Source organism: Thermopetrobacter sp. TC1 (assembly GCF_000746275.1).
Lineage (GTDB): Bacteria > Pseudomonadota > Alphaproteobacteria > Rhizobiales > Aestuariivirgaceae > Thermopetrobacter.
This window is the reverse complement of the sequence record NZ_KN050828.1, coordinates 273978-330004: the sequence shown is the minus strand read 5'-3', so window position 1 is coordinate 330004 and position 56027 is coordinate 273978. Positions and strand designations below refer to the sequence as shown.

Sequence of the window (56027 nt, the reverse complement as noted above, 5' to 3'; positions counted from 1 at the left end):
TCTCCTTTGCCCGCTGGGTCAGGGAGAACGTCGAAGGTGGCGACAAGCTGAACATGTGCATGCAGTGCGGCATGTGCTCCGGCTCCTGCCCCAATGGTCAGGAGATGGACAATGGTCCGCGCAAGCTGTTCATGATGGTCCGCGCCGGTTTGAAGGACGAGGTGCTCTCCTCTTCCACCCTGTGGGAGTGCACCTCCTGCTATCGCTGCTATGTGCGCTGCCCGCGCGGAATTCCTGTCACCACCATCGTGCAGCATCTTGCGGCGCTGGCGGCCAAGGAGGGCTACGCGCCGAAGAACAAGGTGGAGAACTACTTCTTCTCCAAGGCCTTCTGGTGGTCGGCCGAAAGCTTCGGCAAGACCGATGAGCGCCTTGTCACCATGAAGTACTTCTTCTCCTTCGGCTTCGGCGAGGGCATCCGCAAGGCCCTGGACAATCTCAAGATTGCCCTGGGCATGATCAAGGCCGGGCGCATGCATATCGGCCTGCCGCACACCATTAAGAACAAGAGCCAGCTCAAGGCGATGATCGCCAAGGCCAAGGAACTCGAGCAGAAGGGCTGAAGACGCCATGAGCGAAAAGATGAAGTTCACCTACTATCCGGGCTGCAGCTCGGAAGCCACCGGCAGGCATCTCGACGAATCCACCCGCGCCGTCTTTCCCGAGCTCGGCATCGAGGTGGAGGACATCGAGGACTGGAACTGTTGCGGCGCGTCCGTGGGCCACATCGGCGGCGGCCCTCTGCCGCAGCTGGCCCTGAACGCGCGCAACCTTGCCAACGCCAAGAAGCGTGGCAATGAGCACGTGTTCACCTCCTGCGCCGCCTGCTATCTCAACACGCACCGCAACAACCTCGCCATCCGCGACAACGAGAAGAAGCGGCAGGCCGCTGCCGAAATTCTCAAGGCCGGCGGTGAGGAGCCCTATGAGGGCGATCTGAAGGTGCACCATGCCATGGAGGTGCTCGTCAACTTCGTCGGCATGGACAAGGTCAAGGAGCGCGTCACCAATCCCCTGAAGGGTCTGAAGGTGGCCGGCTGGGTTGGCTGCCAGACGGTGCGCCCCTTTGCCGAGACCGACGATGGCGGCCATTACGACACCTATGAGGATCCGCACTTCCTCGACGACATCACCGAGGCCTGCGGTGCCGAGGCCGTGGACTACAAGCCCAAGACCAACTGCTGCGGCGGCTCCGTGGCGGTGATGAAGCCGGAAAAGACGCTGCACCTGATGAAGCTGCTGCTTGAAGAGGCAGAAAAGGCCGGTGCTGATGTCATTTCCACGCCGTGCCCGCTGTGCCAGACCAACCTGGAGATGTATCAGGAGGCCATCAACAAGAAGTATGGCACCAACTTCAACATCCCGGTGGTCTTCCCGCAGCAGCTCATGGCCGTCGCCTTCGGCATGGATCCGGTAAAGGATGCCGCCCTGCACCGAAACACCATCCGTGCCGAAAAGCTGGAGAAAATGGCCAAGAAGTGAACCGGTCCTGAAAAGGCACCATCATTCATTCAGGCTTTCACTAGGCAAAAGGGCTCGCCATATCTAAATGGCGGGCCCTTTTTCATGCCAGCGGCAAAAATCATCAAGGGGCTAACACGTCGGATTTTCTGAGGACACGCCCTGACAACGACTGAGCTCCAGCAAACGCGCCCTGCGAAACACCGCATGGCCCATGCGATCAGCCCGAATGTTTGCCGCGTTCGGGTTTTTCTTGCCTGTGCGTAATATGGTGAATAATATCGAAATATATGAATATGAGAGCCGCTTGCAGCCCGTGGCAGGTGGGGGCGCGGGGCTGTGGGATCACACACCCGGTCAATACAGGAAAACGAGACCGTCCGGGCCGAGATCCAATCCATGCACAAAAGGCTCTCTGTTTGCGCCGGAGCCAGCCGGCGCTATCCGAAGCCAGGAAAGAGGAGGAGGGGAAACCGATGAAGGTCCGCGAATTTCTGGAGCAGAACCAGCCAAAGATCATCACCTGCCGGCGCGCCGATACCTTGCAGGCCGCGGCCAGCCTGCTCTATTCCAACAAGATCGGCGCCATGCCGGTGGTAGACAGCTCCGGCAATCTCGTTGGTGTGCTTTCAGAACGTGACATTGTTTCGGCCCTTTCCCAGCGCCCGCATGAGCTGATGAAATTGCGCGTGCGTGATGTCATGTCCTCGCCAGCCGTCACCTGCCAGGCGGAGGACGACATGTGTGATGCCATGCGGGTCATGCTCAATCACAAGTTCCGCCATTTGCCCGTGGTGGACGCAAGGGGCCAGCTGCGGGGCATGCTTTCCATCCGCGATTGCCTCGCCATGCAGCTGAGGGACAAGGAGCTGGAGGCCAACGTCCTGCGCGACAGCTTCATCGCCGCCCGCTTCTCTTAAAAACCCACGCTTCATAAAGGCGGCATGCATGAGAAAAAAGAGGCGGCCTTGCATCATCTTTGGCAAGGCCGCTTCTGTCATGTGTAATGGTGAAACAGGACTCGATCACAGGATAGGCGAGAAAACCCCGCTTTTGGCCTGCAAGATTTGCGGCTTCAAGCCGCCGGCAGAGCCGGTCGCTGCGGCTGATCCTGTGCCGCATCCGGCGCGCTGGTCTGGTCCTTGATCTGTTTCAGTTCCTTTTCCAGATCGTCCTTCATGTCTTTCAGACGCGCAAGCTCGCGTTCGGCATGCCGCGCCCGCGCCCGGTAACGCCCCTGTTTCAGCCAGGTGGCGATACCGCCGGCGAGAAGCCCCAGAAAGATCCCGGCGAAGAACACCACCCACAGCGGCACGTTCAGTGAATAAAGCGGCGTTTCAGGCGTAATGGGATCAAAGGAGACGGTCACCCGCTGCCGGTTGGCCAGTGCCAGCGCCGCCAGGATAATGAAAATCGGAATCCCGATGAGAAAGGAGATAAGCCGTCGCATGATCCTTGGTCTCGCCCCCGTCAGCCTCAGTGCATGATTCAGATATCCACCGGCAAAGCCTCGCTGATGTCGACCTGATTACGCCTGCCATCTCCGCAAAGACACACAAGCACCAGATCACGCGCCACCCCAAAGGGCGGATGAGGGCCTGAAGGCCAATTTCAACGGTCAATCTGCGGATTGCCCTGATTGAGGCGCTGGCGCAGCTCCTTGCCCGCCTTGAAATGCGGCACTTTCTTCTCACCCACTTCCACAGGTTCGCCCGTGCGCGGATTGCGGGCGATGCGCGCCTTGCGATAACGCACGGAAAAGGCGCCAAACCCGCGCAGCTCCACGCGGTTGTCCTCAGCCAGCGCCCGCGTGATCTCATTGAGGATCGTGTTCACGATCCGCTCCACATCGCGGTGATACAGATGCGGGTTACGTTTGGCGATACGTTGAATCAGCTCTGATTTGATCATTGTGAGCCCCTCGCCTGATACTGCAATCGAGGGTGCCAGAGCGCCAGCAGGCCGTCAAGCGCTAAGCCCTGCGAAAATTGCCCGCGTTCCAGCACCGCATCAAACCCGAAAAACTTGGCCCCCCATTGAATCAGCGAAAAGCCAAGCCCCAGCTCTTCCGGGAGCTTCTTGGGCTTGCGTTCCACGATCTTGAGAGAATCCTTCAGCCCCTTTTCCTTCACCAGCCAGTCCTTGGCCGCCTCTTCATCGCCAATGGCATCGATCAGACCCTTGCTCCTGGCATCCTTGCCGAGATAGACGCGCCCGTCCGCCAGCTTGAGAACAGCATCACGATCAAGCCCGCGCCGCTTAGCCACAAGAGCGACAAACCAGTCATAGGACTGCCGCACCAGCTCCTCGGTAACACGCTTCGCTTCAGGGGTGAGCGGTTCAAAGGGATTGGGCTGCGCCTTGAGCGGCCCGGATTTCAGCGTGTTCATCTTCACGCCAAGCTTGGACAGCAGATCATGAACCTCCGCCCACTGGAAAATGACACCAATGGAACCGGTGATCGTATTCTCCCGCGCATAGATGCGATCAGCGGCAATGGCCGTAATGTAGCCGCCCGAGGCCGCCACCGAGTCCATCACCGCCACCACCGGCTTCTTGGCCGCGATCTGACGCAGTTTGTGAAAGACGGCTTCCGATCCCACCGTGGTGCCGCCCGGGCTGTCAATGCGCACGATCACGGCCTTGACCTTCTTCGATTTTTTCAGCGAATCGAGAAGATCGAGCAGACGCTGATTGCCCGTGATCAGCCCGCTGATGCGCACGCGCGCGATATGTTCGCCAAAGCCGCCGTCTGTTTTCTCCCAGAACAGGGCCGCCACGGCAGCGACAATGGCCACGATGGCCAGTGTGCGCCACAGGCTGAGCTTCCGTCGCAACCGCCTGAAGGCGGCCAAGGTATCGGCTGTAAAGGTTCCCCCGGTCATGAATGCCTCGATGTCCTGCTTGGGGCCCGGTGCCTGCGCCCTAAAACGCACTGGGAATGACCTGCGCTATCCGGGCCGAACCGAAACGTCGCTTCCAGCTTGTCGTCGTTCTAGGGGAATGGCCTCTTTCCGCGCCGTCGTCAAGAAGGCGCCCGATCGCCTGCGGCCCGACAAGGCCCCGCCCCCTGCACTGCGGGCAGCCCGCCACTGCCGCATAAGAGCCGGAATGAAGACACCGAAAAACAAAAGAGCGGAAAGGCAGCTTCTTGCGCCCTTCCGCTCCATGAATGTGACCGGGACTAAAGGCGGGAGGATTACTTCTCCTCGTCGTCCTTCTTGTCCTCTTCGCCGCCCTTTTCCTTCTTCTCCAGGGCCGCCTTGAGGATCTCGCCGAGAGAAGCGCCGGCCGCCGTGGAACCAAACTGCTCCAGCGCCTTCTTCTCCTCCTCGATCTCCAGGGCCTTGATGGAGAGGCCGACCTTCTGGTTGGCGCGATCGATGGAGACCACCTTGGCATCGACCTTCTCGCCGGGGGCGAAGCGCTCCGGCCGCTGCTCGGAGCGATCCTTGGCCAGATCAGCGCGGCGGATGAAGGTGGTGATGTCGCTGCCGACGATCTTCACCTCAATGCCGTTGTCCTTCACCTCCACCACTTCCGCGGTGACGGTATCGCCCTTCTTGATGCCAAGCTTGGCCAGCGGCTCACCCTCGAGCTGCTTGATGCCGAGCGAGATGCGCTCCTTGGCGCGGTCCACGCCCAGCACCACCGCCTTGACCACATCGCCCTTCTTGTAGTCCTTGATGGCTTCCTCGCCCGGGCGGTTCCAGTCGAGATCGGAGAGGTGGACCATGCCGTCCACGTCGCCCTCCAGGCCGATGAACATGCCGAATTCGGTGATGTTCTTGATCTCGCCTTCCACCACCGTACCGGGCGGATAGCGCTCCTCGAAGGTGTCCCAGGGGTTCTCCTGCGTCTGCTTCAGGCCCAGCGAGATGCGGCGCCGCTGCGGATCCACGTCCAGCACCTGCACCTCGATCTCCTGGGATGTGGAGAGGATCTTGCCCGGATGCACGTTCTTCTTCGTCCAGCTCATCTCGGAGACGTGCACCAGGCCTTCCACACCGTCCTCCAGCTCCACGAAGGCGCCATAGTCGGTGATGTTGGTCACCCGGCCCTTCACACGGGAACCGACCGGATACTTCTCTTCCACGTTCTTCCACGGATCCTCCTGCAGCTGCTTCATGCCCAGGGAGATCCGCATGGTCTCGGGATTGATCTTGGTGATCTGGACCTTGACCGTATCACCCACCGAGAGGATGTCGGACGGATGGCCGACGCGCTTCCAGCTCATGTCGGTGACATGCAGCAGGCCGTCGATGCCGCCCAGATCCACGAAGGCGCCATAATCGGTGATGTTCTTGACCACGCCTTCGACCACATCGCCTTCCTTGAGGTTCTTCACAAGCTCCGCACGCTGCTCCGCGCGGCTCTCCTCGAGGATGGCACGGCGCGACACCACGATGTTGCCGCGGCGGCGGTCCATCTTGAGGATCTTGAAGGGCTGATCGACGTTGAGCAGGGGCGTGACGTCCCGCAGCGGCCGGATATCCACCTGCGAGCCCGGCAGGAAGGCCACCGCACCGCCAAGATCCACGGTGAAGCCGCCCTTCACCCGGCCGAAGATCTGGCCCGTAACCGGCTCGCCCTTCTCGTAGGCCTTCTCCAGGCGTTCCCACGCCTCCTCGCGGCGCGCCTTCTCGCGGGAGAGTACCGCCTCGCCCAGGGCGTTCTCGATGCGCTCCAGATAGACCTCCACCTCGTCGCCGACCTTGATCTCCTCGCCGGCGTTGGTGAATTCCTTCAGGGGAACGCGGCCTTCCGTCTTCAGGCCGACGTCGATGATGGCGTAATCGTTCTCGATGGCCACCACCTTGCCCTTCACCACCTGGCCTTCCGCCGGCATGGAGGCAAGGTAGGATTCCTCGAGAAGTTTGGCGAATTCATCGCGGCTGGGGGTTGCGCTTTCGGTCGCTTCGGTCATTGAGTCTCTTTCCTTTCTCGACAAACGAATGGGGTTGGCCCGCGGCAATATCCGCAGGACGTCCCGCAGCCCGTCAGGGCCCATAATGGCGCATGAGAAGGCTGCGGGCGGTTTCTGACCCGTTTCGTTCGCTTCTCCTTCGAGGGCGCTGCCTCTCTTCCGGCCGTCCGGGCCGCGGGCGGATCGAGGCGGGCATCCCTCCCGTTCAACACGAAAAGGCCCCGCCCGGCAGGCATCGCTCAGCCCTGCCGATCGGAACCCCGTTTCAGATGCGCGTCGATGATGCGGCGCGCTGCCCGGAATGCGGCTTCTATATCCAATTCCGAGGTGTCCAGCAAGTGGGCATCCTCCGCCGGGCGCAGCGGGGCATCCGCCCGGTTCATGTCCCGTTCATCGCGCTCCCGGACCTGTTGCAGAATTTGCTCGAAGGCCACCTCTTCGCCCCGCTCCTTCAGCTCCAGCCAGCGGCGTTTTGCTCGCACTTCCGGCGATGCGGTAACAAACAGCTTCACATCGGCATCAGGGCAGACCACCGTGCCGATGTCGCGCCCGTCCAGAACCGCGCCGGGCGGCGTTGCGGCAAAGCGGCGCTGATAATCGAGAAGCGCCGCCCGAACCCCCGGCATCGCCGCCACCTTGGACGCGGCCACACCCGTTCCCGCCGAGCGCAGGTCGGGATGGGAAAGGATGCGCTGATCCAGTTGCCGCGCCGCTTCCTCGGCGGCCTGCTCATCCTCGATATCGGCGCCGGCCAGCAGCAGCGAGAGCGCCACCGCCCGATACAGCGCTCCGGTATCGAGAAAGCGCAAGCCATAATGTTCGGCCAGTTTCCGCGCCAGCGTGCCCTTGCCGGCCGCGGCCGGCCCGTCAATGGCGATGATCATGTTTTTCAAGCCTCCGCCCCCTGTTGCGGTTCAGAAATGCGCGCGCCCAGGGAACGCATCAGCGAGACGAACGCGGGAAACGATGTGGCGATCATCGCCGCATCGTTAACCGTCACCGGCGCGCGGCTGACCAGGCCCAGCACGAGAAAGGCCATGGCGATGCGATGATCCATGTGGGTTTCTATGCAGGCCCCGCCGGGAATGCACCCGCCTATGCCGTCCACCTCCATCCAGTCCTCACCGGTGCGCACGGTCACGCCACAGGCGGCAAGGCCCGCCGCCATGGCCGCGATGCGATCGGATTCCTTCACCCGCAGCTCGCCGATGCCCTCCATGCGCGTCACTCCGTGGGCATGGGCCGCGATCGCCGCAAGAATGGGATATTCATCGATCATCGACGGCGCCCGCTCCGCCGGCACCACGATACCTTCGAGCCGGCTGGTGGAGGCCTCGAGATCGCCGACAATCTCGCCCCCCTCCTGCCGGGGGTTCAGGATGCGGATTTCCGCTCCCATCTCGTGCAGGGTCTGAATGAGTCCCGTGCGCGTGGGATTGAGCAGCACGTTGCGGATGGTCACGCGGCTGTCCGGACACATCAGCGCCGCCGCCAGCGGAAAGGCCGCCGATGAGGGATCGCCGGGCACGTGAATGTCGCAGGCGTGAAGTTCTTTTTCGCCGCGCACGGTGATGCGCCGGCCCTCCTCGCCGAAGTCCTCGCGAATGTCAGCACCAAAGGCCTTCAGCATCTTTTCTGTGTGATCCCGCGTCGCCACCGGCTCGATCACCGTGGTCTCCCCCGGCGTATTGAGCGCGGCTAGCAGAATGGCCGACTTCACCTGGGCGGACGGCACCGGCAGGGTATAGGTTATGGGCACCGGGTCCTTCGCCCCGATGATGCGCATGGGCAGTGTCCCGCCCGGCGCGGTGTCGATTCTGGCGCCGAAAAGTTCAAGCGGGGTGACGATGCGCCCCATCGGCCGCCGCGAGAGGGAAGCATCTCCCGTCATGATCGTCTTGATTGGGGTGGTGGCAACAAGCCCCGCCACCAGGCGCACGCCCGTGCCCGAATTGCCGAAATCGATACTGCCCTCAGGCTGGGCATAGCCGCCAATACCTGTGCCGGAGACGGTCCACGTGCCGTCGGCATCGCGCTCCAGATGCGCACCGAGCGCCGCCATCGCCTGAACCGTGTGAATGACATCGGCCGATTCCAGAAGCCCGCTGATGCGGCTTTCTCCGATGGCCGTCGCCGCCAGCATGACGGCACGATGGGAAATGGACTTGTCCCCTGGCACGCGCACTGTGCCGGAAAGGCTGTGTGAAAACTGACTGACGAGCGGTTGCGCCATGAAAGATCGTCCTTGAAGCCTGTTTGGGCGGATGTGCCTGTTGCCTTGCGAGGGCCAGTAGCACAAGTGCCTGTTCCCTGTCACCGGCCTTGCCGGTGCGCCGTCTTGTCTTGAATGCAAAAGACATGGCAGCCTGCAGCGATAATAAGAAAAACCGGCTTCCGTAAGAGGTGGCAGGAAAGAGGCGAAAACGCATGCCACAGCGCCAGGAGAGAATGTCGGCATCCCCATGGGAAACCCCGGCGGTGCTTAATGCGCGGCATCACTGGCGCCGGGCGCGCATAGGCATGGCCCTGTGTGCGCTGGCCATGGCCGTTTTCGCTGTTCAGGATGCCTTCACGCGCTATCTCGTGGCTTCGGTTTCGCCCTGGCAGATCATGGCGGTGCGCCTGTGGGCCTTCGCGCTTGGCGCCCTGTTCTATGCCGCCTGGCGGGGGCGGCTCTTTGCGGTCCTGAAGCCGCAGCGCCCATGGCTGCAGATGGCCCGTGCCGCCTTCTCCGCCTTCGAGATGGTTACCGTCGCCATGGCCTTGAAAGCGCTCGGCCTTGCTGAAACCCACGCCCTTTTCGCCATTTTTCCCATTCTCGCCGCGCTCATGGCCGTGCCCGTGCTTGGCGAGCGGCTGAACCGTCACCGGCTGCTTGCCACCGTCATCGGCTTTGCCGGCGCGCTGCTTATCCTGCGCCCGTCGGTGCATGCCGCCCTGCGCCCGGGGGCGGCGCTTGCCCTGCTGGCGGCTGCCCTTTTCGCCGCCTATCAGGTGGCCGGCCGCCTTGCCGCCCGTGATGATGACTATCTCACCGCCATCGTGCAGATCTCAACAATCGGCGCCGTCATCCTCACGCCCTTTGGCCTCTCCGCCTGGCAGAACCTGCTCCCCTGGCAATGGGCCATCGTTGCCGCCATTTCCGTGCTCGCCATCCTCGCCCATCTCCTGCTGGTGAAGGCGCTGGAATTCGCCGAGGCCATTCAGCTGCAGCCTTTCAACTATTTCCTGCTCCTCTTCGCCCTGATCATCGGCACGCTGTGGTTTGGCGAGCGGCCGCCCGTTACCTCATGGCTCGGGGCCGGTCTTGTCGTCTCAGGCGGCCTGTTCATGCTCCTGCATGAACGGCACAGGGCCACACGCTCATAATTGAGGCACTCAATGCCTGGGCAGAATGACCGTGCGCTCCCAGGCGCCGTTTTCGCCGACGATGGTGAGCCTTAATTTCGCGCCAGCAAGCGCTGCGGGGTCATCAATCCCGTCCACCGGCAGGAAATAGCGCACGATCATGCCCTCACGCCCGAGAAAGCGCGGATGACAGAAGGAGACGATATCCGGCCCCTCAACGAAAATGTCCGAGTTGGAGCCAAGCCCCACGCCCTTCAGGACCAGCACCAGCTCCGGACGCGTCTTGCCGCGGCGGATGTAGGCCTTCACCACTTCTGGCCCCACATCCGGGTTGGCGGTGGGTACCTCGTAATAGGCCACACGCACCCGGGCGAAGGCCGTATCATCGGAATCGGGTTCGGGCAGGAGCTGTCGCACAAGCTGCGCCTGGGCCGGAATACAGATGTCGCTGCACAGAGCATACGAAAGCTTCACCGAAAGCGTGACCGGCTTTTCAGGATCAGCCGGCACGATGCGCACAGGAAAGATCACATGATCCTTGTAACCAATGGTCTCGCCGAGCTCCGGGTCCTTGTAGCGTTTCGGCGTCGGCCATAAGACCTTGATGTCCTTAACGTTCGTGGAGCCCGAGAAATCGAAGCTGGGCGGCAGGCCGGAATCGCCCGGCACCTTCCAGTAGGTCTTCCAGCCCTTTTTCAGATCGATCTCAATGCCGGCAAGGCGGACATCTTCGCCCATCCACCCGCCATCGAGCAGACGCACCGTGCTGTGATCGAAGCGCACCTCGCGCACCTCTTTCACAGGCGCCTTCGCCCTGGCGGCCCGTGCCTTGAGCGCCAGGGATGCGGGGGCAAGGAAAGAAAGGAGCGCGGTGCCGCTGATACCGCTGAGAAACGTGCGCCTGTGCATGAAGGTGTAATCCCGTTGCCGCATGGAGTGTTTCATGAAGTCTCCAAGAAACCTGCCTCTGGGGTAAGTGGGGCAGGGCAGAATGGCAAGTCAATTCTCCGTCAGGAGGCGTGAGCGACACCGGTTCGTGAAACGGCCTTCTGGTCTGGTGCATGCAAAAGCCCCATATTGTGCTAGGCTTGGCAGCAAGAGCGGCGCAAATCATCAGGAGTTTCGGCCATGCCCAACGAGGCGAAATTCTATGACGGTCAGTTTCTCATCGCCATGCCGGGCATCGGCGATCCGCGTTTTGAGCAGACGGTCATCTACATGTGCGCCCACACCGAGGAAGGCGCCATGGGCATCGTGATCAACCGGCCCATGGAAGATCTGGATTTCGCCACGCTCCTGCACAGGCTGGAAATCGTCCCGGAGGAGAAGGCGCAGGACATCCCCGAGGAGGTGCGTCACACGCCGGTGATGGTCGGCGGCCCGGTGGAGCCGACCCGTGGCTTCGTTCTGCACAGCACCGACTATTTCAATCCGCAGATCACCCTGCCGGTCACACCGCACGTGGGGCTGACCGCCACGCTCGATATCCTGCACGACATGGCCCGCGGCGCCGGGCCGCGTGATGTGCTGATCGCGCTGGGCTATGCCGGCTGGGCGCCGGGGCAGCTGGAATCGGAAATTCAGCAGAACGTCTGGCTCACCTGCGAGGCGGACAGGGACATCCTCTTCCTCTCCCCCGTCGAGACCCGCTATGAGAAGGCCCTGCGCAAGCTGGGCATCGACCCGGGCTTTCTCTCCGCCGATGCCGGCCATGCCTGAGATCGACCTTCCGTAATGAGCACACGGATCCCTTTTTCGGATCGTGAGGTATCTATTTTTTGTCAGCGATCCAGCACCGCGCGGATCTCCACGAGATTGGCCCGCGCCCGCAGGGCATAGAAGCCAAGCGCCGTCAAGTGCGAGGGAAAAAGCAGCCCGTCTTCCGCCCCGTTGGACACAATGAGCGGATCAAGCCCGATGGCCGTGTTCAGGTGATCCTGAAGATTGTCCCAGATATCATCGAGATTGCGCGCGCGCACCACGCCGCTGAAGTCGGCACGCGCCGCCTTGAGAATGGCGGCATAGCCATACAGCTGCCCCAGTGCGAACCAGAACGTGTCATCAGCGCGAAAATCGAACCAGCCGGCATTGGAGGCCTCCGCCCGGTCTTTCAGCCGCGCCGATGTGGCGCCGATGTCCTTGGCCACGCGGTCCACGAATTGCAGCAGGTTGTCGGCGCGGGCATCAAATACGGCCTCGCAGCGCTCCAGCCGGTCATTGAACCGGTGAAAGGCGGCAATCGCGCGCTTGTAATCCGCTGTTGCCGGTGAAGTTATAAGCGGCAGGCGCGCATCAAAGGGATTGAAGATCCAGCGATAGGGATCGACATTCACCGCCGCCCGTGCCGCGCGCAGGTCCACATCCTGCCGCGAGGTGCCGCGCACGCGCCCCAGCGTATCGGCAAGCTCAATGGCGGTAATGATCACCGCCTGCATCACGCCGCGCTGAAAGGCCGCCTTGTTGTCGAAAAAGGGCGTATAGCTCCAGGGAATGCCGAGCAGGCCGAACTTGTAGACGGGCGAGGCCGAAACCCAGCGGTTCCGGTTGATATTGAAATCCACAAGATCGGCGGCCACGGCGACAATGGCGGAGCGGCCGCAGCTTTTCTCCGCACCCTCGGCCCCTTCCTGCGCCATGCCCTGAGGTTTGAGCACGTTTTCGGCAATAAGCGCATCCGCCCGCGCCGGATCGAAATCCCGAATCCAGCCGGTGATCCAGAACAGCCACAGCCAGGAGGCGATGAACGGCGCCAGAATGGCAATGACCACAAGCCGCACGATGGGCGAACGCCCCTGCAAAAATGCGCTCACCCGCCTGAAAGGCCAGGTGATCCACGACAGCAGCAGCCGAAAGAAGGCCCTGATGCGCTCCATGATCCCACCCCCGGTGAAGGCTGCTGCCGCCTTTCTTTCGGCCCGCTGTTTGCGCCAGTCATGAATGCGCCCGATGACCCTGTCCTTGAGCGTTCTGCGCGAACGGCCCGGGCCGTTTTCAGAATTTTCAGAAGAAGAAGGGCCTTCCTCCGGCCGTTTCGTGCCGTTGTTTTCCTGATCGGTCATGGCGCCTTGCCCCCGAAGTTAAAAAGGCTCATCGTTTTTGGATGCGCAAAAAACCTTGCGTCAGGCGCGATCACCGCCCCTTTGGCAGGCCCGCATCATTCAGCGCCATTTTGCGCCGCCGTCAGTTTTCCGGCAAGGGCATCACGGATCAGCTGTTGCGTTTCCTCAATGCCATAGAGCGCGACGAAAGAGCCGAAGCGCGGCCCCTGCGGCTGGCCCAGCAGCACTTCGTAGAGCGTCTTGAACCATGCGCGCAACGGCTCATATCCATGCGCCTTGCCCACCTCATAAACAATGTTCTGGATCTCCTGCGCATCCGCCTCCGCCGGCAGTTCGCCGAGTTTCTCCGCCAGGTCCTCAAGCGCGGCGCGGTCGCGCTCGTCGGGCTCGCGGAAGCGCTTGGTTGGCTTCACGAAGTCCTCGTAATAGTTGATGGCATAATCCATCAGCCGGTCCACTTCCCTGTGCGTCTCCGGCGAGGCGCCGGGGGCATAGCGCGAGACAAAGCCCCACAGCACCTTCTTGTCCTCCGCATGCGCGGCGGAAACAAGGTTCAACAGCAACGAGAAGGTGATGGGCATGTCCACCTGCGGCGGATTGCCCTGATGGATGTGCCAGACCGGGTTGGCGAGCTTCTCCTTAAGATCCTGCTCCGGATACTTGCGCAGGTGGGCGTAATAGTCATCCACATGCTGGGGGATGACATCGAAATACAGCCGCTTGGCCGTCTTCGGCTTGTTGTACATGAACAGCTGCAAGGATTCCTGCGTGCCGTAACGCAGCCATTCCTCGATGGTCAGGCCATTGCCCTTCGATTTGGAAATCTTCTGGCCCTTTTCATCCAGAAACAGTTCATAGATGAAGGTCTCCGGCGGCTGCCCGCCGAGCACGCGCACAATCTTCTCGCCAATGCGCACCGAATCGATAAGGTCCTTGCCAGCCATCTCATAATCCACGCCCAGCGCGTACCAGCGCATGGCCCAGTCCGGCTTCCACTGCAGCTTGCACCTGCCTCCGGTGACGGGCGTTTCATAGGCCTTGCCCGTGTCCGGATCGCGCCAGACGATGGTGCCGGCATCCAGCTTCACCTCCTCCACCGGCACCTGCATGACGATGCCGGTCTCCGGATGGATGGGCAGGAACGGCGCGTAGGTCTTGCGCCGCTCCTCGCCCAGCGTGGGCAGCATGATGGCCATCACCTCGTCGAACTTCTCCAGCATGCGCAACAGCGCCTTATCGAAGCGGCCGGAGGTGTAATAGTCCGTGGACGAGGCAAATTCGTAATCAAAACCAAAAGCGTCGAGGAACTGGCGCAGCTTCTCGTTGTTGTGCGCGCCAAAGCTTTCATGGCAGCCGAAGGGATCCGGCACCTTCGTGAGCGGCTTGCCAAGGTTGGCCTCAAGCAGCTCCGGGTTCGGCACGTTCTCCGGAACTTTCCGCAGGGCGTCCATGTCGTCGGAAAAGCAGATGAGCTTTGTTTTCACATCGGCGATGGTTTCCAGCGCATGGCGCACCATGAGCGTGCGCGCCACCTCGCCGAAGGTGCCGATATGCGGCAGTCCTGAAGGACCGTAACCTGTCTCGAACAACACCGGCTTTTCCGGGTCGCGATCCTTCTGGCGCTCAAGGCGCTTCAAAATCCGCCGCGCTTCCTGAAAGGGCCAGGCCTTGGCTTCCATTGCCGCCTCGCGCAGGGCGGGCAGGGCATCGCTGTTCATGAGTCCTGATCCATGTTTGTCGTTCATGCCGTCTTCATCCGCGCATTTTTCAGCGCGGGGGCTTTGGGTGTTCTGCTAGTAGGCGTGGTGAATGCAAAGATCAAGGTGCATGCCGGGTCTTGAAAATCCTCTCCTGCGCTTCCCGCTTGGCAGATGCCGGCTGGCGGTGCATATAGCCCGGCAAGGTCATCGTTGCGAGCCGGCCGGGCGGAAAGAAGGCATGCCGACATTCTCAAATCCGTCCATCCGGCAAAACAGGAGCGATCAGGGCCATGAGCGAGAAGAAACCGCGCGTCTTTTCCGGGGTGCAACCCACGGGCAACCTGCATCTCGGCAACTATCTCGGCGCCATTCGCCGGTTTGTGGAGCTGCAGAACGACCACGAATGCATCTACTGCGTGGTGGACATGCACGCCATCACCGTCTGGCAGGATCCGGCCGAGCTGACCAGGAACATCCGCGAGGTGGCCGCCGCCTTCATCGCTGCCGGTGTCGATGCCGAACAGCACATCATATTCAATCAATCGCAGGTCTCCGGCCATGCCGAGCTGGCCTGGGTGTTCAACTGCGTGGCCCGCATCGGCTGGCTGAACCGCATGACCCAGTTCAAGGAGAAAGCCGGCAAGAACCGCGAGAAGGCCTCCGTGGGGCTTTATGACTATCCGGTGCTCATGGCCGCGGACATTCTGCTCTATCATGCCGAAAAGGTGCCGGTGGGCGAGGATCAGAAGCAGCATCTAGAGCTGACCCGCGACATCGCCCAGAAGTTCAACAACGACTATGGCCCCCGCATCCGCGAGCTTGGCTTGAACAAGTTCGACGAGGGCTTCTTTCCCCTGCCCGAGCCGGTGATCGCCGGGCCGGCCACGCGCGTGATGTCGTTAAAGGACGGCACCAAGAAGATGTCGAAATCCGATCCTTCGGATCTCTCCCGCATCAATCTTTCCGATGATGCCGATGCCATCGCCAAGAAGATCCGCAAGGCCAAGACGGATCCCCATCCGCTGCCAGAGACCGTGGAAGAGCTGAAAGAGCGCCCCGAAGCCGACAATCTCGTTGGCATCTATGCGGCGCTGGCCGGCATATCCAAGCAGGACGTTCTCAATGAATTCGGCGGCAAGGGCTTTGCCGAGTTCAAGCCGAAGCTGGCGGAGCTGACCGTGGAAACGCTCGCGCCCATCAATGCCGAGATGAAGCGCCTGCTCGCCGATCCCACCCATCTTGATGCCATCCTGAAGAACGGGGCGGAACGCGCCCGTGCCATTGCCGATCCCATCTGGCGCGATGTCAAGGCCATCGTCGGCTTCATTGGCTAAGGATTAGGGCGTGATGCCGCAAACCGTGTAACGCATGAGAGGAGACCGGGGCGATGGCCCTCCTGGCCCGACAGAAAAAGAAGCGCTTTTCCGAGCTTTCGGAGAAGGAGATCCTTGCGCTCGCCATTTCCTCCGAGGAGGACGATGCGCGCATTTACATGACCTTCGCCAGCAAGCTTCAGGAGAACTTCCCGCATTCGGCGCGCATCTTCATGGAAATGGCCCAGGAGGAGCTGCAGCATCGCAAGGCTCTGGAAGACCTCTATCGCAAGAAATTCGGCGACATCATTCCCCTCATTCGCCGTGAGGACGTGATCGGCTTTGTCGAACACGATCCCATCTGGCTTCTTGACGAGCTGGATATTGATCGCGCCCGCCGGCGCGCCGAGGTCATGGAGCTTGAGAATTACCGCTTCTACAAGGCGGCGGCCGAACGCGCCAAGGACCCCGAGGTCAGAAAACTGCTGGAATGGCTCGCCGATGCCGAGCGTCATCATGAATCCCTGGCGGCGCGTTTGGAGCTTGAGCATCTTGATGCCGATGCCAAGCTGGAAGAGGAACAGACCAAGCGGCGTCTGTTCGCCCTGCAGGTGGTGCAGCCGGCCCTGATGGGCCTCATGGACGGTGCCGTCTCTTCCGTCGCGCCGGTGTTTGCCGCCGCCTTTGCCACCCGCAGCTCCTGGGAGACCTTCCTGGTTGGTGCCGCCATGGCCGTAGGCTCCGGCATTTCCATGGGCATTGCCGAGGCCATGTCCGACGATGGCGAGCTCACCGGCCGCGGTCATCCTCTCGTGCGCGGGCTGGCCTCCGGCATCATGACCATGCTGGGCGGCCTTGCCTATGCCCTGCCGTTCCTGATCCCGGATTTCGACACGGCCCTGATGATCGCCATCATCGTCGTTGTCCTGCAGTTGCTCCTGATCGCCTGGATCCGCTGGCGCTTCATGGAAACGCCCTTCTCCCGCGCCTTCATTCAGATCGTCATCGGCGGCCTCATCGTTTTTGCCACCGGCATGCTCATCGGCAGTTCCTGAGGCGGGGGGCTTTGCTTCTTCACCATGCGGCGCCCCTTGCGCTTGACCCGTCAGATCAGGGCCGGTAATCCTTGCGCCATCATCGGCAAGACGGGCGCGTCCGGCCCTTCGGAGTCGGCCGCCGGTCAGGGATTGGGAGACGACAGACATGGTCGAACATGTGACGGAAGCCGAATTCGAGGAGAAGGTTCTCAAGGCGGACAAGCCCGTGCTCGTGGATTTCTGGGCGGAGTGGTGTGCGCCCTGCCGCATGATCGCGCCGTTTCTCGACGAGATCGATGCGGAAATGGGCGACAAGGTGAAGGTGGTGAAGGTCAACATCGACGAACACCCCAACCTCGCCGCCCGTTATGGCGTGCGCGGCATTCCCACCCTCATGATCGTCAAGGACGGCGAGGTCATCTCCCAGCAGGTCGGCGCCGCACCCAAGAGCGCTATTGCTTCCTGGGTGGAAAGCGCCATCGCCAACGCCTGACGAAAAAAATTATCTGCTGCAGAATTCGTGAGGGCCGCGTAATAAACGGTATTGCGCGGCCCTTTTCCTTGCCTGAATGCACCGGGTTATCCGCAACTGAACGAATGGAGATTGCCTGCCGCTTCCGAACGCGGTTTTATGCCGTTGGTGACGGATAAGAGCCCATCGTCCCGGTAACGCTCATGAACGAAGGCGGCCAGCTTCTCATCGTCTGTTCCGACCGCGCCCGCAACGGCAAGACCTTGCTGGCGCGCCTGTTGGCTGACTGGCTGCGCCTGCGGGAGCGGCCGGTTTTCATCATCGATCTGGATGCGCCGGCCTTTCCCCTGGCTGCGCGCTTTGCCGATGCATCGCTTACCGTCGATTTCTCCAACACCATGGGCCGGGTGGCCACCTTTGACGCCATCATGGAACGCACCAACCTTCCCTGCATCGTGGATGTGCCGGCCCGTCATTTCGATGCCTTCGCTGAGGATCTCGAACGGCTTGATCTCTTCACGGAAGCCGCCCGCGCCGGCATGGAGGCCGTGGTTCATTTCCTCATCGACCGCGACCGCGAAAGCCTCGAACACGCCCGCGCCCTGCACACCCTTGCCGAACGGGGCGGCGCCGGTTTTGTGCCCGTGCGCAATGCCGCCATTGGCGATGCCCTGAAGGATGAAGGCGCCGCCCGTCTCTATGTGGACCTGCTGCAGGACGGCGAGATTCTCCTGCCGAAATTTTCCGCGGAAGCCTGGGCCTGGCTGGAAGCATCCGATTTCTCTTTTGCGGACCTCCTGCGCGGACGCTTGCGCGCCCCCAGCAGCCTGCTGGATTTCGAGCTGCAGGATGCTGTCAACGGCGTTTTCGAACAGTTTGAGCGCTTGCGTCTGCGTCTTGACATGGCGGGGCTTAAGGATATGGGCCTCATCTGATCTGAAAAAGTGGACCGGCCGACATGCCGCACCCTTCCTTTCCAGAAAGAGGCGGGCCGTCCTCCTCCCCGCAACGGCGGGGTGATCGCAGACGCTGGCACAAGGGACTGTGGGCCGAAACGGCTGCTGTCTGGATGTTGCGGCTGAAGGGCTGGCGCATTCTCGCCCGTCGTGTGCGCACGCCCGTGGGCGAGGTGGACATCATCGCCCGCCGCCGTCGCACGCTGATTTTCGTCGAGGTCAAATATCGCCCCCGCCATGACGAGGGCATGGCCGCCGTGCGAGCCCATCAGCAGGCGCGCATCGTGCGTGCCGCCCGCTGGTGGCTTGCCCGCCATGCCGATCTCAACACCCTCACTTGTCGATTCGATATCATCGCCGTAAACCGGTTCCTGTGGCCCGTTCATGTCATGGACGCCTTTTCCGAGGACGTCGCGGGAACCGGCATGTGAGGTTCAAGGAGGTGGAAACGACCATGGCCCTGAAAGTTGCGGTGCAGATGGACCCGTTGGAGAGCATCGACATCCGGGGCGATTCCACCTTCGCCCTGATGCTGGAAGCGCAGGCACGCGGCCATTCCCTCTTCGTCTACCAGCCGGAGGCGCTCGCCTATCAGCCGGGCAACATCCGCGCCCGTGGCCGCTGCGTGCTTGTGCGCGACGTGCCCGGCGATCATTTCACCGCCAAGGATCCCGAAGTGATGGATCTCTCCCGCTTCGACGTCATTCTCATGCGGCAGGATCCGCCCTTCGACATGGCCTACATCACCGCCACCCACATTCTCGAACAGCTGCATCCGCGCCCGCTCGTCGTCAACGATCCGCGCGAGGTGCGAAACGCCCCGGAAAAGCTCTTCGTTCTCGAATTCGCCGATCTCACGCCACCGACGCTGATCACCCGCGATCTCGGCGCTCTCATGGACTTCCGCGCCAAACACGGCGATATCATCCTCAAGCCGCTCTATGGTAACGGCGGCGCCGGCGTTTTCCGTCTCACCTCCAACGATGCCAATTTCCTCGCGTTAGTAGAGCTGTTTCAGCAGACCTTTCGCGAGCCCTTCATCGCGCAGAAATATCTCCCGGATGTGCAGGCGGGCGACAAGCGCATCATCCTCATCGATGGCGAAGTGGCCGGCGCCATCAACCGCGTGCCCCAGCCCGGCGAGACCCGCTCCAACATGCATGTCGGCGGACGGCCGGAACCGACGGAACTGACTGATCGCGAAAGGGAAATCTGCGCCCGCATCGGCCCGGAGCTGAAGCGCCGCGGCCTTCTTTTCGTCGGCATTGATGTCATCGGCGGCTGGCTTACCGAGATCAACGTCACCTCGCCCACAGGTATCCGCGAGGTCAAGCGATTCGGCGGCCCGGACATCGCCGCTCTTTTCTGGGATGCCGTGGAAGCACGCCTGAAATCCTGAATGGACAAATACGCCGCCCTGCCTTCCGGACAAGCGCCGGATAGCCGCGGGACATAGCGCGCTTTCTGGCCTTGGGGGTACTTGAAAAGTCAGCTGCGGTAATCGGCGTTGATATCGATATACCGGTGGGTGAGATCGCAGGTCCAGACCGTGGCCTTGCCCGGCCCGGCGCCAACGGCCACGGCAATGTCGATCTCGCGCCCTTTCATGTGTTCGGCCACCGGTGTTTCGTCGTATCCGGGTACCACCGCGCCATTCTCCGTGATGCGAATGCCGCCGATGGAAATGGCAATCTCCTCCTGCCGCACCGGCACGCCCGCCTTGCCCACGGCCATGACGATGCGGCCCCAGTTGGGGTCCTCTCCGGCGATGGCCGTTTTCACCAGCGGTGAATTGGCAATGCTCATGGCGATCCGTTTCGCGCCATCATCGTCAGGCGCGCCGGAAACCCGTACGGTAACAAACTTTTCCGCCCCCTCGCCATCGCGCACGATCTGCCGGGCGAGATCGCCGCAAACGGTGTTCAGGGCTTCGGCGAATGCCGTCAACGCCGGATCCGATGCCTGCAAGCCTTCAAGAAGGGAAGCATCGTTTCCGGCCTTGCCCGTCGCCGCAAGCAGCACCGTATCGTTGGTGGAGGTATCGCCATCTACGGTGATGCAGTTGAAGCTCTCATCCACGGCCCGCTTCAGAAGCGCCTGCAGGAGAGGTGCGGGCAGGGCGGCATCGGTGAAAAGAAAGGCCAGCATGGTGGCCATGTTCGGCGCGATCATGCCCGAGCCCTTGGCGATGCCGCAGATGGTCACATCCTTGCCCTGCAGGCGTGCACGGGCGAACGCCCCCTTGGGAAAGGTGTCCGTGGTCATGATTGCCCGCGCCGCCTCTTCCCAGGAGGCACTGGGGTGCGCAAGCATTTCGGAAAAATGCCGGGTGAGAACGCCGGCATCGAAGGGCTCGCCGATCACCCCGGTGGAGGCGACGAAGATCTCTTCCGGGGCGCATCCGATTGCATCGGCAAGAGCAGCGGCCGTCTCCTTCACCGTCCTGTGTCCGGCCGCACCCGTGAAAGCATTGGCGTTTCCTGCATTGCACACAAGCGCCCGTGCCTTCCCATGGGAAAGAATCTCCTGGCACCACAACACGGGCGCGGCAGCCGTGGCTGAAGTGGTGAAGACACCGGCCATGATGGCGCCATCATCGAACGTCGCAATGAGCAGATCATCCCGCCCTGTGTATTTCAGCCCTGTTGCCGCCGTTGCCAGACGCACGCCGGGTACCATGGGCATCTCCGGAAAGCGCGCCGGCGCCAGGGGGGATATCACAAGATCCATGCTCATCGCGGCCTTCCCTGCCTGCGAAATGAAAAAATCGTGTCGCAGGAAATTCAAGAGCAAGGGCGACACCCGATCAGGCCACTCCGACGGAAAGGCAATGACTACAGCCTCATCCGGCCCGCTTCAGCTTTTGCCTGATCTGGTTCTGATTCTGGCATAAATCCGGGGCAAAATCACTTGCCCTTGCCCGATCCGGCCTTGCCCGCGCCCGTGGCGCCCTGCTGCTTCTCCTGCAGTTCTTTCAGGCGCTTTTCCACCTCTGCGGCGATCTTCTTCAGCTCCGGATCATAGAACTCGATCTTGGTGGTCTTGGCAATGTCCGCCACCTTTTGCTGCACGCGCTTGCGCAGCAGCAGATTGCGCAGGCCCACCTTGACCACGTCGAACGGCTGCATGCCCACCTTCTTGCGGTCGATGAGCTTGATGATGTGCCAGCCATAATCGGTCTTCACCGGCTTGGAGACTTCGCCCACCTTCAGCGCAAACACTGCCTTGGAGAATTCCGGCACCATCTCGTCATAGGTGAAATAGCCAAGATCACCGCCGAATTCCTTGGAGCCGTCCTTGGAATATTTCTTGGCCAGGTCCTCGAACTTGGCGCCCTTCTTCAGCTCAGCCAGAACCTTTTCCGCCTCTTCCTTCGTGGAGACGAGGATGTGCCGGGCCCGCACGCGCTCCACCGGTTTGACCTTCTTGGCCATGGCGTCATATTCCTTGCGGACCTCGGCATCGGTCACCTTCGGCGCGATCTTGGTGAAGAAATAGGCATCGCGCAGCGCCTTGGACTGATAGAAACGCACGCGCCGCTTGTATTCATCGGAATTTTCCAGCCCCTCGCGCAGGGCCTGTTGCGCCAGCAGCATGCGCTCGATGAGATAGCGCACAACGAGCTGATAGCGCAGCTTCGGCGGCACCTCCACCAGCTGCGGGCCAATGTCCTCCAGTGCCAGTTCCACATCCTTGGTGGTGATCGGCCAATTGCCCACCTTGGCGATCACGGTTTCGCCATTGACCTTGGGCATGTTGGCCTCGGCCTTGGGCTGTTCCGCGCCCTGGTCCTTCTTGGCCGCCTGCTGGGCCGTTGCCGGTGCCGCCAGGAGCAGGCCAAGCCCTGCGGCGATGATCAGTGTGCGCGAAAAGGATGCCATCGTCATGGTCATGTCACGTCCGGATTGGTTCGGAACGAGTGCCGTTTTGGCCCTTATGGCCCGGCGTTTTTTCGTCCGCTTTAAGTCTCCTGCCCGTCGTTATTGTCAGGCCTTCCCTGTTCTGTGCCGGTCAATTGCGGCAGAAACGGGTCTGCCCTCGGAAAGCCGGAAAGGCTCCGAACAGGGCTGCTCATCCGAGGCGATGTATTAACGGCTAACGGTGAACATGAAAACGATTGAATCACCATCCCGGACGTATTATCTGCACGATGTGCCCTTCAGGACACGATCAACATCCAAAATGCAGGCAGAATTGCGCGCCTTGCGTGTGCGCAATGGCGGGTGATCGGCCTGCGGTGTGCGGCATTCGCCTGCTGAATGAAGAGAGTTTCATGATCCGGTCCGGGATAGCTTGACGAACGGCGATTGCCCTTTTCGCCGGTTTTCCCTATCAAGGCGCATGAAAACGGCGGTTGTCCGGGTTGCCGCGTCGGGCGCGAATCACCGCGTGCCCTCCTTCAGGAAGCGCTAACGATTACGGGCACTTGAACAAGAGGGCGGATTAAAGCCAACCTCCAACTGGAAAGAACACCGAAAACCCATGCTCGGATTACGCACCCTTGCCAAGAAGGTCTTTGGCGACGCCAATGAGCGCAAGCTGCGCGCCTATCGCAAGAAAGTCGAACAGATCAACGCCCTTGAGCCGGAGTTCGAAAAGCTCTCGGACGAGGCCCTGCGCGCCAAGACCGATGAATTCAAGGCCCGCCTCAAGGAAGGTGCCAGCCTTGACGATCTGCTGCCGGAGGCCTTCGCCACCGTGCGCGAGGCCGCCAAGCGCACGCTGGGGCAGCGCCATTTCGACGTGCAGCTCATTGGCGGCATGGTCCTGCACGAGGGCAAGATCGCCGAGATGAAGACCGGCGAGGGCAAGACGCTGGTCGCCACCCTGCCGGTCTATCTCAATGCCCTGCTTGAACGCGGCGTGCACGTGGTCACGGTCAATGACTATCTCGCCCGCCGTGACGCGGAATGGATGGGCGCGATCTACAAGTTCCTCGGTCTTTCCGTCGGCGTCATCGTGCATGGCCTGGACGATGATGAACGCCGCGAGGCCTATGCCGCCGATGTCACCTACGCCACCAACAACGAGCTCGGCTTCGACTATCTGCGCGACAACATGAAGTACCATCTCGAGGAGATGGTGCAGCGCGATCATTATTACGCCATTGTCGACGAGGTGGACTCCATCCTCATCGACGAGGCCCGCACGCCGCTCATCATCTCCGGCCCCGTTGAGGATCGCACCGAGCTCTATCAGGCGGTGGACGCCCTCATCCCAAAGCTGGATGCCGACGATTTCGAGGTGGACGAGAAGCTGCGCACCGTCGTGCTCACCGAAAAGGGCAACGAGCACATGGAAGAGCTTCTGCGCGAGGCCGGCCTGCTGAAAGAAGGCTCGCTCTACGATCCGGAGAATGTCACCCTCGTCCATCACGTCAATCAGGCCCTGCGCGCCCACACCCTGTTCCAGAAGGACAGGGACTATATCGTCAAGGACAACGAGGTCGTCATTATCGACGAGTTCACCGGCCGCATGATGCCGGGCCGGCGCTATTCCGAGGGCCTGCATCAGGCGCTGGAGGCCAAGGAAGGCGTGCCCATCCAGCCGGAGAACCAGACGCTCGCCTCCATCACCTTCCAGAACTACTTCCGCATGTATGAGAAGCTGGCGGGCATGACCGGCACCGCCGCCACCGAGGCGGAGGAGTTCATGGACATCTACGGCCTTGACGTGGTGGAAATTCCCACCAACAAGCCGGTGCAGCGCATCGATGAGGACGATGAGGTCTATCGCACCGTTGAGGAGAAATACAAGGCGATCATCGACCTTATCGAGGAGTGCCGCAAGCGCGAGCAGCCGGTGCTCGTGGGCACCACGTCCATCGAGAAGTCGGAACACCTCTCCGAGCTTCTCAAGCAGCGGGGCATTCCGCACAACGTGCTCAATGCCCGCTATCATGAGCAGGAGGCCCAAATCGTTGCCCAGGCCGGCCGGCCCGGCGCGGTGACCATCGCCACCAACATGGCCGGCCGCGGCACGGATATTCAGCTCGGCGGCAATGCCGAGATGCGCATCAAGACCGAGCTTGCCGACGTCACCGATCCGGAGGAGCGCAAGCGCCGCGAGGAGGAGATCCGCCGCGAGGTGGAAGAGGCCCGCAAGAAGGTGATCGAGGCCGGTGGGCTCTACATCATCGGCACCGAGCGTCACGAATCCCGCCGCATCGACAATCAGCTGCGCGGCCGCTCCGGCCGTCAGGGGGATCCCGGCCGTTCCAAGTTCTTCCTGTCCATTCAGGATGACCTCATGCGCATCTTCGGTTCCGACCGCATGGACGGCATGCTGCAAAAACTGGGGCTGAAGGAAGGCGAGGCCATCACCCACCCGTGGATCAACAAGGCGCTGGAGAAGGCACAGCAGAAGGTGGAGGCGCGCAACTTCGACGCCCGCAAGAACCTTCTGAAGTTCGATGACGTGATGAACGACCAGCGCAAGGTCATCTTCGAGCAGCGCAAGAGCATCATGCGCGGCGAGGAGGTGGCCGAGACGGTTGAGGACATGCGCCATGAGGTGATCGACCGTCTGGTGCGCGCCCATATCCCGCCGGGTGAATATCCCGACAAATGGGACGTGAAGGGCCTTAAGGAACGCGTGCGCGAGGTGCTCGCCCTTGATCTGCCCATTGAGGAATGGGCCGAGGAGGAAGGCATCGCCGACGAGGAGATCCGCGAGCGCATCGAGAAGGCCGCCGACGAGCATTACGCCAAAAAGCGCGAGATGTATGGCGATGAGATCATGGAGATGGTGGAGAAGGAGATCCTCCTGCGCTCCATCGATCATCACTGGCGCGAGCATCTCACCATGCTCGATCACCTGCGGCAGGCGGTCTCCTTCCGCGGTTATGGTCAGCGCGATCCGCTGCAGGAATACAAGACCGAGGCCTTCACCCTGTTCGAGCGCATGATCGAGGACTTGCAGGAAACCGTCACTTCCCAGCTCATGCGCGTGGAAATCCTGCCCGAGGGATACGAGGAAGGGCTGCCCGGCGCGGACGAACTGCCGCCCATGCAGGCCCATCATGTCGATCCCTTCTCCGGGCTGGATGAGCTGGGCGAGGAAGAGGTTGTCGAGGCCGTCTTCGGCGAGGAAGCGCCGGCGCAGGCGTCCAACATGCGTGTGGCGCCGGAGCTACGCGATCCCAACGATCCGTCCACCTGGGGCAAGGTGGGCCGCAACGAGCCCTGCCCCTGCGGCTCCGGCAAGAAATACAAGCGCTGTCACGGCCGCCTGGCCTGAGGTGTGATGGGCGGGCGCCAAAGGCACGGGCGCAAGGCGGGAAGACGCCGGATTGCCTCACGTCCGTCGGTGAAGGAGGGGCGCACGATCATGGGTCAGGGATCTTGAACACGAGGGCGCAAGGAGGCTGCCATGGCTTTCATGACCGTCAACGACGTCACCCTGCACTATCGGCTCGGCCGCGAAAAGGCGGGACGGCCGCTCGTCTTCATCAATTCCCTCGGCACCGACTATCGCATCTGGCATGGCGTGGCCCATGCCCTGCGTGACGAGGGTTTCCGCTTTCTGTTCCACGACAAGCGCGGCCATGGCCTCTCTGATGTGGGCACCCCGCCCTACACCATTGATGATCACGCCCGTGACGTGGCCGCCCTCATGGACGCCGCCGGCATGAAGGAGGCCATCATCTGTGGCATCTCCGTCGGCGGCATGATCGCGCTGGCGCTTTCTGCCCTGCGTCCCGATCTCGTCTCCGGCCTCATCCTTTGCGATACCGCGCACAAGATCGGCACCAGGGAAGCCTGGGACGGGCGCATCGCCACCGTTGCCGCGCATGGTCTGGCCAGCATCTGGCCCATGATCGAGAAAGCCTGGTTCACCGAGGGCTATCGCGAAACCTGCAAGGAAGACGTCATCGGCACCCGCAACATGGTCCTGCGCTGTCCGCCCGGCGGCTATATCGGCACCTGCTTCGCCATCCGCGATGCCGATTACACCGAGGCGGCGCGCAATGTCTCCGTGCCGGCGCTCGCCCTCTGCGGCAGCGAGGATGGGTCCACGCCGCCTGACGTGGTCAAGGGCATGGCAGAAATCATCCCCGGCTGTGAGTATGTGGAGGTGCCTGATGCCGCGCACATGATCTGCATCGAACAGCCGCAGAAGACTGCCGAGCACATCGTCTCCTTCGCCCGCAGCCATGGCCTGATCTGATGTCACCGTTTCGCCGGACGCACCCTTTTCGCTTTGCCAAGCCGTGTCTTGCCGGCCTGAAAGGCGCAAATTTTCCCGTGCGTGCGCCTGCCGCCGTTCTCGCCGTGCTCCTGTCCGTCACAGGCCCGGCCCGGGCGGCGGAGACACAGGCCCAACCACAGCGGCTGCTTGCGGACATCCCCTGCATCGCCACCATCCGCGCCGGCGATGCCCTGCTCTCCGGCATTCATCAGGGCAGCCTGCCGCATCACATCTTCTTTCAGCGTTGCGACGGCCTGTGGATGTCGTTGTCCTATCGCAACGGGAGCAGGCGCTTGCAGCCCATCGGCACCCGTTACATCCCGAAATTTCTCGCCCGGCGTAAACCCTTCGCCATTCCGGATGCCCGCGTCACCGTCGGGCGGCGCAACATCCGCGAGGCCTGGCTGACGCGCCCCACCCGCCGCTATGACCATGCCGTTCTGGGCGATGACATCGAGGCCGGCGGCCTGGCCGTCTCCAATGATCAGGGGCGCAGAATCGAGCTCATCCTGCCCGAGACGGAGGTCTTTGAGGATCGCATGGCCCGCCTTGTTGATCTCGACGGTGACGGCAAGGACGAGGTGATCGTCGTGCACACTTATGCCGATCGCGGTGCTGCCCTTGCCGTTTATGCCTTAACCGGCCGCGGCAAGGATGAGCGGCTGGTGCGCCTGACTGAGAGCGAGCCGATCGGAAAGGCCCGTCGCTGGCTCAATCCTGCGGCTGCTGCCGATTTCGACGGGGACGGGAAGAAGGAAATCGCCTGGGTGGAAACGCCCCACATCGGCGGCACGCTGAAAATCGCCCGCCTGGAAGGGGCAGGACGAAAGCGCTCGCTGGCCGTTCTGGCCTCAAAGAAGGGCTATTCCAATCATGCCGCCGGTTCGCGTGAGCTTGTTCAGGCCGTTACCTTTGATTGGGATGGCGATGGCAAAAACGACATCATCCTGCCCGATGCCGAAAGAAAGGCCCTCGTCGCCGTGGCCCTGAAAGAGGGCAGGCTTGTCGAACGGGCGCGCATTCCCATCGGCGGGATCATTGATTCGCCCATCATCGCTGCCGATCTCAATCGGGACGGCCGTGGTGAGGCCCTCCTTGTCACAAGGGACGGCCTCCTTCTCTCCTTCACGCCTGCAGGAAAGAAGGCCGATGCCGCCAGCGGAAAGGCGCAATGAACGAAACCGCGTTCATCATCGGCTCGCGCCCCATAACCTGGGCGGAAATCATCCTAGCCGTATCCGCCGCCATCATTGTTCTGCTCCTCATCGTTCTCCTGCTCACCTGGCGCGCTTTGCGCCAGCACAAACAGCGCCAGCAGGAGGAGGCGCGATTAGCCATGCTTCTGCAGCAGCGCATCGCCGAGCTCTCCGGCCAGCTCTCCCAACAGGCCGATGCCGCCTCCGCCCGCGATACCCACATCGCCCGCCTGCTTTCTGAAAGGCTGGATGCCGTCAGCATGCGCCTGGGCCAGGGCTTGAACGATCATTCCGAGCGCACCGCCCGCCAGTTGCGCGAACTGGCCGAGCGCCTTGCCGTCATCGACGAGGCGCGGGCGCACATCGGCCAGCTCGCCGGTGAGGTGACGAACCTGCAGCGCATCCTTTCAGACAAGCAGGCCCGCGGTGCCTTCGGGCAGGGGCGCATGGAGGCCATTGTGCGCGATGCCTTGCCCGGGGGGCTTTATGCTTTTCAGGATACGCTTTCCAATGGCGCGCGGCCGGATTGCACCATCCGCATGCCCGAAAGCGATCTCAAGTTCGTCATCGATGCCAAGTTTCCGCTGGAGGGATTCGATGCCCTGCACCGGGCAGAAAACGAAACCGCCCATCAGGACGCCCTGCGCCGCATCAGGCGCGACATGCGCCGCCACATCGCCGATATTGCGGGCAAATACCTCATTCCCGGCGAAACCCTCGATTTCGCCATTCTCTTCGTGCCTTCCGAATCCCTCTATGCCGAACTGCACGAGCGCATGAGCGATCTGGTGCAGGAAGCCCACCGCACCCATGTCGTCATTGCCTCGCCCAGTGTGCTCATGCTCATGGTCCAGACCTTGCAGACCCTGTTCCGGGATGTGCGCATGCGCGAGGCTGCCGGCATCGTGCAGCGCGAGGTGCGCCATCTTCTGCAGGACGTGGAGCGCCTGCATAGCCGCCTGCTTGATCTGCAGCGGCATTTCGGCCAGGTTACACAGGACATCGATCGCCTGCGCATCACCGGCGAGAAAATCATCAACCGCGCCCTGAAAATCGACGCCCTTGATCTTGACGAGGAGGAAAAACCAGGCCGCTCCGATGGATTGCCCCCAGACGGAATGCACGCGCATATTCGTGCAGAAAATCAAGAGGATAATGATTAGGGCGCATCCCCATGAAGGGCTGCCAGGCGCAGAACTGAGATACGCTCAGTCATAATCGATGCGGGTGAGATAAAGGCCATGGGGCGGGGCTACGGGGCCACAGGCCGTGCGGTCGCAGGCTTCAAGGGCCTTGCGCAGATCGCCGGCGGTCCACTTGCCTTCGCCCACCAGTTTGAGCGATCCCACCATGGAGCGCACCTGATTGTGCAGGAAGGAGCGCGCATGCGTGCGGATCTGGATTTCATCGCCCTGTCTGTCCACCGCGATGAAATCCAGCGTGCGCACCGGCGAGTCCGCCTGACACTGGCTTGCGCGAAAGGTGGTGAAATCATGCCGCCCCACAAGAACCTGCGCTGCCTCGTGCATGATCCCGGCATCGAGCGGCACCGGCACGTGCCAGACGCGGTTGCGGTCCAGCGCCGGCGGTGCCCGCCGGTTCAGGATGCGGTAGAGATAGTGCCGCCGGGTGGCGGAAAAGCGGGCATGAAAATCCGCCGCCGCCTCTTCTGCTTCAAGCACCACAACCGGCGCCGGCCTTAAGTGATAGTTCAGCCCTTCCCGCAGCCGGTGCGGGGAAAAGGCCCGTTCAAGATCGAAATGCGCAACCTGCCCCAGCGCATGCACGCCGGCATCGGTCCGTCCCGCACCCTGAACTCGCACGCGCTCTCCCGTCATGGCGGCAATGGCCTCCTCCAGGGCCTGCTGCACGGAAGGGCCGTTTTCCTGCCGCTGCCAGCCGACGAAAGGCGTGCCGTCATATTCCACGGTGATGCGATAACGGGGCATGGCGCACCTTAAGCCTTCTCATCTTTTGCCGAGGCCTCTGCTGAAGCCTCATGCTTTCCCGACAGGCGCGTTCCGGGCGTCACCGGCGTGCCACGCAGGAAAGCCGCGCGATCAAGCGGCGCCTTGCCCGCTCTCTGCACTACAAGGGGGCGGATGGCGCCTTCTTTGCAGGCGATGGTGAAATTCTCATCCAGCACCGTGCCCGGTGCCGCCTTTTCTGCCGAGGGCACCGAAACACGCTCCGCTTTCAGGATGCGGATGCGCATGTCTCCCTTCGCGGTGGGCAGAAGCGCCCAGGCGCCGGGATAGGGGGAAAGGCCATGAATCTGCGCCAGAACTGCCGCCGCCGGGCGGGAAAAGTCAATGGCGGCTTCCTCCTTTTCGATCTTCGGCGCATAGGTTGCCCCTTCACGGGGTTGCGGGCGGCAATCCAGCCGGCCTTCCGCGGCAAGGCGGTTCATGGCGGAAACCATCAGGAGAGCCCCCTTTTCGGCCAGAAGGTCATGCAGTTCACCCGCCGTCATGTCCGGCGTGATCAGCACCTCTTCGCAGGCGCACACCGGCCCGGTGTCAAGCCCCGCCTCCATTTTCATCACGCACACGCCGGTCTTGTCATCCCCGGCCATGATCGCCCGCTGAATGGGCGCCGCCCCCCGCCAGCGCGGCAGCAGCGAGGCATGCAGGTTGTAACAGCCATGCCGCGGTGCATCGAGAATGGCCTGCGGCAGGATCAGGCCATAGGCCACAACCACCGCAGCATCCGCCTCAAAGGCGGCAAAACGCGCCTGTTCCTCCGCGCTTTTCAGGCTACGGGGGGTGAAGACGGGAATGCCCGCCTCTTCCGCCTGTGCATGAACGGGCGTGGGGCGCGGCTTCTTGCCCCGCCCGGCCGGACGCGGCGGCTGCGTATAAACGGCCACGATCTCATGCCCCGCATCCATAAGCCCTCTGAACGTGGGCACGGCAAAATCCGGTGAGCCCATGAAGATCAGCCGCAAGCGATTCGAGGTCATGGTCGTAAAAAAGCCCTTGTGCGTTTCCGTCAGGCTCCCGGGATCACGCCCCAGACTGCAGCCTTCATCATGCCATGGCGAAATCCGTCAGGCATCCGTGCCGCCAACGGTGAGCGCATCGATGCGCAATGTCGGCTGTCCCACGCCCACCGGCACGCCCTGCCCGGCCTTGCCGCAGGTGCCGATGCCGGGATCGAGCTGAAGGTCATTGCCGATCATGCTTACGCGAGTGAGCGCATCCTTGCCGTTGCCGATCAGGGTGGCGTCCTTCACCGGCCGGGTTACCTTGCCATCCTCGATGAGATAGGCCTCTGTGCAGGTGAAGACGAAATTGCCGGAGGTGATGTCCACCTGACCGCCGCCGAAGGAGACGGCATAAAGCCCCTTCTTCACGGAGCGGATGATCTCCTCCGGCTCATGATCCCCCGCCTGCATGAAGGTGTTGGTCATGCGCGGCAACGGCGCGTGGGCATAGGATTCGCGCCGGCCGTTGCCCGTGGGCTGCATGCCCATGAGCCGGGCGTTCATGCGATCCTGCATGTAGCCGACGAGCCGGCCATCCTCGATGAGCACGGTGGAGGAGGTGGGCGTGCCTTCATCATCGATGCTCAGCGAGCCACGCCGGCCCGGGATCGTGCCGTCATCGATCACGGTCACGCCCTTCGCCGCCACCTGCTCGCCCATCAGCCCGGCAAAGGCCGAGGTGCCCTTGCGGTTGAAGTCGCCCTCCAGGCCGTGCCCCACAGCCTCATGCAAAAGAATGCCCGGCCAGCCGGGTCCGAGCACCACATCCATCTCGCCGGCCGGCGCCGGGCCCGCATCAAGGGATACAAGAGACTGGCGCAGGGCCTCGCGCACCGCCTCTTTCCATTTCCCGCCGCCGATATAGTCCGCCCAGTGCTGACGGCCGCCCAGGCCATGCATGCCCGTGCCCCGTTTCTCGCCGTCCTCGGTGATGATCGAGACGTTGAAGCGCATCAGCGGCCGCACATCATGGGCCAGAAAACCATCCGGGCGCAGAATGGTCACCACCTGCCAGCTCGAGGCGAGCGAAACGCTCACCTGCCGCACGCGGGGATCAAGACCGCGGGCGAAAGAATCCGCCTCTTCCAGCAGCTTCACCTTCTCGGCAAAGGACATTTCGATGATGGGATCATCCGGCGGATAGAGATGCACATTAGTCTTGCGCGGCGGCTCCGCCCAGGTTCCCTCATGGCCGGCGCGCACCGCCCGCACCGTTTCCGCCGCCCGGCGCAGGGCATCTTCCGAGACTTCGGAGGAATGGGCATAGCCCGTGCGCTCTTCGGCCACCGCCCGCAGGCCAAAACCGGCGCGGGAATCGAAGCTTGCCGCCTTCAGGCGCCCGTCATCCCAGGTCAGGCTCTCCGAGCGCGACAGTTCAAGATAAAGCTCGCCGTCGTCACAGCCGTGCAGCGCATCCTCGATGATCTTGTGCGCGCGCTGTCTGTCCAGCCCGGAAACCTGAAAAATGGTGTTGGGATCGGTGCCAAAGTCGGTCATGTTCCTGATATCTCCGCCGAAATTCGCTTGATGCCGCAGCGCCGATGTCTTTTCAGAAAAGAACTGGGGCGCAAGGCGTGTGGTTCTGAATTCATATGGCTTCACACATGCCTTTCACAAGAGGTGACGCCTCTTGTGACCCTGTCCCGTCATGAGGGTGGTTGGCCAAAACGGCATGCCGGTCAAGAGCCCATCCCGCTTCTAGGCATTATGGCCTTTTAGTGATCACGCAATCCCTCGCGCTGCACCCAGGCCTCGGTATCATCAAGCGCCCGTTCCAGCCTGTCGAACATCTCGTCAATTTCTTCATCGCTGATGATCAGCGGCGGGCACAGGGCGATGATGTCGCCGCCCACATTGCGGGTGATCAGGCCATGGGCCTGTGCCGCCAGCATGGCATGCGCCCCAACCCCCGCCTTGGGATCGAACAGGCGCTTGGCCTTCTTGTCCGCCACCAGCTCCACCGCGCCCATCAGGCCGATGCTGCGCACATGCCCCACCAGCGGATGTTCGGCCAGCCGTGCGATGCGCCGGGAAAAATGCGGCGCCTTGCGTTTCACCTCGTCCACGATGTTGTCGCGCTCGAAGATTTCCAGAGTCTTCAGCGCCACCGCACAGGCCACCGGATGCCCCGTATAGGTAAAGCCGTGGCCAAAGATGCCGATTTTCTCCGATTCCGCCAGCATGGCCTCATAGAGATCTTCCTCCACGGTCATGGCGCCGAGCGGCACATAGGCCGAGGTGATGGCCTTGGCCACCGACATGGACGTGGGGCGAAAGCCCGTGGCCTGACAGCCGAACATCTCGCCCGTGCGCCCGAAGCCGGTGATCACCTCGTCCGAGATGATGCGCACATCATGGCGGGCCAGTACCTTGCCGATTTCCTCGAAATAGCCCTCCGGCGGGATGATGACGCCGCCTGCGCCCATCACCGGCTCGGCAATGAAGGCGGCGATGGTCTCCGGCCCTTCCCGTTCAATAAGCGCTTCAAGCTCCCTGGCCATGCGGCGGGAGAATTCCCGTTCGCTCTCGCCCTCTTCGGCCTCGCGGTAATAATCGGGGCAGGCGGTGTGCAGCACCTGCGGCAGCGGCAGGTCGAAATCGGCATGCACCACGGGAAGCCCGGTAAGCGAACCGGAGGCCACCGTCACACCGTGATAGGCCCTGTGGCGGGAGATGATCTTTTTCTTCTCCGGCTTGCCGCGCGCGTTGTTGTAATACCAGGTGAGCTTGACCTGCTGATCGTTGGCCTCCGAGCCGCCTGAGCAGAACAACACCTTGGAAACGGGAAAGGGCGCGATTTCCTTGATCTTCTCCGCCAGGGCGATGGCCACATCATGGCTCTTGTGCCCGAAGAGATGGGCGAAGGAAAGCTGCGCCATCTGTTCGCGCGCCGCTTCCACGAGCTCCTCGTTGCCATAGCCCAGCGCGGTGCACCACAGCCCCGCCAGCCCTTCGATGTATTCCCGCCCTTCCGAATCCCAGACAATGGCCCCCTTGCCCGTTTCCAGCACCACCGGGCCGATGCGGCGGTGAGTGGAGAGATTGGTATAGGGATGAATGAGTGTCTCGATGTCGCGAACGTCGAGATTGCTCAAGGACGAGGCGTGATCGGGCATGGGCGTATCCTCTCCTGACTGATGGGGCGCAGGGCTTGGATGAATACGAAGACCATCCCGCGGCCAGGAGCCTGAATGCCCCCTGGCCAAAGACGGCATCATTCATCTTCAGGAAGCATACGCCGCTTTACCCGCCCCGCAAGGCCTGCCTTTGGCGGCGGCTGAGCAGATTGCCGTGACTTATGGAGCGGACGGTGCGCCCAACTTCATCACATAAGCGCTTTACTGCCGCAGATAGTTGGGGGCCTCGCGGGTGATCTGCACATCATGCACGTGGCTTTCGCGCAGGGAGGCGGAGGAGATGCGGATGAACTCCGCCCGCTTGACGAATTCAGGCAGCGTGGCCGCACCCACATAGCCCATGGCCGCGCGCAAGCCGCCGGTGAGCTGATGCAGCACGTTGGCCACCGGCCCCTTGTAGGGCACCTGTCCCTCAATGCCTTCGGGCACGAACTTCATGGCATCCTTCACTTCCGCCTGGAAGTAGCGATCGGCGGAGCCGCGGGCCATGGCGCCCACCGAGCCCATGCCGCGATAGGCCTTGTAGGAGCGGCCCTGATAGAGGTAGACCTCGCCCGGGCTTTCGTCGGTGCCGGCCAGCAGCGAGCCGATCATCACCGAAGCCGCCCCCGCCGCCAGCGCCTTGGCCATGTCGCCGGAATACTTGATGCCGCCATCGGCGATGATGGGCGTATCCGTCTCGCGCGCGGCGGCCACACAGTCGAGAATGGCGGTCAGCTGCGGCACGCCCACACCGGCCACGATCCGCGTGGTGCAAATGGAACCGGGTCCGATACCCACCTTCACCGCATCGGCGCCTGCCTCGATCAGCGCTTTCGTCGCCTCCGCCGTGGCCACGTTGCCGGCGATCACATCCACCTTGTCGGAGAAGGCATCCTTCACCCGCCGCACCTGTTCGGCCACGTATTTGGAATGACCATGGGCGGTATCGATAACAAGCACGTCCACCCCTTCTGCCACTAGCATCTCCGCGCGGCGGAAGCTCTCCTCACCCGTGGAAATGGCGGCGGCCACCCGCAGGCGCCCCTGATCGTCCTTCACCGCGTTGGGATACTGCTCGGCCTTTTCCATGTCGGTGACGGTGATCAGGCCGATGACCCGGTCCTCATCGTCCACGACGATGAGCTTCTCGATGCGGTGTTCCTGCAGCTTGCGGCGGGCCTCTTCCGGCGTGATGCCCGGCTTGACGGTGACGAGGTTGTCCCGGGTCATCAGCTCCGCCACCGTCTTGTTCATGTCGGTCTCGAAGCGCACATCGCGATTGGTGATGATGCCGACGAGCCGCTGCGGCCCCTCTCCCTTTTTCGCCACCACCGGAATGCCGGAAATATTGTGCCGGCGCTTGATCTCCATGAGCTCGCCCAGGGTGGCGTCCGGTGTGATGGTAATGGGATTGATCACCATGCCGGCCTCGAAGCGCTTGACCCGACGCACTTCCGCCGCCTGCTCCTCCGGCGAGAGGTTGCGGTGAATGACGCCGATCCCGCCCGCCTGCGCCATGGCGATGGCCATGCGTGCCTCCGTCACCGTATCCATGGCGGCGGACACGATGGGGATGGAAAGGGGAATGCGCCTGGTGAGGCGGGTGCGGATGTCCGCTTCCGAGGGCAGAACGCTGCTCGCCTTCGGCTTCAGCAGCACATCATCAAAGGTAAGATATTCGCGGAAATCGGGGATCGGGGCATCAGTGCTCATGCCAACCTCCATCAGGGCGTATTTTTGTAAGCCCCCGGGCGATGCGCGTGTTTGCGGCGGCCGGAGGCGTTCGTCACGGTTGGCGATTTCTGTTAGCACGATGGCGGTGCCGGGAAAAGCGACAAGTGATCGCCGGCGCTTGAACGGTGGACAACGCCGCCTTTCTCCTGCGGCAAAGGGAAAAACGCCCTTATGCGCGCCCTTATCCCATGCCGTGCATACAAAGGCCGAACAATCAGTCATCAAGGCGCGGCTGAAGCGCCCCGTGCCCAATGCAAGCCGGCTTCATGAAATCTTCCCGCATTCGTTGCCTTTTTAACCACATATCGCCTCATTGTTGCCCTCTTCTGCCGCTTCCCTCTGGCGTGCCTGTTACATGCAGGGCGACAGGCCAACAGATGACAAACCGGGGGTGAAGCGACATGAAAACCAGCAAAATTGCATCGACTCTTCGCTCAGGCGCGGGCGTGCTTCTTGCCGCCGCCCTTGCTGCGGGCCTTGCGGCCTGCAAGGATGATTCCAAAAAATCCGAGACCGGGGCTGCCCCGCCCGCGCAGCAGACCACGACCAAGCAGGAAACCACCGCGGCTGACAAGGCCCGTTCCGCTGCGGAAAACGCCATGAATGCGGCGAAGGATGCTGCAGGCGCGGCTGCGAACAAGGCGCAGGGCGCTGCCGAAACCGTGGTGAACAAGGCGAAGGATGCAGCCACGGACGCGGCGAACACGGCTCAGGACATGGCGCCCGCCGACACACCCCAGAATGCTCAACAGGGCGCTGCTCAATAAGGTTCAGTGACTTAAGATGCGTTGCCCAGGGCGTGGACTTAATTCAAAAACGGCGATGCCAGCGGCATTTTCTTGAAAATCGCTGGTCTTTTCGCCCGCAGGGAATAGCCAAGGCTATTTTCAAGGGCGAAAGGCCAGCGGGATGAGGCGAAAATGCTGACCTTTAGGGGCTGGCGCGTCGGATTTTATGAGGACACGCCCCAGCCTTCAGATGAAGGATCATCCCTGTCCTCGATTTCGCCCGCGTGTTTTCGAGGATTGCCGATGCCCTTGGGGAACGGGCGCTGTCCTGTTCCCCCTTTTCTTTTTCTCGTGGTGTCACGCTTAAAGCGAATGATCAGACGTCTTCGCTCCTGCCCGTCGCCTCCACCCGGGAAACGACTGGTTCACGCGCGAAAATCGCACGGGCCGCATCCGAGACCATTTCGGGCTGCACAGCCTCGATGCGTGCAAGAAATTCCTGTATGGGCGGCACCCGGCCATAACCCAGCATCTGCCGCGCCATCTGTCCGGCGCGGGCCACCGGGCTTTCCAGGCTCATGACCAGGCCGGCCCGCCCCTGGGCCTTGGCGCGGTCCAGCTCCTCCGCCGAGATGTCTTTGGAAAGCCCGCTGGCCAGAGAGCGCATGAGCGCTTCCGCCTCTTCAGCGCGTTCCGGTGCGGTGGCGGCGTAAAGATAGATAAGCCCCGCATCGGCCCAGGCGGAATAGTAGCTGTAGGTGGCGTAACACAGGCCGCGCTGCTCCCTGAGCACCTGAAACAGGCGCGAGGCCATGCCGCCGCCAAGAATGGCCGATGCCGCCTGTGCCGCCCACACCTGTTCGTCGCGATAGCCCGGCGCCGGCCAGGCGAGCACGATATGGGTCTGATCCTGGGGGCGCTGGCGGATGCGCCGGCCCGGATGAAACCGCGGCGGCTGACGCTCAGGCCCGCTGCCCTGCGGCACCCTGGCCAGACGGGCGGCGGCTTCTCGCGCCAGCGCGTCATGATCCACGTTTCCCGCTGCGGAAAGCACCATGGCGCCGGACAGATAGGTGCGCGCCCGGAAGGCACGCAGGTCATCCGGCATCAGACGGCCGACCGTTTCCGGCCGGCCAAGCACGGAGCGCCCGAGCGGATGACCGTCAAAGGCGGCCTCCTCCGCCTGCTCGAACACCAGATCGACCGGATCGTCATGCGCTGCGGCTATTTCCTGCAGGATCACGCCGCGCTCCCGTTCCATCTCCGCGGGATCGAAAACGGGATCGGTCACGATATCGGCGATGACATCCAGGGCCAGCGCCCAGTCCTCTTTCAGCACATGTGCGGTATAGCCCGTGGTCTCGGAAGAGGTTGCCGCATTGAGATCGCCCCCGCGCCCCTCGATGGCTTCCGCGATCTCCCGCGCGCTGCGCCGGGAAGTGCCCTTGAAGGCCATGTGCTCCAGAAAATGGGCCACACCTGCCTCATCCGGCATTTCATCGCGCGAGCCGGCCCGTACCCATAAGCCCAGCGCCACGGTCTTCAGATGGGGCATGGCATGGCTGATCACGGTCACACCCGTATCCAGCACCGTGACCCTGACTCCTTCTTCCGGCTCTATCGTCCGGCCTGCGCCGGCATCTTCGCGCGACAGAACCGCAGGCGGCATGGATGATGGCGTGCGCGAAGCCTTCGCGCCCTTCTTCTCCGCACTCATCCTGTCACCCGTTCCGCAATGAAGGCCTCCACCCGCTCAAGATCATTGGGCAGAACCGCTAGGCGTTCTTCGTCCGTAAGGATATGGGCCAGGCGCTGTGGCAAGGCCGGACGCTGCCCGATGGCGCGTTCCACCGCATCGGGGAACTTGGCGGGGTGCGCCGTGGCCAGCGAGATCATGGCATGATCCGGCCCCAGATGGGAACGTGCGACATGCAGGCCCACCGCCGTGTGCGGATCGACAATCTCGCCGGTTTCCCGCCATGTGCGGCGGATTTCCTCCAGCACCTCCTCCTCATCAGCCCGCCCGGAGGCGAACAGGGTGTTCATCTCGGCAAGCGCCTCCTCAGGAATGGTGAAGGCGCGCGCCTGCGCAAGCGAGTCCATCAGCGCCCGCACAGCGGCCGGATTGCGGTTCAGCGCATCGAACAGCAGCCGTTCGAAATTGGAGGACACCTGAATGTCCATCGACGGGCTGGTGGTGGGTGTAACACCCGTTACTTCATAGCGCCCCGTGGTCAGCGCCCGGTGCAGGATGTCGTTGACGTTGGTGGCGATCACGAGTTTCTCGATGGGCAGCCCCAGTTTCCACGCCACGTATCCGGCAAAGATGTCGCCGAAATTCCCGGTCGGCACCGTGAAGGCCACGGGCCGGTGCGGCGCGCCCAGCGACAGCGCCGCGGTGGCGTAATAGATGACCTGCGCCAGGATCCGCGCCCAGTTGATGGAATTCACCCCGGCCAGGCGCATGCGTGTGCGGAACGGCTGGTCGTTGAACATGGCCTTCACCAACGCCTGACAGTCGTCGAAATCGCCCTCAATGGCGATGTTGTGCACGTTGGGCGAATGAACGGTGGTCATCTGCCGGCGCTGCACCTCCGAGACGCGTCCATGCGGATGCAGGATGAAGATCTCCACGTGTCTGGAATGCCGGAAGGCCTCAATGGCGGCAGAGCCCGTGTCTCCGGATGTGGCTCCGATGATCGTCACCTTCTCGCCGCGGCGCTCAAGCGCGATATCCATCAGGCGGGCCAGGATCTGCATGGCCACATCCTTGAACGCCAGCGTGGGCCCGTGAAACAACTCCAGGAGCCATAAGGAATCGTCAAGCTGCTTGAGTGGCGTGACGGCGGCATGATTGAACGTGCCGGCCGCTTCTGCGATGAGCTGGCCAAGTGCCGCCTCGGGCAGGAAATCCCCCATGAAGGGCCGCATGACGGCCACGGCCACCTCCGACCAGTCCCGGTTGCGCAGGCTCCGCCAGTCATCCGGGGAAAGAACCGGCCAGTGCTCGGGCACGTAAAGCCCTCCGTCCGGGGCCAGGCCGGCAAGGAGGACATCCTCGAAGCTGCGGTCGCGATCGCCGCCGCGGGTGGAGATATATCGCATGTCTGCCTTGTCCGTGTCAGAAACCGCCGCACCTTTCGCGGCTGTTATGAAGCAAGGAATGTCTTTCGTGCAAGGGCCACCGGCGACACAAGAAAGTGCATTTTCCCGCGCTTGACGGATTTTGGCCCCATTTGCCCGCCATGCCCGGCTTGGCGGGGCGGAAATGAATCGCTCCGGAGCAACGCCTTCTGGACGGAAGCGGTGAATACGGCTAAGTCTCGAAACCGACCCTTCCGCACCATGAAACAGCTTAGCTGCAAAGTCGATCAATCGAGGGAGCACCAAGTCGTCATGAACACCCCCGGCCGTTTCGTGCATCGAGTTCTTCCGGCAATCGCGGGTTTCGCGTTTGTCATCGGCAGCATTGCCCATCCGGTCATGGCGCAAAAGGCCAAGCCTCAACAGGCGGAAACAATGCAGGCGCCTCTTCCTGTCACGCCCTTTGGCCCGCGCGTGAAGCCGCCGCGCGCCGCCAGCGGCGTGCCTGCAGCCCCCAGAAAGCCGCTGGCGGAAGTCATCGCCGAATACGGAATCTGGCGGGTGAAGTGCGAGCAGCCCCCCGCGCCGGCCAAGGGGGGTGCCAAGGCGGGCAAAAAAGTCTGCTATGTTCAGGCCACTCAGCGTGATCCCAAGCTCAAGAATGTCACGCTTTCCATTTTCATCTTCAAGGTCAAGGGCAAGGGACCGGACGGCAAGGTGCGTTCCGTTTACATGATCGACATGCGCGCGCCCCTGGGCGTGTACCTGCCGACCGGCATCGGCCTGGAAATCGATGGCAAGCCGGTCTCCCGCGCGCCGTTCCTGTCCTGCAATCCCATTTTCTGTGATTCCATGGCGGAAACCCGCAAGGAAACCATCGATCGCTTGAAGAAGGGCAAGAAGGCCAAGTTCATCTATTATGCCGCCCCGGGCCGGGGGCTGCCTCTCGTGTTCGACCTCAAGGGCTTTTCCGCCGCCATGAAAAAGCTGGACGAGGTGAGCAAGTGATCTCGTGAACTTAAAAAAGACACGCAGAATTTCACGCCCGTCCCTGCGGACGGGCGTTCGTGTTTTCATGATCACGCCGATTGCACGATTTCCCCTGCGCCAACGCGCATCAGGCTTCGGTGATTTTTTCCGCCTGATAGACGTGCACATCCGGATGCAGGCGCAGGCAGTCGGCAGGCAGGCCGGCCTTCAAGCACAGATGGGCGAAGAAACGATCGAAATCCGGCAGCTGTTCCCACACGGAGGGCAGAAAAGTCGCCTGCCGGCCATCTAGCCGAATGATGACGCCATCCACGCCCGGGCGGATCTTGCGCCGCAGATCGGCTTCATCCTCATAAGACAGCGGCTGCGGCACCGTCAGCAGCGAGATTTCGATATCGATCTCGTCAAGCTCTTCCGGCTGCAAGGGCGGAAAGCGCGAATCCTCAAAAGCGGCCGCCCGCGCATTGTGAATCACGTCCTCGATCAGCGGACGCACCGGCAGGATCGAGCCGATGCAGCCGCGCAAGCGGCCATGTTTGTGCAGTGTGACGAATGTTGCGCGCTTTTCGGCCAGTTCAGGATATTCGGCAAGGAGCGCCGCGATCTTCTCCTGCGTCAGGAGCCCCGCGCCAAAGGCATCGGCAATGGCCATGCGCGCAATTTTCGGCAATAACGATTTCCAGTCTTTCCCGCTCATGCCCGAAATGTGGTATTGCCCGAGGCGCTTTGCAAGCCGCCTTGTCATTGAAGGGCACCACCCACGGGGATGGAGGACGCACAAAAAGGAGGGAATTCGTCATGAACTGCGTGCTGGAAGCGCTGCAATTCCGCTTCGCCTGCAAGAACTTCGATCCGGAAAAGCGCATACCGCAGGATGTCCTGCGCGAGATCATGGAATGTGCCCGGCTTTCCCCTTCCTCCTTCGGGCTGGAGCCCTGGAAGTTTCTCGTCATTTCCGATCAAAATCTGCGTGAGCGGCTGCGTCCCCACTGCTGGAACCAGCCCCAGATCACCGACTGCTCACATCTCGTGGTCATCCTGGCGCGGTCGGAAACGGTGGATGCCGACAGCCCATACGTGCGCGCCTGTTATGAGCGCAAGGGGGTATCTGAGGAAAAAATCCGCGCTTCGCTGGAGCGCATGAAAAAGTATCAGCAGGAGGAGGTTCTGCCCCGCATGAGCCTCTATGCCTGGTCTTCCAAGCAGTGCTACATCGCGCTTGCCAACATCATGACCGCCGCGGCCGCCGCCGGGGTGGATTCCTGCCCCATTGAAGGCTTCGAGAAGGATGCCGTTGACCGCACCCTCGGCCTGCCCAGGGACGATCTGCAAACGGCGGTCATGGTCGCGCTGGGCTATCGCAAGGGCGAACAGTCTCCGCGTTTCCGCCATCCCTTCGAGAAGGTGGTGGAATTCATCGAATAATCGAATAGGGGCAGGAAACAACCCCAAAATTCACACAAGAAAGGCGGCATCAACTGGCCGCCTTTTTCTTTCTGCGTTTGCAACAAGGATCATTTCCAGAAGGCCGGTGTGAGCACCACCAACAGGGTGAAAAACTCCAGCCGCCCCAGAAGCATGGCAATAGCCAGGAAGATCTTGCTGAGATCGGGCAGGGTGGCGAAGTTGCCCGAGGGGCCGATGATATCGCCCAGCCCGGGGCCGACATTGGTCACGGCCGTGACCGCCGCGGACAGCGCCGTGACGAATTCCACACCCGTTGCCGAAACCAGCACGGCAAAAACGAGCACGGTGGCGAACATCGCCGAGACGAAGGCGAAGACCGAGGCCACGATTTCCTGCGTCACCGAGCGTCCCTGATAGTTGATGGTGACCACACGATGGGGGCTCACCAGCCGTTTCAGATGGGCCGCCATGGCCATGCGCATGATCTGCAGGCGAAAGATCTTCATCCCGCCGGCAGTGGATCCCGTGCAGCCCCCCAGGAACATGATGGCGAAAAAGGCCATGACCGAAAGCGTGCCCCACTGCGTGAAATCGCCAAGGGCATAGCCGGTGGTGGAAATGATGGCCGACACATTGAACGCCGTCTCCCGCAGGGCGACGAGCAACGGATCCTGCCGGATCAGCACGCGCCAGCCCACCAGCAGCAGGATGAAAAATACGACAATCCTGAAAAAGCCCAGCACCTGTGCATCGGCAAAGACCGAAAGGCGCCGCTCCTGAAAGAAGCGTAAGTAAAGCACCAGCGGCACGGAGGAGGCGAGCATGTAAAACGTCGCCACCCAATGAATGGCCGGTTGTGTGAAGAAGCCCATGGAGGCATCATGGGTGGAAAAGCCGCCGGTGGAGATGGTGGTCAGGGCGTGATTGAGCGCATCAAACAGGCGCATGCCCGCCATCTTGTAGGCAAGCGCGCAGGTAATGGTCAGAACCAGATAGGCAGCCGTCAGCCCGGCGATGAACTGTTGCGCCCTTGGCAACAGCTTATCAGAACGGTCCGAACTTTCCGTCTGAAACAATTGCATGCCGCCGATACGCAAGAACGGCAGCATGATCAGGGCCATGACCACGATGCCGATGCCGCCGATCCACTGGGTCAGCGAGCGCCACAGCAGAATGCCGGGCGGCATGCTATCCAGCCCGGTGAAGACGGTGGATCCTGTTGTCGTCAGGCCGGAGACAGCCTCAAACCAGGCATCGGCAAAGCCCTTGCCCTCATTATAGAGCAGATAAGGCAGGGCCGCGGCCAGCGAGACGGCAAGCCAGCTTGTGACCGTGAGAAGAAAACCCTCCCGCACCAGAACGCGATCGGAGAAGGCATCCCGCGAAATCAGCGCCAGCATCAGGCCGGCAAACCCCGTTATCAGGGCCGAGACGGCAAAGACATGCCAGTCCGGATTTTGGGCAAGGACGTCAACGAGCATCGGCGGTATCATGAACAGCGACAGCAGCAGCAGCAGCGCGCCGATCACGAAAAGGATCCGATAGGGATCCACCGGCAATGCCGAGCGGCGCCGGTCTCTGGAAGTTCTGGCCAAGGGTGTGTTCATGTTCAGCGTCACATCTCCTGTGCGCGCTTTAGTGGTTTCTGCTTGTCACAATCCTGCGGCGTCCGCAACGTCCGCCCAAGACAAATGAATGCCGCGGACTGTGCTGGTTGGCATGGCCCCTCTCTTGCCATATCAGGAGCTGAGCGGAATGGAAGAGCTGGGCGGAAGGTCGGGCATCACACCGCCGGTTTCAAGGGGGGAGAAACCGCCTTCTTTCCGGATGATCCCAAAAAGGGGGCAAGGCGCCGTTTGCCGCTGCATGGAAATGCCGTATGGTGTCGCTGATATGAAAAAGAGTCGGGCAGATCCTGCCAGATGCCCGGGTGAAAAACCAGAGAGGATGCGCAAACCATGGGCGAGATTTTCGAACGGGCCGTGGCCGCCCTCAAGTCTCTTCCTGACGAGGATCGCGAGCGGCTTTCGTGGGAAATCATCCAGCGGGTGGAAAGCAAGCTGGAATGGGACCGTCTGGTCAAGACGCCTGAGGCGCGCCGCTGGCTGAAGGCCCAGGCCGAGAAGGCCCTGCGGGATTACAAGGTCATTGCCCGCCGGCTGGGCTACAGTCAGCTTTCGGTGCCTGTGGACAATGTTTTGAGAGAACAGTCCTACTGGCAGCGCTTTGACGAGCTTCCCGGCGACATCCGCGAACTGGCGGAAGAGAACTATCAGCTTTGGAAGAAGAATCCCAATCACCCCAAGCTGCGGTTCAAGCAGATCCTCGATTCCCCCAGGGTCTTTTCCTTCCGCGTCGGCCTGCGCCATCGCACCGTGGGCGTGGAGACGCCGGACGGTCACATGGCCTGGTTCTGGGTCGGCTCCATTGACGATTTCCGCCGCACCGTCGAGGAGGCCGCCGCCGCTCAGGCATAAGGCACATCACCTCCACGGCAGCGCCCCGCAAGTTTGCGGGCTTGGGGAAAAGCGATACGGCGCCGGAAAAACCAAAGGCGCAATAACGCTCAATGGCCTTTATCCTTGCGCGCGCCACCAGTGCAGGAAAAAGGCCAGCATGCCAATGCCGGTGGCCAAGGCCAGCCAGCCGGCCGTGCGCAGAACGAGATCGAGCAGATCCGTCTCTTCCTGCTGGCTTTCGCGGTCCGCCTCAGTGCGATCCTTGCGCGGTTCTTTCGGTTTGTCCGTCATGGCCCGCTTCCCTTGTCGCGGCACATGGTCCTGAGGTGCCCTGAAGGCCAGGGCTATCGCGTATGGCCACGCTGGGGGCGGTGAGCGTGAAAAACATGCCGGCCGGCCAGCCAGGCGCCGATGACAATGAGCACGATACCCGTCATGGCGAGAGCATCCGGCCATTCGCCGAAAACCAGCCATCCCGCCAGCACGCCCCACAGCACGATGGTGTATCGCCAGGGTGCGGTGCGCGCAAGCGGCGCCAAACGAACGGCTATGACGATAAGCACATATGCCGCGGAGAGAAACACCGCCGCAGCAAACAGCATGATCCACGTCTGCATCGTGAAAAGCGCGGCGGACTGAGTGTTTTGGGCAAGGTCTCCCGCCTGCATGGCCCAGAGGGCGAAACCGCCCAGCTGGATGAGAAGGACGTTTGACAGGGCGATCACGAGGGACGGCGCCCCCTCGGGAATGGTGCGGGTGACAACATCGCGTCCCGCAACGCCGATCATGGCGGCGAAAGCCGATAGCGCCCACAAGTCGAAACCTTGCGTGCCGGGATGCACAACCAGCAGCCCGCCGGTCATGCCAATGACGACGGCCAGGATGTCCACGCCAGACAGGCGCTCGCCCAGCCGCCACGCCGCCAGCAGCAGAATGACCAGAGGCGAGAGGTTCATGATGGCAAGCACGTTGGCAATGGGCATGTGCAGCAGGGCGAAGAGATAGAGAAAGGTGACCGCCGTATCCCACAGCGAGCGCACAAGCACCGGCCGGCGAAAGGTCCAGACGAGACTGTGCGGCCCGTGCCCTGGCATTACCATGATCAGGCCGAGAAGGATGGCGATGATGAACAGCCCCCGCAAGGAAATGATCGCGCCGAGCGGCATGTGCGCGCCCAGCCATTTCACCAGGGAATCATTGGCCACATAGAGCGCCATGGTCAGAACCATCAGCGCCGGCCCGGCCAGCGGATTGGATGCGGGTTTCATGCCCGTGTCATGACCCGCAAGCGCCATGCAAGACAAGCCCTGCTTTGAAATAAGAGAGGATCGCGCCGTTTAACCGGCGGGAGCCGTTGTGGAGAGGCTGACGAGAAGGGCGGGGCCCTGTTCAACCCGAGATGTGGCTGCGCATCCGGCCTCGACGAACAGACTCATCGGCGCCTGCATCAAAAGCCGCATGCCGTTCTCCACCGTCCAATTCATGCGCCCGAGGAGGGCCACATGCAGCCGGCTGCGGTTCTGTTCGACAGGCCAGGGATACCTGGCCCCTTCGCCCAGAACCAGCACGGAGAGAGAAACGCGCGCAGAAACGAAAGGCCCATCACTTCCCACCACCGGGGCCTCCGCGACATGCGATGCCAGATCCCGCCAGCGCAGATGCTCCCAGGCGCCGGCCAGCGCCTGTGCCACCTCTTCCTGCTCCGCCAGCAGCCGCGCCAGAGCCAGCGGCAGATGGGAGCAGGCCCTAGCCGATTTCTGTGGCAGCGGTTTCAGCGCGCCGGTGGAAAGATCGGCTTCCGCCAGGGCATGCAGCATGAACAACACACCGGGATTGTCGCGACAGCAGCCATGCACCGCCCGGGCGATGGCGCCGATCAGCCATGTGAGATCGGCATGGATCTCATCCCTGGTCACATGAAGGGTCATGATGTCCCGACCAAGTCATTACAAACACACATCCTGCAACCTGATTAGCACGCCCCTTGTGCCAGCGCAGCGCCTCCCTGCCGTTATGGTTACGCGCTTCAAGTTTCATCGATCGCAGCGCCGGACAATGCCGATCCGTAAAAAGGAATTTTCCCCGTGAAGGAGGCGGCGAGGCGTATCTGCTGTTTTTTCTGTCGGTTGCGGCGCAGGAATGGTATTGTCACCGGCAAGCGGCGGGGCTAAAAGGCTGCGCAGGTTTGCCGGCGGCGATCTATTGCCGGCAGCCCAAGCCAGCCTGACAACCGGCCGTCAAGAGCCGGATCTTTTCCGACCGCACGACCGTCTGAACAGACCTCTACAGGGCACGCAAACATCAGGGGAGGCAGCCGTGGAGTATTTCCTGCAGCAGCTCATCAACGGGCTGACGCTCGGCTCCATCTACGGCCTGATCGCCATAGGCTATACCATGGTCTATGGCATCATCGGCATGATCAACTTCGCCCATGGCGACATCTTCATGATCGGCGCCTTCATCGCGCTCATCACCTTCCTCGTGCTGATGAGCATCGGGCTCACCTTCATCCCCCTGGCGCTGTTCATCGTCCTGATCGTGTCCATGTTCATCACCGCCGCCTATGGCTGGACGGTGGAGCGCCTGGCCTATCGTCCCTTGCGGGAATCCTTCCGTCTCGCCCCCCTGATCACGGCCATTGGCATGTCCATCTTCCTGCAGAACTACGTGATGCATGCCCAGGGCGCGCGGGTGAAGCCGCTGCAGCCGGTGATCACGGGCGGTTACACCATCATGGAAAAGGACGGCTTTGTCGTTCAGATTTCCAACATCCAGCTGCTCATCATCGTGGTCACCATCGTCCTCATGGCCGTATTCTCCTGGCTGATTGCCAAGACACCCCTTGGCCGCGCCCAGCGCGCCTGCGAGCAGGACCGGGTGATGGCCGCGCTTTGCGGCGTGAATGTCGACCGCACCATTTCGTTGACTTTCGTCATCGGCGCCGCGCTTGCGGCGGTGGCGGGCCTGATGTTCCTTCTCTACTATGGCGTGATCGATTTCTACATCGGCTTCATCGCCGGCATTAAGGCCTTCACCGCTGCGGTGCTCGGCGGCATCGGCTCCCTGCCCGGCGCCATGCTGGGCGGTCTCATCATCGGCCTGATCGAGACATTCTGGTCGGCCTATTTCACCATTGAATACAAGGACGTGGCGGCGTTCTCCATGCTGGCCATCGTTCTGATCTTCCTGCCTTCGGGCCTGCTGGGCAAACCGGAAGTGGAGAAGGTGTAAGGCCATGAGCGAGGCAGCCGCAACCTCCGCCCCGCGTCCCGCCGCCGGCGATCCGCAGGCGCAAGGGGGCGAAAACCGCCTTGTCGCAGCGCTGAAGGATGCCTTTTTCGCATCCCTCCTTGCCTTTGTCCTCACCTCCGTCATGCTGGGGGTGAAAACCGTGGACACCGCAAAGGGGCTGGACATCGAATACCGCCCCCAGCTTCTGATCATCGCCGTGGTCACGGTGTTCATCGGCCGCCTGCTTCTGCGGCTCTTCTGGTGGCGGGAAGGCGCCGGCGCCCGCAAGGCCCTGGAGGGCACATCATCGGCGTTGGGCAAGGTCCTGGCCCCGGTCCGGCCGTATATCGCGCCCGGCTTCATCGCCTTCGCCTTCGTCCTGCCGTTCCTGCCCTTCGCCGATCGCCAGGTGGTGGATATCGGCATTCTCGTGCTCACATACGTCCTGCTTGGCTGGGGGCTGAACGTCGTGGTGGGACTGGCCGGCCTGCTCGATCTCGGCTACGTCGCCTTCTATGCGGTGGGCGCCTATTCCTATGCATTGCTGGCCCTGCATTTCGGTTGGGGTTTCTGGGAAGCGCTGCCTGTCGCCGGCATTCTTGCCGCCATCTGGGGCATGATCCTCGGCTTTCCCGTGTTGCGCCTGCGTGGTGACTATCTGGCCATTGTCACGCTGGCCTTCGGTGAGATCATCCGCGTGGTCTTGCTCAACTGGGTGGATGTGACCAACGGCCCGGATGGCATTTCCGGCATTCCGCGCCCCACCTTCTTCGGCCTTGCCGAGTTCAAGCGTTTCGGCGAGAGCACGTTCCATCAGATGTTCGGGCTCGAGTATTCCTCGATGCACCGCATCATTTTCCTCTATTACATCATCCTCGTGCTGGCGATGATCACCAATTTCGTCACCATGCGCCTGCGGCGCCTGCCGGTGGGCCGCGCCTGGGAGGCCATGCGCGAGGATGAAATCGCCTGCCGCGCCCTTGGCATCAACACCACCAACACCAAGCTCACCGCTTTCGCCATCGGCGCCTTCTTCGGCGGGCTTGGCGGCTCCTTCTTCGCCACGCGTCAGGGCTTCATCTCGCCGGAATCCTTCACCTTCATCGAATCCGCCATCATCCTCGCCATCGTGGTGCTGGGCGGCATGGGCAGTCAGCTCGGCGTGGCGCTGGCGGCGGTGGTCATGATCGGCGGCTTTGAGGCCTTGCGCAATCTCGACTTCGTCAAGGCCTTTGTCGAGAACAACTTCGGCATCGAGGACTTTGATCCCAACGAATACCGCATGCTGATCTTTGGCCTGCTCATGGTGGTGATCATGGTCTGGAAGCCGCGCGGCTTCGTCGGAACGCGCATGCCCACCGTCTTCCTGGGCAAGGAGCGCAAGGCCATTTCCGGTGATCTGGTCAAGGAGGGCGAGGGATGAGCGAACAAGCCCGCAAGACCGATCCGGTCCTCATCGTCGAGCACATGACCATGCGCTTCGGCGGCCTCATTGCCGTGGATGATCTCTCCTTTGAGGCCTATCGCAACGACATCACCGCCATCATCGGCCCCAACGGTGCCGGCAAGACCACGGTCTTCAACTGCATCACCGGCTTTTACAAGCCCACCACCGGCCGCCTCACCCTGCGCCATCGTGACGGCGGGGAATACCTGCTTGAGCGCATGGACGATTTCCGCATCGCCCGCGAGGCCAGGGTGGCGCGTACCTTTCAGAACATCCGCCTTTTCTCCGGCATGACGGCGCTCGAAAACCTTCTGGTGGCGCAGCACAATGTGCTCATGCGCGCGTCCGGCTTCAGCTTCGGCGCTGTGCTGCTGCCCTGGATGTACAAGCCGCGTGAAAAGGAGGCCATCGAGAAGGCGCGCTACTGGCTGAACATGGTGGGGCTGGAGCATCGCGCCGACTATCCGGCAGGCGATCTGCCCTATGGCGAGCAGCGCAAGCTGGAGATCGCCCGCGCCATGTGTGCCGATCCGGTGCTGCTGTGTCTGGACGAGCCGGCCGCCGGCCTCAACCCCAGGGAATCCGATGAGCTCACCAAACTTCTCGGCACCATCCGCGAGAAGCACGATCTCTCCATCCTGCTCATCGAGCATGACATGAGCGTGGTGATGAACATCTCCGACCACATCGTCGTGCTGGATTACGGCAAGAAGATCTCCGACGGCACGCCCGAGCACGTGCGCAACGATCCGGCCGTGATCGCGGCCTATCTGGGTGTGGAGGAAGACGAGGCGGAGGAGCTGGCATCATGAGCGCAGCCGCCGATAAGCGCCCGCTTCTGGAAGTGCGGGGAGTGTCCGCCTTCTATGGCAAGATTCAGGCGCTGCACAAGGTGAACATGGAGGTGCACGAGGGCGAGATCGTCACCATGATCGGCGCCAACGGGGCTGGCAAGTCCACCCTGATGATGACCATTTTCGGCCGCCCCCGTGCCCGCGAGGGCCGCATCTATTTCGACGGCCGCGACATTACGGACATGCCCACCCATGAGATCGCCCGTCTTGGCCTGGCGCAGTCGCCGGAAGGGCGGCGCATCTTTCCGCGCATGACCGTTCTGGAAAACCTGCAGATGGGGGCGATGCTCGCCGATCCCGAACATTTCGAGGAGGATCTCGCCCGCGTTTTCGAGCTGTTTCCCGTGCTGGAAAAGCGCCAGCATCAGCGCGGCGGCACGCTCTCCGGCGGCGAGCAGCAGATGCTGGCCATCGCCCGCGCCCTGATGAGCCGGCCGCGTTTTCTGCTGCTGGACGAGCCCTCTCTGGGCCTGGCACCGCTGATCGTGCGCCAGATCTTTGATGTGATCCGCGAACTCAACGAAACGCGCAAGCTCACCGTCTTCCTCGTGGAGCAGAACGCCTATCACGCCTTGAAACTGGCGCATCGCGGCTATGTGCTGGTGAACGGGCACATCACCATGTCCGGCACCGGCGAGGAGCTTCTGGCGCGGGAGGAAGTGCGCGCGGCCTATCTGGAGGGAGGTGCGTGATGGTGCTGCCGTTCACGGAAAGCTCTCTCGGCGTTTTCATTGGCCTCACCGTCATCATCGGCGGCGGCGCCGCCTGGCTGGCCGGCCGGGCCCTGGCGCTGAAATGGCGCCCCGTCTGGCAGCTTGTCATTTACATGCTCCTGCTCGCCGCCGCCGTGCGCTTTCTGCACTACGCGCTGTTTCAGGAGCCGCTGCTTTCGCTGAAATCGTATATCGCCGATGCCGTGGTGCTGGAGCTTGCCGCTCTTCTCGGCTTTCGCATCACGCGCGTGCGCCAGATGGTCCGGCAGTATTACTGGCTCTACGAACCCGCAGGTCCCCTCTTCTGGAAGGAACGCAAGAACAGTGAGGCCTGACCCTGGCGATCAGACCATGCCATGGGATTGAGGGGGGGGGGTCTTTACACTCTTCATTGACCCGGGCCGGGCACGGGGCGGCACACGCCCGCCGTCACACCTGGCTCTCACTCCACCCCCTGCATGGCCAGAAACTGCGCGGTGACCGTATCCATTGTCGAGACATGCTGCGTCAGCCAGGCGGGGAATTCCTCACGCACGAAGCGCAAAAGCGCCTGCCGCCCGTCGTCGCTTGCGCAGTTCTCGCACAGGTCCTTCACCCGCGCCCGCATCAGCTCATGCTCGTGGCGATGAATGGGATAGGGCGGAAAGCCATATTGTTCCATCAGCCGCTCCTCACGTGAGAAATGCTCTTCCACGTGATCGAGAAAGGCCCGTGCCGCCTCGGCGATGGCATCGTTTTCGCCGTCTTCAAGCGCCTTTTCCAGCGCAGCGAGCACCTCAAGCTCTTCTGCATGCACGGCGTTCATGGAAGGAACGGCGACCTGTGGCAGTTCGAAATGCGGCATGAGACTGTTTCCCCCCGGTTTGTGCATTTGCAACAGCTGAATGTTGCCCCGTTGAAAGCTCCGGATGGCGCATGCCGCTTTGACTTTCATCAATAACGCATCACCACAGGGCGGAAAGGCACTTTTTCGCACGGGTGATGGCGAAGCATCCGCTCATAAACCTTGATCTCAAAATGACGCGGCAAAGCCATATTCAATTTTAGATAGCATTAAGTCTGGATGGTTATTTTAACAATCAAATCAGTCATTCAACCCTTAAGGCGAGGGAGAAAGCACATGCGCATTAAAGTGTTTGCTGTCTTGATTTCCACTGTATTGATGTTTCTCAATATTGAGGTGGCTCATGCCAAGAAAGGATTCATCCCAGTCTCTGTGCCGACTGGATATGTAGAGAAGGTGGTTGATCTTCCTGATGAACCACCATTTAAATATAAAGAAGGAGTTTATGTTGATATTGGTTATTTGCACAATTTTATTGGGAAAGATAAATGGGTTGGCTATATAGGCAGCGCCACCAGTTATGTTGAACTCAAGGATGGCGCTTTAGAATTTCTTGTTCTTGCCGGATATCTTGAGAAAAAGCCTTCGCCACCAAAAAGCACGCCATTTATTAACATGGCAATCTATGCCTTGTGGATAGGCTCTCTCGTCCTTGTCGGGAAAGTCTTGCTACGGCAGCATAAAACCGGGCAACCGGCACCTTCTTCAGACACCATGCTTGCGCTGAATGAAGAACAAACTACAAGTCCACATGGCTCGACTTTCGACAAAAATTTGCAAGCGCGTTTTAAGGCCCTTGCTCTTGAAAATGCAAGGGTACGGGAAGAAGAGCAGGGTGGTTCACTGATGGATCAGTCTGCACAACCGACAGGCTGGCCGGCCACACCTGTTTCTCAGGATTTTGCTGCTGAAACTCTCGCGCGCCCAGAAACCCCTCAATCGCATGTGCCATTTGCCTCTGACGGCATTGGCAAACACCAGCAATTTGCCGAGAAACAACCCGCCTCCTCTGCTGCAGCACCGGTGAAAACCCATGCGGGATTAACAGAGGAAATGCCCGGAAATAACAACCTCTCTCAGCCCGGTTCTGCACCGGTTTTTGGCAAGCGGAGAATCTGATCGGGGCGAAACATCTGGAAGGTGAAAAATCTCTAAGAAAACGTCCTCGTCCAAGTGACGATGGAAGAGATCGTAAAAAGGCGGCCCGCTACACGACACTTGTATCGTCATACCGGCGAAAGCCGGTATCTAAGGCCACAAACGCATGAGTTTGCGGCCCGAGACCCCGGCTTTCGCCGGGGTGACGAGAAAGATGGCAACGTTGTGTCGTGTAGTATGAAAAGGCGGCCCGATTTCCCGGCATGGAGTTGAACATTCACTCCTCTTCCAGCGCTTCCATGGCGGCGAAGCGGGCCGCCTTTTCTCGGTCATAGCCGCGGGCGGCGTCCAGCAGGTTGCGGGTGTATTCCTCCCGCGGCGTGCCTGCCCGCAGCTGCTCCACGGTCATTTCCTCCACGAAGCGACCATGCTGCATCACCGCCAGTCGCTCGCACATGTGGGCAATGACGGCGAGGTTGTGGGAAACGAGCACATAGGTCAGCCCGTGCTCGTCCTTCAGCCGCTTGAGCAGGTTGAGCACTTCCGCCTGAATGGAAACATCCAGCGCCGAGGTCGGCTCATCGAGCAGCACGATCTTCGGCTCCAGCATCAGGGCGCGGGCGATGGCCACGCGTTGGCGCTGCCCACCCGAGAGCTGATGGGGATAGCGGAAGCGAAACTCGGGCCCCAGGCCGACATCGGCCAGCGCTTTCAGCACGCGCTCGGCCCGCTCCTGCCTGTCGCCGATGCCATGGATGATCAGCGGCTCGGATAACGTGGCATCGATGGTGCGGCGCGGGTGCAGGCTGGCATAGGGGTCCTGAAACACCATCTGCACCGTGCGGCAAAAGGCTGCGTCGCGGTCATGGCCCAAAGGCTGTCCGAAAATCTCCATCCGGCCGCCGGTCACGGGCGCCAGCCCCGTAATGGCGCGTAAAACCGTGGACTTGCCGGAGCCGGATTCGCCAACCAGCCCGTAGGTCTCTCCTTCCCGCACCTGAAAGGAGACGCCCCTTACCGCCTGAAAGGCCTCGCGCCCCTGCCCGAAAACAACGGAGAGGTCTTTAACGGCAATTGCGGGAGTGTCCGCCGCAGTCATTTCAGGCCTCCTCAAGCCAGGCAGGATCACGCTTCAGCGTCTGCAGCCATTCCCGCGGTTCATCAATGCGCGGCAGCGAGGCCAGAAGCCCGCGTGTATAAGGATGTTGCGCCTCATGCAGCCGCTTTGCCTCGATCACTTCCATCACCCGCCCCGCATACATGATGATCACCCGGTCACAGAAGCTGGCCACCAGATCGAGGTCATGACTGATGAACATCAGGCCCATGCCCCGGCTGCTGACCAGATCGTCCATGATCGCCAGAACCTGCATGGCCACGGTCACATCCAGCGCCGATGTGGGCTCATCGGCAATCAGCAGATCCGGCTCCGGGATCAGCATCATCGCGATCATCACCCGCTGCCCCATGCCGCCGGACAGCTCGTGCGGCCAGGCGTGATAGACCCGCTCCGGATCGCGAATGCGCACCGCTTTCAGCATTTCAAGGGCGCGTTCCTTCGCTTCGCGGCGGGAAACCCGGCGGTGCACGCGGAAGGCCTCGGCGATCTGATCGCCCACCCGCATCACCGGATTGAGCGAAAACTTGGGGTCCTGCATGATCATGGCGATGCGATCGCCGCGGATCGCCCGCATGGTCCGTTCATCCGCCGAGAGAAGATCGATGCCGTCAAAGACCATGCGTCTGGCCCGCACCACTCCCGGCGGCCGGATCAGGCGCAGGATGGACCGACCGGTCACCGACTTGCCGGAACCGGATTCGCCAACGATGCCGATCTTCTCTCGTCCCATCGACAGCGACAGCCCGCGCACCGCATGCGTAATCCCGCGGCGGCCATGAAAATCCACGCGCAGATCCTCAATCTCCAGAAGCGGCCGTGGCGCCTGCGCATCCGTGGCAGTGCCCGCGCCTTTGTCCTCCTGCGTGTGTTCCGCAAGGGCAGCAGGAGTTTCCTGCCTGTCCGTCGTCATGCCTGGCCACTCCTTGGATCGAGCGCATCACGCAGGCCGTCTCCCAGCAGGTTGAAGCCCAGGGAAACGAGGAAAATGGCAATGCCCGGCATGGTCGCCACCCACCACTGATCAAGCAGGAACTTGCGGCCCTCGGCGATCATTGCCCCCCACTCCGGCGTGGGCGGTTGCGCGCCCAGGCCGAGAAAGCCCAGGCCCGCCGCGGTCAGGATGATGCCGGCCATGTCCAGGGTCACGCGCACGATCACCGAGGAGACGCACATGGGCACGATGTGGGCAAGCACGATGCGCGCATCGGACGCGCCCTGCAGGCGCGAGGCCATGATGTAATCGGCATTGCGCACCGTGAGGGTCTCCGCGCGGGCGATGCGGGCGTAAGGCGGCCAGCTGGTGATGGCGATGGCGAGAATGGCGTTGCCGATGCCCGGCCCCAGCGCCGCCACGAAGGCCAGCGCGAGAATGAGCTTGGGAAAGGCGAGGATGATGTCGGTAATCCGCATCAGAACGATATCAACCCAGCCGCCGAAATAGCCCGAGACCGTGCCAACAAGCAGGCCGAACAGCGGCGCGGTGATGGTCACCAGCCCCACGATGTAAAGCGTGATGCGCGATCCGGCGATCACGCGGGAATAGATGTCGCGCCCAAGCCCGTCCGTGCCCAGCAGATGCCCCTTCTCTCCCGGCGGCAGCAGACGGTCGGAAAGGTTCTGCGCCAGCGGATCGTGCGTCATCAAAAGCGGTGCGAACACGGCCACGAGCACAAGGGCAACGATGATGAGCAGCCCCGTCACCGCCAGGGGATTGGAAGAGAATTTCAGCCAGGTCAGCCAGGCGCGCACACAGCGGGCCTGAAAGGCCGAAGTCGGCGCATCGCTCTCCAGCCAGGCGCGCAGGCCCCCCGCGCCGGAAGGCGCTTCCTCCGGAACGGGCGGAACGGATCGGTCATTGCCTTTCTTCGTCATCAGCGTGCCCTCGGGTCCACGATGCGATAGAGGAAATCCGACAGCAGGTTGAGCCCCACAAAGACCGTGCCCACCACAATAGTGCCGCCCAGCACCGCCGCCATGTCCGCCGAGACGAGCGCGTTGGTGATGTAAAAACCAAGCCCCGGCCAGGCAAAGACGGTCTCGGTCAGCACCGAGCCCTCCAGCAGCGAGGCATAGGAGAGCGCAATCACCGTGATCAGCGGCACCATCACGTTGCCCAGCGCATGCACCCAGATCACCCGAAACTCGGACAGGCCCTTCACGCGGGCGGTGGTGATGTATTCCTGCCCCAGCTGCTCCAGCATGAAGGAGCGTGTCATGCGTGCGATGTAGGCGAGGGAATAGTAGCCAAGGATGGAGGCAGGCAGGACGATGTGAGAGACCGCATTCCAGAAAATGTCCATGTCTCCGGCCAGCAGGGCATCGATCAGGATCATGCCGGTCACCGTCGGCACCATGCCGTCATAATAGATGTCCAGCCGCCCCGGGCCGCCCACCCAGCCGAGCTTGCCGTAAAACAGCAGCAACCCCATCAGCCCCAGCCAGAACACCGGGACGGAATAGCCGATCAGGCCGATCACCCGCACGAGATGATCGGGCCAGCGCCCGGCGTGCACCGCGGCAAGAACACCCATCGGCACGCCCAGCACCACGCCGA

General features: G+C 62.0%; 53 protein-coding genes (2 of these 53 cut by a window edge). 25 read left to right on the top strand and 28 right to left on the bottom strand.

Features of this window, described 5'->3' with window-relative positions; all coding sequences use genetic code 11:
* From EK16_RS05250 to EK16_RS05240, 3 genes are all read left to right on the top strand, one after another.
* A protein-coding gene (locus tag EK16_RS05250) for a 4Fe-4S dicluster domain-containing protein (protein ID WP_038035174.1) crosses the window boundary here: on the top strand, positions 1-563 show its 3' portion. It extends 37 nt beyond the left edge of the window; 563 of the gene's 600 nt are visible here — the last part of the coding sequence; the start codon falls outside the window, past its left edge; the stop codon is at positions 561-563.
* A gap of 7 nt (positions 564-570) precedes the next feature.
* Complete coding sequence (locus EK16_RS05245) at positions 571-1482, top strand: CoB--CoM heterodisulfide reductase iron-sulfur subunit B family protein (protein ID WP_038035173.1); 912 nt, start codon at positions 571-573, stop codon at positions 1480-1482.
* 455 nt (positions 1483-1937) lie between these two features.
* Entirely contained in the window at positions 1938-2381 is a 444-nt protein-coding gene (locus EK16_RS05240) for a CBS domain-containing protein (protein ID WP_038035171.1), read from the top strand.
* Positions 2382-2536: 155 nt separating this feature from the next.
* On the opposite strand, the gene EK16_RS05235 is transcribed toward EK16_RS05240, so the two are convergent.
* The 6 genes from EK16_RS05235 to aroA all read right to left on the bottom strand — a co-directional run bounded on the left by EK16_RS05235 (position 2537) and on the right by aroA (position 8621).
* Positions 2537-2911 carry a LapA family protein gene (locus EK16_RS05235; RefSeq protein ID WP_038035168.1) on the bottom strand — a complete coding sequence of 125 codons (375 nt, stop codon included), beginning with the start codon at positions 2909-2911 and terminating at the stop codon, positions 2537-2539.
* A 161-nt stretch (positions 2912-3072) separates the two neighbouring features.
* Positions 3073-3372: an integration host factor subunit beta gene (locus EK16_RS05230; protein WP_038035166.1), complete on the bottom strand. Its 300-nt coding sequence runs from the start codon at positions 3370-3372 to the stop codon at positions 3073-3075.
* Complete coding sequence (gene sppA / locus EK16_RS05225; RefSeq protein WP_038035961.1) at positions 3369-4346, bottom strand: signal peptide peptidase SppA; 978 nt, start codon at positions 4344-4346, stop codon at positions 3369-3371. Before sppA ends, EK16_RS05230 begins: the two co-directional genes overlap by 4 nt.
* 314 nt (positions 4347-4660) lie before the next feature.
* Positions 4661-6472 carry a 30S ribosomal protein S1 gene (rpsA, locus tag EK16_RS05220; protein ID WP_255353318.1) on the bottom strand — a complete coding sequence of 604 codons (1812 nt, stop codon included), beginning with the start codon at positions 6470-6472 and terminating at the stop codon, positions 4661-4663.
* A gap of 155 nt (positions 6473-6627) precedes the next feature.
* Positions 6628-7272, bottom strand: coding sequence for a (d)CMP kinase (gene cmk, locus EK16_RS05215; RefSeq protein ID WP_038035960.1), 645 nt, complete (start codon positions 7270-7272; stop codon positions 6628-6630).
* 5 nt (positions 7273-7277) lie between these two features.
* Positions 7278-8621 carry a 3-phosphoshikimate 1-carboxyvinyltransferase gene (gene aroA, locus EK16_RS05210; RefSeq protein ID WP_038035161.1) on the bottom strand — a complete coding sequence of 448 codons (1344 nt, stop codon included), beginning with the start codon at positions 8619-8621 and terminating at the stop codon, positions 7278-7280.
* Between the two features lie 215 nt (positions 8622-8836).
* Between aroA and EK16_RS05205 the strand changes: the two genes are divergently transcribed.
* On the top strand, positions 8837-9757 hold the full coding sequence (locus EK16_RS05205) for a DMT family transporter (RefSeq protein ID WP_197059613.1): 921 nt from the start codon (positions 8837-8839) through the stop codon (positions 9755-9757).
* Positions 9758-9766: 9 nt separating this feature from the next.
* Here the strand turns inward: EK16_RS05205 and EK16_RS05200 are convergent, their stop codons facing one another.
* Complete coding sequence (locus tag EK16_RS05200) at positions 9767-10681, bottom strand: protein-disulfide reductase DsbD domain-containing protein (RefSeq protein WP_081910280.1); 915 nt, start codon at positions 10679-10681, stop codon at positions 9767-9769.
* A 183-nt stretch (positions 10682-10864) separates the two neighbouring features.
* Between EK16_RS05200 and EK16_RS05195 the strand changes: the two genes are divergently transcribed.
* A complete protein-coding gene (locus EK16_RS05195) occupies positions 10865-11455 on the top strand; it encodes a YqgE/AlgH family protein (protein WP_051928960.1) in 591 nt (196 codons plus the stop codon).
* 62 nt (positions 11456-11517) lie between these two features.
* Here EK16_RS05195 and EK16_RS05190 read toward each other — a convergent pair whose 3' ends face one another.
* Positions 11518-12795 (bottom strand): DUF2333 family protein, encoded by a 1278-nt coding sequence (locus EK16_RS05190; protein WP_051928959.1) that lies wholly within the window; start codon positions 12793-12795, stop codon positions 11518-11520.
* Between the two features lie 95 nt (positions 12796-12890).
* Positions 12891-14513, bottom strand: coding sequence for a lysine--tRNA ligase (locus EK16_RS05185; protein WP_038035155.1), 1623 nt, complete (start codon positions 14511-14513; stop codon positions 12891-12893).
* Between the two features lie 272 nt (positions 14514-14785).
* Here EK16_RS05185 and trpS point away from each other — a divergent pair, with 272 nt between their 5' ends.
* The 6 genes from trpS to gshB all read left to right on the top strand — a co-directional run bounded on the left by trpS (position 14786) and on the right by gshB (position 19672).
* Positions 14786-15829: a tryptophan--tRNA ligase gene (gene trpS, locus EK16_RS05180; RefSeq protein WP_038035152.1), complete on the top strand. Its 1044-nt coding sequence runs from the start codon at positions 14786-14788 to the stop codon at positions 15827-15829.
* 53 nt (positions 15830-15882) lie between these two features.
* A complete protein-coding gene (gene mbfA / locus EK16_RS05175; RefSeq protein ID WP_038035150.1) occupies positions 15883-16863 on the top strand; it encodes an iron exporter MbfA in 981 nt (326 codons plus the stop codon).
* 148 nt (positions 16864-17011) lie between these two features.
* Positions 17012-17338: a thioredoxin gene (gene trxA / locus EK16_RS05170; protein WP_038035147.1), complete on the top strand. Its 327-nt coding sequence runs from the start codon at positions 17012-17014 to the stop codon at positions 17336-17338.
* 182 nt (positions 17339-17520) lie between these two features.
* Complete coding sequence (locus EK16_RS05165; protein WP_038035144.1) at positions 17521-18252, top strand: P-loop NTPase family protein; 732 nt, start codon at positions 17521-17523, stop codon at positions 18250-18252.
* A gap of 23 nt (positions 18253-18275) precedes the next feature.
* Positions 18276-18704 carry a YraN family protein gene (locus EK16_RS05160; RefSeq protein WP_038035142.1) on the top strand — a complete coding sequence of 143 codons (429 nt, stop codon included), beginning with the start codon at positions 18276-18278 and terminating at the stop codon, positions 18702-18704.
* Between the two features lie 23 nt (positions 18705-18727).
* Positions 18728-19672, top strand: coding sequence for a glutathione synthase (gene gshB, locus EK16_RS05155; RefSeq protein ID WP_038035957.1), 945 nt, complete (start codon positions 18728-18730; stop codon positions 19670-19672).
* A gap of 89 nt (positions 19673-19761) precedes the next feature.
* Here gshB and argJ read toward each other — a convergent pair whose 3' ends face one another.
* Together argJ and EK16_RS05145 are read right to left on the bottom strand one after the other, a co-directional pair.
* Positions 19762-21003 (bottom strand): bifunctional glutamate N-acetyltransferase/amino-acid acetyltransferase ArgJ, encoded by a 1242-nt coding sequence (gene argJ, locus EK16_RS05150; protein ID WP_038035956.1) that lies wholly within the window; start codon positions 21001-21003, stop codon positions 19762-19764.
* A 176-nt stretch (positions 21004-21179) separates the two neighbouring features.
* The gene (locus tag EK16_RS05145) at positions 21180-22166 is read right to left on the bottom strand and encodes a peptidylprolyl isomerase (protein ID WP_051928958.1); all 987 of its coding nucleotides are present in this window, start codon (positions 22164-22166) and stop codon (positions 21180-21182) included.
* Between the two features lie 589 nt (positions 22167-22755).
* Here EK16_RS05145 and secA point away from each other — a divergent pair.
* From secA to EK16_RS05125, 4 genes are all read left to right on the top strand, one after another.
* Positions 22756-25512: a preprotein translocase subunit SecA gene (secA, locus tag EK16_RS05140; protein ID WP_038035141.1), complete on the top strand. Its 2757-nt coding sequence runs from the start codon at positions 22756-22758 to the stop codon at positions 25510-25512.
* 132 nt (positions 25513-25644) lie between these two features.
* On the top strand, positions 25645-26442 hold the full coding sequence (pcaD, locus tag EK16_RS05135) for a 3-oxoadipate enol-lactonase (RefSeq protein WP_038035139.1): 798 nt from the start codon (positions 25645-25647) through the stop codon (positions 26440-26442).
* A gap of 77 nt (positions 26443-26519) precedes the next feature.
* Positions 26520-27638, top strand: coding sequence for an FG-GAP repeat domain-containing protein (locus EK16_RS11465; protein WP_197059612.1), 1119 nt, complete (start codon positions 26520-26522; stop codon positions 27636-27638).
* Positions 27635-28822: a DNA recombination protein RmuC gene (locus tag EK16_RS05125; RefSeq protein ID WP_038035136.1), complete on the top strand. Its 1188-nt coding sequence runs from the start codon at positions 27635-27637 to the stop codon at positions 28820-28822. The genes EK16_RS11465 and EK16_RS05125 overlap by 4 nt, the downstream gene beginning before the upstream one ends.
* A gap of 45 nt (positions 28823-28867) precedes the next feature.
* Here the strand turns inward: EK16_RS05125 and truA are convergent, their stop codons facing one another.
* The 5 genes from truA to guaB form a co-directional block, all read right to left on the bottom strand.
* Entirely contained in the window at positions 28868-29608 is a 741-nt protein-coding gene (gene truA, locus EK16_RS05120) for a tRNA pseudouridine(38-40) synthase TruA (protein ID WP_038035135.1), read from the bottom strand.
* Between the two features lie 8 nt (positions 29609-29616).
* Positions 29617-30621 carry a methionyl-tRNA formyltransferase gene (gene fmt, locus EK16_RS05115; protein ID WP_038035132.1) on the bottom strand — a complete coding sequence of 335 codons (1005 nt, stop codon included), beginning with the start codon at positions 30619-30621 and terminating at the stop codon, positions 29617-29619.
* Between the two features lie 87 nt (positions 30622-30708).
* A complete protein-coding gene (gene tldD, locus EK16_RS05110) occupies positions 30709-32142 on the bottom strand; it encodes a metalloprotease TldD (RefSeq protein ID WP_038035128.1) in 1434 nt (477 codons plus the stop codon).
* A 218-nt stretch (positions 32143-32360) separates the two neighbouring features.
* A complete protein-coding gene (locus tag EK16_RS05105; RefSeq protein ID WP_038035127.1) occupies positions 32361-33761 on the bottom strand; it encodes an aminotransferase in 1401 nt (466 codons plus the stop codon).
* 222 nt (positions 33762-33983) lie between these two features.
* Positions 33984-35477, bottom strand: coding sequence for an IMP dehydrogenase (gene guaB / locus EK16_RS05100; RefSeq protein WP_038035953.1), 1494 nt, complete (start codon positions 35475-35477; stop codon positions 33984-33986).
* Between the two features lie 422 nt (positions 35478-35899).
* Here guaB and EK16_RS05095 point away from each other — a divergent pair, with 422 nt between their 5' ends.
* On the top strand, positions 35900-36265 hold the full coding sequence (locus EK16_RS05095) for a hypothetical protein (RefSeq protein WP_051928956.1): 366 nt from the start codon (positions 35900-35902) through the stop codon (positions 36263-36265).
* A gap of 337 nt (positions 36266-36602) precedes the next feature.
* On the opposite strand, the gene EK16_RS05090 is transcribed toward EK16_RS05095, so the two are convergent.
* Both EK16_RS05090 and thrC read right to left on the bottom strand, forming a co-directional pair.
* On the bottom strand, positions 36603-37943 hold the full coding sequence (locus EK16_RS05090) for a M16 family metallopeptidase (RefSeq protein ID WP_081910279.1): 1341 nt from the start codon (positions 37941-37943) through the stop codon (positions 36603-36605).
* On the bottom strand, positions 37940-39331 hold the full coding sequence (gene thrC, locus EK16_RS05085) for a threonine synthase (RefSeq protein ID WP_038035124.1): 1392 nt from the start codon (positions 39329-39331) through the stop codon (positions 37940-37942). The genes EK16_RS05090 and thrC overlap by 4 nt, the downstream gene beginning before the upstream one ends.
* A gap of 291 nt (positions 39332-39622) precedes the next feature.
* Here thrC and EK16_RS12405 point away from each other — a divergent pair, with 291 nt between their 5' ends.
* Positions 39623-40318 (top strand): invasion associated locus B family protein, encoded by a 696-nt coding sequence (locus EK16_RS12405; protein ID WP_038035123.1) that lies wholly within the window; start codon positions 39623-39625, stop codon positions 40316-40318.
* Between the two features lie 109 nt (positions 40319-40427).
* Here EK16_RS12405 and amrA read toward each other — a convergent pair whose 3' ends face one another.
* Positions 40428-40997 (bottom strand): AmmeMemoRadiSam system protein A, encoded by a 570-nt coding sequence (amrA, locus tag EK16_RS05075; protein ID WP_038035950.1) that lies wholly within the window; start codon positions 40995-40997, stop codon positions 40428-40430.
* A gap of 101 nt (positions 40998-41098) precedes the next feature.
* Here amrA and EK16_RS05070 point away from each other — a divergent pair, with 101 nt between their 5' ends.
* Positions 41099-41725, top strand: coding sequence for an NAD(P)H-dependent oxidoreductase (locus EK16_RS05070; RefSeq protein WP_038035121.1), 627 nt, complete (start codon positions 41099-41101; stop codon positions 41723-41725).
* Positions 41726-41814: 89 nt separating this feature from the next.
* Here EK16_RS05070 and EK16_RS05065 read toward each other — a convergent pair whose 3' ends face one another.
* A complete protein-coding gene (locus EK16_RS05065; protein ID WP_156098490.1) occupies positions 41815-43314 on the bottom strand; it encodes a TrkH family potassium uptake protein in 1500 nt (499 codons plus the stop codon).
* Positions 43315-43665: 351 nt separating this feature from the next.
* Between EK16_RS05065 and EK16_RS11460 the strand changes: the two genes are divergently transcribed.
* Entirely contained in the window at positions 43666-44184 is a 519-nt protein-coding gene (locus tag EK16_RS11460) for a hypothetical protein (RefSeq protein ID WP_051928954.1), read from the top strand.
* A 99-nt stretch (positions 44185-44283) separates the two neighbouring features.
* On the opposite strand, the gene EK16_RS12205 is transcribed toward EK16_RS11460, so the two are convergent.
* From EK16_RS12205 to EK16_RS05050, 3 genes are read right to left on the bottom strand one after another with little or no spacing between them, the layout of a single operon-like run.
* Entirely contained in the window at positions 44284-44457 is a 174-nt protein-coding gene (locus tag EK16_RS12205) for a hypothetical protein (protein ID WP_156098489.1), read from the bottom strand.
* A gap of 53 nt (positions 44458-44510) precedes the next feature.
* Positions 44511-45461, bottom strand: coding sequence for a DMT family transporter (locus EK16_RS05055; RefSeq protein WP_038035120.1), 951 nt, complete (start codon positions 45459-45461; stop codon positions 44511-44513).
* Between the two features lie 42 nt (positions 45462-45503).
* Entirely contained in the window at positions 45504-46094 is a 591-nt protein-coding gene (locus tag EK16_RS05050; protein ID WP_038035118.1) for a hypothetical protein, read from the bottom strand.
* A 388-nt stretch (positions 46095-46482) separates the two neighbouring features.
* Between EK16_RS05050 and EK16_RS05045 the strand changes: the two genes are divergently transcribed.
* The 5 genes from EK16_RS05045 to EK16_RS05025 are packed head-to-tail and all read left to right on the top strand — an operon-like array spanning position 46483 to position 50746.
* Positions 46483-47397, top strand: a complete 915-nt coding sequence (locus EK16_RS05045; protein WP_038035117.1) for an ABC transporter permease subunit — start codon at positions 46483-46485, stop codon at positions 47395-47397.
* 4 nt (positions 47398-47401) lie between these two features.
* Complete coding sequence (gene livM / locus EK16_RS05040) at positions 47402-48820, top strand: high-affinity branched-chain amino acid ABC transporter permease LivM (protein WP_038035116.1); 1419 nt, start codon at positions 47402-47404, stop codon at positions 48818-48820.
* Complete coding sequence (locus tag EK16_RS05035; protein ID WP_038035113.1) at positions 48817-49656, top strand: ABC transporter ATP-binding protein; 840 nt, start codon at positions 48817-48819, stop codon at positions 49654-49656. The genes livM and EK16_RS05035 overlap by 4 nt, the downstream gene beginning before the upstream one ends.
* A complete protein-coding gene (locus EK16_RS05030) occupies positions 49653-50390 on the top strand; it encodes an ABC transporter ATP-binding protein (protein WP_038035111.1) in 738 nt (245 codons plus the stop codon). The genes EK16_RS05035 and EK16_RS05030 overlap by 4 nt, the downstream gene beginning before the upstream one ends.
* Entirely contained in the window at positions 50390-50746 is a 357-nt protein-coding gene (locus tag EK16_RS05025) for a DUF6867 family protein (protein ID WP_038035110.1), read from the top strand. Before EK16_RS05030 ends, EK16_RS05025 begins: the two co-directional genes overlap by 1 nt.
* Positions 50747-50853: 107 nt before the next feature.
* Here the strand turns inward: EK16_RS05025 and EK16_RS05020 are convergent, their stop codons facing one another.
* The gene (locus EK16_RS05020) at positions 50854-51255 is read right to left on the bottom strand and encodes a bacteriohemerythrin (protein WP_038035108.1); all 402 of its coding nucleotides are present in this window, start codon (positions 51253-51255) and stop codon (positions 50854-50856) included.
* 276 nt (positions 51256-51531) lie between these two features.
* Here EK16_RS05020 and EK16_RS12200 point away from each other — a divergent pair, with 276 nt between their 5' ends.
* Entirely contained in the window at positions 51532-52374 is an 843-nt protein-coding gene (locus EK16_RS12200) for a hypothetical protein (protein ID WP_156098488.1), read from the top strand.
* A 256-nt stretch (positions 52375-52630) separates the two neighbouring features.
* Here EK16_RS12200 and EK16_RS05015 read toward each other — a convergent pair whose 3' ends face one another.
* The 4 genes in view from EK16_RS05015 to EK16_RS05000 are tightly spaced (at most 1 nt apart) and all read right to left on the bottom strand, a layout consistent with a single transcriptional unit that may run on beyond the window.
* Positions 52631-53452, bottom strand: coding sequence for an ABC transporter ATP-binding protein (locus tag EK16_RS05015; protein ID WP_038035106.1), 822 nt, complete (start codon positions 53450-53452; stop codon positions 52631-52633).
* A 1-nt stretch (position 53453) separates the two neighbouring features.
* A complete protein-coding gene (locus EK16_RS05010; RefSeq protein ID WP_081910275.1) occupies positions 53454-54383 on the bottom strand; it encodes an ABC transporter ATP-binding protein in 930 nt (309 codons plus the stop codon).
* Positions 54380-55345 (bottom strand): nickel transporter permease, encoded by a 966-nt coding sequence (nikC, locus tag EK16_RS05005; RefSeq protein ID WP_081910274.1) that lies wholly within the window; start codon positions 55343-55345, stop codon positions 54380-54382. Before nikC ends, EK16_RS05010 begins: the two co-directional genes overlap by 4 nt.
* A protein-coding gene (locus tag EK16_RS05000) for an ABC transporter permease (protein WP_081910273.1) crosses the window boundary here: on the bottom strand, positions 55345-56027 show its 3' portion. 403 nt of this gene lie beyond the right edge of the window; the window shows 683 of its 1086 coding nt (coding positions 404-1086); the start codon falls outside the window, past its right edge; the stop codon is at positions 55345-55347. The genes nikC and EK16_RS05000 overlap by 1 nt, the downstream gene beginning before the upstream one ends.

What these genes read in the sequence shown, in the direction of transcription:
- EK16_RS05245 (WP_038035173.1), top strand. Translation starts at nt 571, where the DNA reads ATGAGCGAAAAGATGAAGTTCACCTACTATCCGGGCTGCAGCTCGGAA.
- EK16_RS05240 (WP_038035171.1), top strand. Translation starts at nt 1,938, where the DNA reads ATGAAGGTCCGCGAATTTCTGGAGCAGAACCAGCCAAAGATCATCACC.
- EK16_RS05235 (WP_038035168.1), bottom strand. Translation starts at nt 2,911, where the DNA reads ATGCGACGGCTTATCTCCTTTCTCATCGGGATTCCGATTTTCATTATC.
- EK16_RS05230 (WP_038035166.1), bottom strand. Translation starts at nt 3,372, where the DNA reads ATGATCAAATCAGAGCTGATTCAACGTATCGCCAAACGTAACCCGCAT.
- sppA (WP_038035961.1), bottom strand. Translation starts at nt 4,346, where the DNA reads ATGACCGGGGGAACCTTTACAGCCGATACCTTGGCCGCCTTCAGGCGG.
- rpsA (WP_255353318.1), bottom strand. Translation starts at nt 6,472, where the DNA reads ATGGGCCCTGACGGGCTGCGGGACGTCCTGCGGATATTGCCGCGGGCC.
- cmk (WP_038035960.1), bottom strand. Translation starts at nt 7,272, where the DNA reads ATGATCATCGCCATTGACGGGCCGGCCGCGGCCGGCAAGGGCACGCTG.
- aroA (WP_038035161.1), bottom strand. Translation starts at nt 8,621, where the DNA reads ATGGCGCAACCGCTCGTCAGTCAGTTTTCACACAGCCTTTCCGGCACA.
- EK16_RS05205 (WP_197059613.1), top strand. Translation starts at nt 8,837, where the DNA reads ATGTCGGCATCCCCATGGGAAACCCCGGCGGTGCTTAATGCGCGGCAT.
- EK16_RS05200 (WP_081910280.1), bottom strand. Translation starts at nt 10,681, where the DNA reads ATGAAACACTCCATGCGGCAACGGGATTACACCTTCATGCACAGGCGC.
- EK16_RS05195 (WP_051928960.1), top strand. Translation starts at nt 10,865, where the DNA reads ATGCCCAACGAGGCGAAATTCTATGACGGTCAGTTTCTCATCGCCATG.
- EK16_RS05190 (WP_051928959.1), bottom strand. Translation starts at nt 12,795, where the DNA reads ATGACCGATCAGGAAAACAACGGCACGAAACGGCCGGAGGAAGGCCCT.
- EK16_RS05185 (WP_038035155.1), bottom strand. Translation starts at nt 14,513, where the DNA reads ATGAACAGCGATGCCCTGCCCGCCCTGCGCGAGGCGGCAATGGAAGCC.
- trpS (WP_038035152.1), top strand. Translation starts at nt 14,786, where the DNA reads ATGAGCGAGAAGAAACCGCGCGTCTTTTCCGGGGTGCAACCCACGGGC.
- mbfA (WP_038035150.1), top strand. Translation starts at nt 15,883, where the DNA reads ATGGCCCTCCTGGCCCGACAGAAAAAGAAGCGCTTTTCCGAGCTTTCG.
- trxA (WP_038035147.1), top strand. Translation starts at nt 17,012, where the DNA reads ATGGTCGAACATGTGACGGAAGCCGAATTCGAGGAGAAGGTTCTCAAG.
- EK16_RS05165 (WP_038035144.1), top strand. Translation starts at nt 17,521, where the DNA reads ATGAACGAAGGCGGCCAGCTTCTCATCGTCTGTTCCGACCGCGCCCGC.
- EK16_RS05160 (WP_038035142.1), top strand. Translation starts at nt 18,276, where the DNA reads ATGCCGCACCCTTCCTTTCCAGAAAGAGGCGGGCCGTCCTCCTCCCCG.
- gshB (WP_038035957.1), top strand. Translation starts at nt 18,728, where the DNA reads ATGGCCCTGAAAGTTGCGGTGCAGATGGACCCGTTGGAGAGCATCGAC.
- argJ (WP_038035956.1), bottom strand. Translation starts at nt 21,003, where the DNA reads ATGGATCTTGTGATATCCCCCCTGGCGCCGGCGCGCTTTCCGGAGATG.
- EK16_RS05145 (WP_051928958.1), bottom strand. Translation starts at nt 22,166, where the DNA reads ATGACCATGACGATGGCATCCTTTTCGCGCACACTGATCATCGCCGCA.
- secA (WP_038035141.1), top strand. Translation starts at nt 22,756, where the DNA reads ATGCTCGGATTACGCACCCTTGCCAAGAAGGTCTTTGGCGACGCCAAT.
- pcaD (WP_038035139.1), top strand. Translation starts at nt 25,645, where the DNA reads ATGGCTTTCATGACCGTCAACGACGTCACCCTGCACTATCGGCTCGGC.
- EK16_RS05125 (WP_038035136.1), top strand. Translation starts at nt 27,635, where the DNA reads ATGAACGAAACCGCGTTCATCATCGGCTCGCGCCCCATAACCTGGGCG.
- truA (WP_038035135.1), bottom strand. Translation starts at nt 29,608, where the DNA reads ATGCCCCGTTATCGCATCACCGTGGAATATGACGGCACGCCTTTCGTC.
- fmt (WP_038035132.1), bottom strand. Translation starts at nt 30,621, where the DNA reads ATGACCTCGAATCGCTTGCGGCTGATCTTCATGGGCTCACCGGATTTT.
- tldD (WP_038035128.1), bottom strand. Translation starts at nt 32,142, where the DNA reads ATGACCGACTTTGGCACCGATCCCAACACCATTTTTCAGGTTTCCGGG.
- EK16_RS05105 (WP_038035127.1), bottom strand. Translation starts at nt 33,761, where the DNA reads ATGCCCGATCACGCCTCGTCCTTGAGCAATCTCGACGTTCGCGACATC.
- guaB (WP_038035953.1), bottom strand. Translation starts at nt 35,477, where the DNA reads ATGAGCACTGATGCCCCGATCCCCGATTTCCGCGAATATCTTACCTTT.
- EK16_RS05095 (WP_051928956.1), top strand. Translation starts at nt 35,900, where the DNA reads ATGAAAACCAGCAAAATTGCATCGACTCTTCGCTCAGGCGCGGGCGTG.
- EK16_RS05090 (WP_081910279.1), bottom strand. Translation starts at nt 37,943, where the DNA reads ATGAGTGCGGAGAAGAAGGGCGCGAAGGCTTCGCGCACGCCATCATCC.
- thrC (WP_038035124.1), bottom strand. Translation starts at nt 39,331, where the DNA reads ATGCGATATATCTCCACCCGCGGCGGCGATCGCGACCGCAGCTTCGAG.
- EK16_RS12405 (WP_038035123.1), top strand. Translation starts at nt 39,623, where the DNA reads ATGAACACCCCCGGCCGTTTCGTGCATCGAGTTCTTCCGGCAATCGCG.
- amrA (WP_038035950.1), bottom strand. Translation starts at nt 40,997, where the DNA reads ATGAGCGGGAAAGACTGGAAATCGTTATTGCCGAAAATTGCGCGCATG.
- EK16_RS05070 (WP_038035121.1), top strand. Translation starts at nt 41,099, where the DNA reads ATGAACTGCGTGCTGGAAGCGCTGCAATTCCGCTTCGCCTGCAAGAAC.
- EK16_RS05065 (WP_156098490.1), bottom strand. Translation starts at nt 43,314, where the DNA reads ATGAACACACCCTTGGCCAGAACTTCCAGAGACCGGCGCCGCTCGGCA.
- EK16_RS11460 (WP_051928954.1), top strand. Translation starts at nt 43,666, where the DNA reads ATGGGCGAGATTTTCGAACGGGCCGTGGCCGCCCTCAAGTCTCTTCCT.
- EK16_RS12205 (WP_156098489.1), bottom strand. Translation starts at nt 44,457, where the DNA reads ATGACGGACAAACCGAAAGAACCGCGCAAGGATCGCACTGAGGCGGAC.
- EK16_RS05055 (WP_038035120.1), bottom strand. Translation starts at nt 45,461, where the DNA reads ATGGCGCTTGCGGGTCATGACACGGGCATGAAACCCGCATCCAATCCG.
- EK16_RS05050 (WP_038035118.1), bottom strand. Translation starts at nt 46,094, where the DNA reads ATGACCCTTCATGTGACCAGGGATGAGATCCATGCCGATCTCACATGG.
- livM (WP_038035116.1), top strand. Translation starts at nt 47,402, where the DNA reads ATGAGCGAGGCAGCCGCAACCTCCGCCCCGCGTCCCGCCGCCGGCGAT.
- EK16_RS05035 (WP_038035113.1), top strand. Translation starts at nt 48,817, where the DNA reads ATGAGCGAACAAGCCCGCAAGACCGATCCGGTCCTCATCGTCGAGCAC.
- EK16_RS05030 (WP_038035111.1), top strand. Translation starts at nt 49,653, where the DNA reads ATGAGCGCAGCCGCCGATAAGCGCCCGCTTCTGGAAGTGCGGGGAGTG.
- EK16_RS05025 (WP_038035110.1), top strand. Translation starts at nt 50,390, where the DNA reads ATGGTGCTGCCGTTCACGGAAAGCTCTCTCGGCGTTTTCATTGGCCTC.
- EK16_RS05020 (WP_038035108.1), bottom strand. Translation starts at nt 51,255, where the DNA reads ATGCCGCATTTCGAACTGCCACAGGTCGCCGTTCCTTCCATGAACGCC.
- EK16_RS12200 (WP_156098488.1), top strand. Translation starts at nt 51,532, where the DNA reads ATGCGCATTAAAGTGTTTGCTGTCTTGATTTCCACTGTATTGATGTTT.
- EK16_RS05015 (WP_038035106.1), bottom strand. Translation starts at nt 53,452, where the DNA reads ATGACTGCGGCGGACACTCCCGCAATTGCCGTTAAAGACCTCTCCGTT.
- EK16_RS05010 (WP_081910275.1), bottom strand. Translation starts at nt 54,383, where the DNA reads ATGACGACGGACAGGCAGGAAACTCCTGCTGCCCTTGCGGAACACACG.
- nikC (WP_081910274.1), bottom strand. Translation starts at nt 55,345, where the DNA reads ATGACGAAGAAAGGCAATGACCGATCCGTTCCGCCCGTTCCGGAGGAA.